The organism is Bradyrhizobium diversitatis (genome assembly GCF_016031635.1).
Classification (GTDB): Bacteria; Pseudomonadota; Alphaproteobacteria; order Rhizobiales; family Xanthobacteraceae; genus Bradyrhizobium; species Bradyrhizobium diversitatis.
This window is the reverse complement of the sequence record NZ_JACEGD010000003.1, coordinates 113,899-169,683: the sequence shown is the minus strand read 5'-3', so window position 1 is coordinate 169,683 and position 55,785 is coordinate 113,899. Positions and strand designations below refer to the sequence as shown.

At 65.4% G+C, this 55,785-nt stretch carries 51 protein-coding genes, 1 tRNA gene and 1 riboswitch (1 of these 53 only partly in view); of the genes, 33 read left to right on the top strand and 19 right to left on the bottom strand.

Annotated elements, in window-relative coordinates; all coding sequences use genetic code 11:
- The 3 genes from tsaD to H1B27_RS03795 form a co-directional block, all read left to right on the top strand.
- Positions 1–810: the 3' portion of a tRNA (adenosine(37)-N6)-threonylcarbamoyltransferase complex transferase subunit TsaD gene (tsaD, locus tag H1B27_RS03805; protein WP_197965057.1), read on the top strand. The gene continues 264 nt to the left of window position 1, outside the view; the window shows 810 of its 1,074 coding nt (coding positions 265–1,074); its start codon lies off the left edge, out of view; its stop codon occupies positions 808–810.
- 188 nt (positions 811–998) lie between these two features.
- The gene (locus H1B27_RS03800) at positions 999–1,979 is read left to right on the top strand and encodes an NAD(P)H-dependent glycerol-3-phosphate dehydrogenase (protein ID WP_197965056.1); all 981 of its coding nucleotides are present in this window, start codon (positions 999–1,001) and stop codon (positions 1,977–1,979) included.
- A 118-nt stretch (positions 1,980–2,097) separates the two neighbouring features.
- Positions 2,098–2,511, top strand: a complete 414-nt coding sequence (locus tag H1B27_RS03795) for an EVE domain-containing protein (RefSeq protein WP_197965055.1) — start codon at positions 2,098–2,100, stop codon at positions 2,509–2,511.
- Between the two features lie 3 nt (positions 2,512–2,514).
- On the opposite strand, the gene H1B27_RS03790 is transcribed toward H1B27_RS03795, so the two are convergent.
- Positions 2,515–3,618 (bottom strand): adenylate/guanylate cyclase domain-containing protein, encoded by a 1,104-nt coding sequence (locus H1B27_RS03790; RefSeq protein ID WP_197965115.1) that lies wholly within the window; start codon positions 3,616–3,618, stop codon positions 2,515–2,517.
- A 100-nt stretch (positions 3,619–3,718) separates the two neighbouring features.
- Between H1B27_RS03790 and H1B27_RS03785 the strand changes: the two genes are divergently transcribed.
- Complete coding sequence (locus tag H1B27_RS03785; RefSeq protein ID WP_197965054.1) at positions 3,719–4,174, top strand: SRPBCC family protein; 456 nt, start codon at positions 3,719–3,721, stop codon at positions 4,172–4,174.
- A 56-nt stretch (positions 4,175–4,230) separates the two neighbouring features.
- On the opposite strand, the gene H1B27_RS03780 is transcribed toward H1B27_RS03785, so the two are convergent.
- On the bottom strand, positions 4,231–5,397 hold the full coding sequence (locus tag H1B27_RS03780; RefSeq protein WP_197965053.1) for a DNA topoisomerase IB: 1,167 nt from the start codon (positions 5,395–5,397) through the stop codon (positions 4,231–4,233).
- Between the two features lie 400 nt (positions 5,398–5,797).
- Between H1B27_RS03780 and acs the strand changes: the two genes are divergently transcribed.
- Both acs and H1B27_RS03770 read left to right on the top strand, forming a co-directional pair.
- The gene (gene acs / locus H1B27_RS03775; protein ID WP_197965052.1) at positions 5,798–7,744 is read left to right on the top strand and encodes an acetate--CoA ligase; all 1,947 of its coding nucleotides are present in this window, start codon (positions 5,798–5,800) and stop codon (positions 7,742–7,744) included.
- Between the two features lie 435 nt (positions 7,745–8,179).
- Entirely contained in the window at positions 8,180–8,695 is a 516-nt protein-coding gene (locus tag H1B27_RS03770; RefSeq protein ID WP_197965051.1) for a L,D-transpeptidase, read from the top strand.
- Between the two features lie 51 nt (positions 8,696–8,746).
- Here H1B27_RS03770 and H1B27_RS03765 read toward each other — a convergent pair whose 3' ends face one another.
- Positions 8,747–9,337 (bottom strand): thermonuclease family protein, encoded by a 591-nt coding sequence (locus H1B27_RS03765; protein WP_197965050.1) that lies wholly within the window; start codon positions 9,335–9,337, stop codon positions 8,747–8,749.
- Between the two features lie 70 nt (positions 9,338–9,407).
- Positions 9,408–9,608 (bottom strand): DUF1674 domain-containing protein, encoded by a 201-nt coding sequence (locus H1B27_RS03760; protein WP_061880084.1) that lies wholly within the window; start codon positions 9,606–9,608, stop codon positions 9,408–9,410.
- Positions 9,609–9,796: 188 nt separating this feature from the next.
- On the opposite strand from H1B27_RS03760, the gene H1B27_RS03755 reads away from it, so the two are divergent.
- From H1B27_RS03755 to purH, 3 genes are all read left to right on the top strand, one after another.
- Entirely contained in the window at positions 9,797–11,143 is a 1,347-nt protein-coding gene (locus H1B27_RS03755) for an RsmB/NOP family class I SAM-dependent RNA methyltransferase (protein WP_197965049.1), read from the top strand.
- A 153-nt stretch (positions 11,144–11,296) separates the two neighbouring features.
- Positions 11,297–13,015 carry a heparinase II/III family protein gene (locus tag H1B27_RS03750; protein WP_061880082.1) on the top strand — a complete coding sequence of 573 codons (1,719 nt, stop codon included), beginning with the start codon at positions 11,297–11,299 and terminating at the stop codon, positions 13,013–13,015.
- 57 nt (positions 13,016–13,072) lie between these two features.
- Positions 13,073–13,154, top strand: a riboswitch (ZMP/ZTP riboswitch).
- Positions 13,155–13,179: 25 nt separating this feature from the next.
- On the top strand, positions 13,180–14,772 hold the full coding sequence (gene purH, locus H1B27_RS03745; RefSeq protein WP_061880081.1) for a bifunctional phosphoribosylaminoimidazolecarboxamide formyltransferase/IMP cyclohydrolase: 1,593 nt from the start codon (positions 13,180–13,182) through the stop codon (positions 14,770–14,772).
- 129 nt (positions 14,773–14,901) lie between these two features.
- Here the strand turns inward: purH and H1B27_RS03740 are convergent, their stop codons facing one another.
- On the bottom strand, positions 14,902–16,287 hold the full coding sequence (locus H1B27_RS03740) for an MFS transporter (protein ID WP_197965048.1): 1,386 nt from the start codon (positions 16,285–16,287) through the stop codon (positions 14,902–14,904).
- A 101-nt stretch (positions 16,288–16,388) separates the two neighbouring features.
- Here H1B27_RS03740 and ggt point away from each other — a divergent pair, with 101 nt between their 5' ends.
- Positions 16,389–18,140 (top strand): gamma-glutamyltransferase, encoded by a 1,752-nt coding sequence (ggt, locus tag H1B27_RS03735; protein ID WP_197965047.1) that lies wholly within the window; start codon positions 16,389–16,391, stop codon positions 18,138–18,140.
- A gap of 98 nt (positions 18,141–18,238) precedes the next feature.
- Positions 18,239–19,534 carry an MFS transporter gene (locus tag H1B27_RS03730; protein ID WP_061880079.1) on the top strand — a complete coding sequence of 432 codons (1,296 nt, stop codon included), beginning with the start codon at positions 18,239–18,241 and terminating at the stop codon, positions 19,532–19,534.
- Between the two features lie 112 nt (positions 19,535–19,646).
- On the opposite strand, the gene H1B27_RS03725 is transcribed toward H1B27_RS03730, so the two are convergent.
- A complete protein-coding gene (locus H1B27_RS03725) occupies positions 19,647–20,312 on the bottom strand; it encodes a glutathione S-transferase family protein (protein ID WP_197965046.1) in 666 nt (221 codons plus the stop codon).
- Positions 20,313–20,475: 163 nt separating this feature from the next.
- Between H1B27_RS03725 and H1B27_RS03720 the strand changes: the two genes are divergently transcribed.
- From H1B27_RS03720 to panE, 4 genes are all read left to right on the top strand, one after another.
- Complete coding sequence (locus tag H1B27_RS03720) at positions 20,476–21,057, top strand: DUF2239 family protein (RefSeq protein WP_246515155.1); 582 nt, start codon at positions 20,476–20,478, stop codon at positions 21,055–21,057.
- A 90-nt stretch (positions 21,058–21,147) separates the two neighbouring features.
- On the top strand, positions 21,148–22,497 hold the full coding sequence (locus H1B27_RS03715; RefSeq protein WP_197965044.1) for an MATE family efflux transporter: 1,350 nt from the start codon (positions 21,148–21,150) through the stop codon (positions 22,495–22,497).
- A gap of 92 nt (positions 22,498–22,589) precedes the next feature.
- Complete coding sequence (locus H1B27_RS03710) at positions 22,590–23,204, top strand: 2-hydroxychromene-2-carboxylate isomerase (RefSeq protein ID WP_197965043.1); 615 nt, start codon at positions 22,590–22,592, stop codon at positions 23,202–23,204.
- A 105-nt stretch (positions 23,205–23,309) separates the two neighbouring features.
- Positions 23,310–24,233: a 2-dehydropantoate 2-reductase gene (panE, locus tag H1B27_RS03705; protein WP_197965042.1), complete on the top strand. Its 924-nt coding sequence runs from the start codon at positions 23,310–23,312 to the stop codon at positions 24,231–24,233.
- An 88-nt stretch (positions 24,234–24,321) separates the two neighbouring features.
- On the opposite strand, the gene H1B27_RS03700 is transcribed toward panE, so the two are convergent.
- The 4 genes from H1B27_RS03700 to H1B27_RS03685 form a co-directional block, all read right to left on the bottom strand.
- Entirely contained in the window at positions 24,322–24,915 is a 594-nt protein-coding gene (locus tag H1B27_RS03700) for a c-type cytochrome (RefSeq protein WP_197965041.1), read from the bottom strand.
- A gap of 214 nt (positions 24,916–25,129) precedes the next feature.
- Positions 25,130–26,410, bottom strand: a complete 1,281-nt coding sequence (locus H1B27_RS03695) for a PQQ-dependent sugar dehydrogenase (protein ID WP_197965040.1) — start codon at positions 26,408–26,410, stop codon at positions 25,130–25,132.
- A 382-nt stretch (positions 26,411–26,792) separates the two neighbouring features.
- Positions 26,793–27,779 (bottom strand): NAD-dependent epimerase/dehydratase family protein, encoded by a 987-nt coding sequence (locus tag H1B27_RS03690; protein WP_197965039.1) that lies wholly within the window; start codon positions 27,777–27,779, stop codon positions 26,793–26,795.
- A gap of 78 nt (positions 27,780–27,857) precedes the next feature.
- Positions 27,858–27,932: transfer RNA gene (locus tag H1B27_RS03685), tRNA-Gly, on the bottom strand.
- Positions 27,933–28,204: 272 nt separating this feature from the next.
- On the opposite strand from H1B27_RS03685, the gene trxA reads away from it, so the two are divergent.
- Together trxA and H1B27_RS03675 are read left to right on the top strand one after the other, a co-directional pair.
- Positions 28,205–29,128 (top strand): thioredoxin, encoded by a 924-nt coding sequence (trxA, locus tag H1B27_RS03680; protein WP_197965038.1) that lies wholly within the window; start codon positions 28,205–28,207, stop codon positions 29,126–29,128.
- A 33-nt stretch (positions 29,129–29,161) separates the two neighbouring features.
- Positions 29,162–29,839, top strand: a complete 678-nt coding sequence (locus tag H1B27_RS03675; RefSeq protein ID WP_061880070.1) for an LON peptidase substrate-binding domain-containing protein — start codon at positions 29,162–29,164, stop codon at positions 29,837–29,839.
- Between the two features lie 132 nt (positions 29,840–29,971).
- On the opposite strand, the gene H1B27_RS03670 is transcribed toward H1B27_RS03675, so the two are convergent.
- The 3 genes from H1B27_RS03670 to H1B27_RS03660 form a co-directional block, all read right to left on the bottom strand.
- Entirely contained in the window at positions 29,972–30,559 is a 588-nt protein-coding gene (locus tag H1B27_RS03670; protein WP_197965114.1) for a cytochrome b/b6 domain-containing protein, read from the bottom strand.
- 35 nt (positions 30,560–30,594) lie between these two features.
- Positions 30,595–30,873 carry a PepSY domain-containing protein gene (locus H1B27_RS03665; RefSeq protein WP_061880277.1) on the bottom strand — a complete coding sequence of 93 codons (279 nt, stop codon included), beginning with the start codon at positions 30,871–30,873 and terminating at the stop codon, positions 30,595–30,597.
- 162 nt (positions 30,874–31,035) lie between these two features.
- A complete protein-coding gene (locus H1B27_RS03660; protein WP_197965037.1) occupies positions 31,036–31,386 on the bottom strand; it encodes a hypothetical protein in 351 nt (116 codons plus the stop codon).
- A gap of 96 nt (positions 31,387–31,482) precedes the next feature.
- Between H1B27_RS03660 and H1B27_RS03655 the strand changes: the two genes are divergently transcribed.
- Entirely contained in the window at positions 31,483–32,013 is a 531-nt protein-coding gene (locus H1B27_RS03655; protein WP_061880276.1) for a TetR/AcrR family transcriptional regulator, read from the top strand.
- A 59-nt stretch (positions 32,014–32,072) separates the two neighbouring features.
- A complete protein-coding gene (locus tag H1B27_RS03650) occupies positions 32,073–32,270 on the top strand; it encodes a Trm112 family protein (protein WP_028177001.1) in 198 nt (65 codons plus the stop codon).
- A 216-nt stretch (positions 32,271–32,486) separates the two neighbouring features.
- Here H1B27_RS03650 and H1B27_RS03645 read toward each other — a convergent pair whose 3' ends face one another.
- Entirely contained in the window at positions 32,487–33,707 is a 1,221-nt protein-coding gene (locus H1B27_RS03645) for a ubiquinone biosynthesis hydroxylase (RefSeq protein WP_061880068.1), read from the bottom strand.
- Positions 33,708–33,917: 210 nt separating this feature from the next.
- Between H1B27_RS03645 and tesB the strand changes: the two genes are divergently transcribed.
- Positions 33,918–34,781, top strand: coding sequence for an acyl-CoA thioesterase II (tesB, locus tag H1B27_RS03640; protein WP_061880067.1), 864 nt, complete (start codon positions 33,918–33,920; stop codon positions 34,779–34,781).
- Between the two features lie 39 nt (positions 34,782–34,820).
- Here the strand turns inward: tesB and H1B27_RS03635 are convergent, their stop codons facing one another.
- Complete coding sequence (locus H1B27_RS03635; protein ID WP_197965036.1) at positions 34,821–35,708, bottom strand: DUF4339 domain-containing protein; 888 nt, start codon at positions 35,706–35,708, stop codon at positions 34,821–34,823.
- 247 nt (positions 35,709–35,955) lie between these two features.
- Here H1B27_RS03635 and H1B27_RS03630 point away from each other — a divergent pair, with 247 nt between their 5' ends.
- The 8 genes from H1B27_RS03630 to H1B27_RS03595 all read left to right on the top strand — a co-directional run bounded on the left by H1B27_RS03630 (position 35,956) and on the right by H1B27_RS03595 (position 45,733).
- Complete coding sequence (locus tag H1B27_RS03630; protein ID WP_197965035.1) at positions 35,956–36,294, top strand: P-II family nitrogen regulator; 339 nt, start codon at positions 35,956–35,958, stop codon at positions 36,292–36,294.
- A gap of 131 nt (positions 36,295–36,425) precedes the next feature.
- Positions 36,426–37,727, top strand: a complete 1,302-nt coding sequence (locus tag H1B27_RS03625; RefSeq protein WP_197965034.1) for an ammonium transporter — start codon at positions 36,426–36,428, stop codon at positions 37,725–37,727.
- Positions 37,728–38,038: 311 nt separating this feature from the next.
- Positions 38,039–38,377, top strand: coding sequence for a P-II family nitrogen regulator (locus H1B27_RS03620; protein ID WP_008142813.1), 339 nt, complete (start codon positions 38,039–38,041; stop codon positions 38,375–38,377).
- Between the two features lie 37 nt (positions 38,378–38,414).
- Positions 38,415–39,863 carry an ammonium transporter gene (locus tag H1B27_RS03615; RefSeq protein WP_197965033.1) on the top strand — a complete coding sequence of 483 codons (1,449 nt, stop codon included), beginning with the start codon at positions 38,415–38,417 and terminating at the stop codon, positions 39,861–39,863.
- Between the two features lie 312 nt (positions 39,864–40,175).
- On the top strand, positions 40,176–41,390 hold the full coding sequence (locus H1B27_RS03610; RefSeq protein ID WP_197965032.1) for an aminotransferase class I/II-fold pyridoxal phosphate-dependent enzyme: 1,215 nt from the start codon (positions 40,176–40,178) through the stop codon (positions 41,388–41,390).
- A 9-nt stretch (positions 41,391–41,399) separates the two neighbouring features.
- Positions 41,400–43,877, top strand: coding sequence for a DNA translocase FtsK (locus H1B27_RS03605; RefSeq protein WP_197965031.1), 2,478 nt, complete (start codon positions 41,400–41,402; stop codon positions 43,875–43,877).
- A 152-nt stretch (positions 43,878–44,029) separates the two neighbouring features.
- A complete protein-coding gene (locus H1B27_RS03600; protein ID WP_061880275.1) occupies positions 44,030–44,785 on the top strand; it encodes an outer membrane lipoprotein carrier protein LolA in 756 nt (251 codons plus the stop codon).
- A 132-nt stretch (positions 44,786–44,917) separates the two neighbouring features.
- Positions 44,918–45,733, top strand: a complete 816-nt coding sequence (locus H1B27_RS03595; protein WP_061880061.1) for an exodeoxyribonuclease III — start codon at positions 44,918–44,920, stop codon at positions 45,731–45,733.
- 142 nt (positions 45,734–45,875) lie between these two features.
- On the opposite strand, the gene H1B27_RS03590 is transcribed toward H1B27_RS03595, so the two are convergent.
- Together H1B27_RS03590 and H1B27_RS03585 are read right to left on the bottom strand one after the other, a co-directional pair.
- Positions 45,876–46,319 carry a Crp/Fnr family transcriptional regulator gene (locus tag H1B27_RS03590; protein WP_061880060.1) on the bottom strand — a complete coding sequence of 148 codons (444 nt, stop codon included), beginning with the start codon at positions 46,317–46,319 and terminating at the stop codon, positions 45,876–45,878.
- 60 nt (positions 46,320–46,379) lie between these two features.
- Complete coding sequence (locus H1B27_RS03585) at positions 46,380–47,066, bottom strand: response regulator transcription factor (RefSeq protein WP_024338712.1); 687 nt, start codon at positions 47,064–47,066, stop codon at positions 46,380–46,382.
- Between the two features lie 200 nt (positions 47,067–47,266).
- On the opposite strand from H1B27_RS03585, the gene H1B27_RS03580 reads away from it, so the two are divergent.
- Together H1B27_RS03580 and H1B27_RS03575 are read left to right on the top strand one after the other, a co-directional pair.
- The gene (locus H1B27_RS03580) at positions 47,267–47,836 is read left to right on the top strand and encodes a L,D-transpeptidase family protein (protein ID WP_197965030.1); all 570 of its coding nucleotides are present in this window, start codon (positions 47,267–47,269) and stop codon (positions 47,834–47,836) included.
- Positions 47,837–47,842: 6 nt separating this feature from the next.
- On the top strand, positions 47,843–48,628 hold the full coding sequence (locus tag H1B27_RS03575) for a 2-keto-4-pentenoate hydratase (RefSeq protein ID WP_197965029.1): 786 nt from the start codon (positions 47,843–47,845) through the stop codon (positions 48,626–48,628).
- Between the two features lie 139 nt (positions 48,629–48,767).
- On the opposite strand, the gene H1B27_RS03570 is transcribed toward H1B27_RS03575, so the two are convergent.
- Positions 48,768–49,457, bottom strand: a complete 690-nt coding sequence (locus H1B27_RS03570; RefSeq protein WP_197965028.1) for a YggS family pyridoxal phosphate-dependent enzyme — start codon at positions 49,455–49,457, stop codon at positions 48,768–48,770.
- Between the two features lie 109 nt (positions 49,458–49,566).
- Here H1B27_RS03570 and H1B27_RS03565 point away from each other — a divergent pair, with 109 nt between their 5' ends.
- Entirely contained in the window at positions 49,567–51,270 is a 1,704-nt protein-coding gene (locus H1B27_RS03565) for a diguanylate cyclase domain-containing protein (protein WP_061880056.1), read from the top strand.
- Here the strand turns inward: H1B27_RS03565 and H1B27_RS03560 are convergent.
- Complete coding sequence (locus tag H1B27_RS03560; protein WP_197965113.1) at positions 51,267–52,313, bottom strand: GGDEF domain-containing protein; 1,047 nt, start codon at positions 52,311–52,313, stop codon at positions 51,267–51,269. The genes H1B27_RS03565 and H1B27_RS03560 overlap by 4 nt on opposite strands.
- A 190-nt stretch (positions 52,314–52,503) precedes the next feature.
- Between H1B27_RS03560 and leuS the strand changes: the two genes are divergently transcribed.
- Both leuS and lptE read left to right on the top strand, forming a co-directional pair.
- Positions 52,504–55,140 (top strand): leucine--tRNA ligase, encoded by a 2,637-nt coding sequence (gene leuS, locus H1B27_RS03555; protein ID WP_197965027.1) that lies wholly within the window; start codon positions 52,504–52,506, stop codon positions 55,138–55,140.
- Complete coding sequence (lptE, locus tag H1B27_RS03550; RefSeq protein WP_197965026.1) at positions 55,127–55,678, top strand: LPS assembly lipoprotein LptE; 552 nt, start codon at positions 55,127–55,129, stop codon at positions 55,676–55,678. Before leuS ends, lptE begins: the two co-directional genes overlap by 14 nt.
- Positions 55,679–55,785 lie beyond the last annotated feature (107 nt).

Here is a 55,785-nt window from a genome sequence, read left to right as displayed (position 1 = left end):
ATCGGCGGCGTCATCGTCGGGCTGACCACGGCGAAGGCGATCGCGATGGTGCACGACACGCCGCTGGTCGCGGTGAACCATCTCGAAGCGCATGCGCTGACTCCGCGCCTCACCGACGGCATCGAATTTCCCTATTGCCTGTTCCTCGCCTCCGGCGGCCACACCCAGATCGTCGCAGTCACCGGCGTCGGCCAATATGTACGGCTCGGCACCACGGTCGACGACGCGATCGGCGAGGCCTTCGACAAGGTCGCGAAGATGCTGGGACTGCCCTATCCGGGCGGACCGCAGGTCGAGCGCGTAGCGGCAGGCGGCGATGCCACCCGCTTTGCGTTTCCGCGGCCGATGCAGGGACGCCCCGATGCCAATTTCTCGCTGTCGGGATTGAAGACGGCGGTGCGCACCGAAGCGAGCCGGCTGGCTGAGCTCACGCCGCAGGACATCAGCGATCTCTGCGCGAGTTTTCAGGCCGCCGTGCTCGACTCGACCGCCGACCGGCTGAGCGTCGGCTTGAAACTTTTCCGCGAGCAGTTCGGCGCGCCGCGCGCGCTCGTGGCCGCCGGCGGTGTCGCCGCCAATCAAGCGATCCGCGGCGCTCTGCATGACGTTGCAAGGCAGGCCGGGACGCAACTGATCATGCCGCCGCCCGCACTCTGCACCGACAACGGCGCGATGATCGCCTGGGCCGGCGCCGAACGCCTCGCGCTCGGCCTGACCGACACGATGGAGGCGCAGCCGCGCGCACGGTGGCTGCTCGACGCCAACGCGACGGCACCGGCAGGTTACGGCAACACCCGGGCGGGATACTGAATGAGCAGACGTTGCCACGGGCTCCCCTTCACCTCGCCCCGCTTGCGGGGAGAGGTCGAATTCGATCGCAGATCGAATTCGGGTGAGGGGGACTCTCCGCGAGTCTCTCTGTCTCCGTCCCCGCTGAGGCTCCCCCTCGCCCCGACCCTCTCCCCGCAAGCGGGGCGAGGGGGTGGAGGGATCGAGCGATGACCGCGTTGCAATCCGTCGCGGTGATCGGCGCGGGCGCCTGGGGCACGGCGCTGGCAACGGTGGCAGCGCGAGCCGGGCGGAGCGTCACGCTCTGGGCTCGCAATGCGGAGCATGCCGCGCGGATTGCGTTGAGCCGCGACAATCCGCGGCTGCCCGGCGTGCGGCTTGCTTCGGAGATTGTCGTCACGGGCGAGCTGGCGCTGGCCGCGCGCGCCGACATGCTGCTGATCGCAACGCCTGCGCAGCATCTGCGCGGCGCTGTCAACATGCTGGCACCGCATCTGGCGAGGCCGGTACCGATCGTCGCCTGCGCCAAGGGCATCGAGCACGGCACCCATAAATTCATGACCGACGTGATCGCGGAGGCCGCGCCGCACGCGCAGCCGGCGATCCTGTCGGGCCCGAGCTTTGCCGACGACGTCGCGCGCGGCCTGCCGACGGCGGTGACCCTGGCGGCAAACGATGAGGCGCTGGCGCGCGCGCTCGTGCAGGCGCTGGGCTCGCCGACGTTCCGGCCCTATCACTCCACGGACATCCGGGGTGTCGAGATCGGCGGTGCGGCCAAGAACGTGCTGGCGATCGCAGTCGGCATTGCGGTCGGGCGCAAGCTCGGCGCCTCCGCCCAGGCTGCACTCACGACCCGCGGCTTTGCCGAGCTGACGCGCCTTGGCCGCGCGCTCGGCGCGCGCAGCGAGACGCTCACCGGCCTGTCCGGTCTCGGCGATCTGATCCTGACCTGCGCGAGCCCGCAATCGCGCAACTTCGCGCTCGGCCTCGCGCTCGGGCGCGGCGAGCAGCCTCCCGCCGGCAAGCTCGCCGAGGGAGAGTTCACGGCACCTGTGCTGATCGAACTCGCAGCTTCGCAAAACATCGAGTTGCCGGTATCGGAAGCGGTCGCGGCGATCCTGAGCGGCCGAAGCACGATCGATGCCGCGATCTCGGGGCTGATGACGCGCCCCTTCAAGGCAGAGGAATGACGTCTTCTCGTCATGCTCGCGCTTGTCGCGGGCATCCACGTCTTGATATTGAACTGGTGACAAAGATGTGGATGGCCGGGACAAGCCCGGCCATGACGAATGGATAGGGCGCGCTGTCATGAACTACTGGCTCGTGAAATCCGAACCCTCGGTGTGGTCCTGGGACCAGCAGGTCGCGAAGGGCGCCAAGGGCGAGGCCTGGACCGGCGTGCGCAATTTCACCGCGCGCCAGAACCTCGTGAACATGAAGAAGGGCGACAAGGCGTTCTTCTATCATTCCAACGAGGGCAAGGAGATCGTCGGCATCGCCGAGATCATCAAGGAAGCCTATCCCGATCCAACCGACAAGACCGGCAAATTCGTCTGCGTCGACATCAAGGCCGACAAGCCCTTGAAGACACCGGTGACGATGGCCGCGGTCAAGGCGGAGAAGAAGCTCGCGGATATGGCCCTTGTGAAATATTCCCGCCTGTCGGTGCAGCCGGTGAGGGCGGAGGAGTGGAAGCTCGTCTGCAAGATGGGCGGGGTTTAGGAGTTATCCCATCTGCGATATCGGCGCTTGCGGCTCCGGCAGCGTGAACACCTCGCAAGGCGTGGCAATGCCGCGCAGCGAATGCGATCCGAGCGCGACCAGCGGCATATCCGTTTCGGCAGCGAGTGCGCCCGACACCAACACGGTCCTGCCCAGCGGCTTGCACAATCCCTCGAGCCGGCTGGCGAGATTGACGGCGGGACCGATCGCGGTGAAATCGAGCCGGTTGGCGGCGCCGATATTGCCCCAGAGCATCTCGCCGAGATGGAGCCCGACGCCAAACGACAGTGGCGGCAGCGCTTGCGCGCGGCGCTCCTTGTTGAGGTACGCCATCCCGGCTTCGGCTGCGCCTGCGGCGCTCAGAGCGGCATCGCACGCATGGCGCGGTGACGCCTCGACCACCGGAAAGATCGCGAGGACGCCGTCGCCGATGAATTTCAGCACCTCGCCACCAAAAGCGTGAACCGCGCCGGCAATGCGATCGAACCAGGCGTCGAGCGCCGCGATGACATCGGCAGGCGGCGTGGTTTCCGACAAGGCCGTGAAGTTGCGCAGATCCGCATAGAGCAGTGCGGCCTGAATGGTCTCGCCGAGATCGCGGCGCAGAGGTGCCGCCAGCACTCGCTCCGCGCTGCGCTTGCCGAGATAAGCATCCAGCGTCGCGCGCAACGTGGCGCTCGCGGCAAGCACGGCAAGAGGCGTCGCCGCAAAACGAGCAGCCTGGCGCAATTGCTCGATTTCGCCTGCCCTGAACGGACGCGGCCCGATCCAGCCGAGCAACGGCCCATCGGGCCGGCCGACGATGTCTTCGTGCGCCTCGCCGCGCGCGATGTCGCGCAGCCAGCGGCGGCCGGCATCGCTCGGCGGGTCCGGCGCCAGCCCGCCAGGCACGAAGCCGAGCGCCTCGATCACTTGGCCATTGTCGGCACGCCACAGCCAGGTCCGCTTCGCGATCAACGGATGCGGCACCTCCAGCGTCAGGGCGCCCGCCGCGAGCGGCACGCCGTCGGCGACGAGACGAGCGCCGAGTTCCGCAAGCAGACGGTCCGCCCCGGGGCAGTCCGAGGCAGCATCGACGAGCCAGGCGAGGGACGGCGTGAGCTGCATGGCTCGATCATGGCCAAGGCCGGCCGGGTTTGTCACGGCCAATCCTTGACGGGCCGCTTTGGCACCGCCATGTGCCAGTGTCAGCGAGGGATGATCGACAATGACCGAACCGTTCATCGTGCGACGCGAGACCCAGATCGCGGCACCGCGCGCCACCGTTTTCGCGTACCTGACCGACCCCGAGAAGATCTTGAGCTGGATGGGGTCCGAAGCGGCCACGGAGCCGCATCCCGGCGGGCTCTATCTGCTCAAGGGGGTCGGCCCGCGGGGCGGCGTCGCCCGCGGCGCCTTTCGCGAGGTCGTGCCGGTGCATCGTCTCGCCTACACGTTCGGCTGGGATGGCGGCCAGGAAGTGCCGCCGGGCTCGAGCCTGATCGAGATCGATCTGATCGAACGCGATGCTGGCACGCTGCTGCGCATGACCCATAGCGGGCTGCCGACCGAGGCGCAGGCCGCCGCGCACGCGACGGGATGGGCGCATTATCTGAAACGGCTCACGATCGCAGCGGCCGGCAATGATCCCGGCCCGGACGAGGGCGTCTCGGACAAGGCATAGGCCTTGTAGGGCGGGCAAAAGGCGCACTTGCGCCATGCCACCCTGCGGCAGTGTCGTTACACCGCCGCGGTGGCCACCACCTGCGCCAGCAGCTGCTCGCGTCTCGCCTGGGAGCGCTGGCCCTTCATGGTCGCGGCGAAGCGCTCGAGGATGCCGTCCTCGAAGGCGGTGACGATGGTGTCGTGGACGTAGCTCTTGCGGCAGATCGCCGGCGTGTTGGAGAGCTTGTCCGCAGCGGCGCGGATTGCGTCCAGCACCTGCTTCTTGCGGCCGCGCTGGCTCGTCGCCGGCGTGATCCGCGACAGCGATTCCACGACGACGGCGGACGCCATCAGCGTGCGAAAATCCTTCAGCGAGATCTTGATACCGGCGATCTCGCGCAGAAACGCATTGACCTGCGTGGTGTTGACCGCGCGCACGATGCCATAGGCATCGCGATACTGGAACATGCGCTTGCCGGGGACGCCCTGCAGGATGCCGATCGCGCGCACCAGCTTGGCCGCGTCGCACTCCTTCCGCACCGCCTTGCCGCCCTTGGCCTTGAAGGTCAGCACGAAACAATCGTCTTCCAGCGTGACGTTGGACTTCAGCAGCGTGGTGGCGCCGCGGGTGCCATTGAGGCGGGCATAGGATTCGTTGCCGGGACGGATCGCGGTGCGCGCGATCAGCTCGATCACGGCCGAGAGCGCGAACTCGCGCGTCGGCTCGTCGCCCGACAGGAACGCAGAGACCTTGCGCCGGATTTTTGGCAGTGCGCCGACGAGTTTCTCCAGGCGATGCGCCTTGCGGTGCTCGCGGACCTTCTCCCAATCGGCGTGATAGCGATATTGCAGCCGGCCGGCGGCATCGCGGCCCACGGCCTGGAGGTGCGAGTTGGGATCGGCGGAGTAGCGCACCTCGCGATAGGCCGGCGGCACCGCCATCGCGTGCAGCCGGCGGATGGTGCGGGCGTCACGGATATGCGCGCCGTTGGGACGGACGAAGGAGTAGCTCTTGCCGCGCTTGACGCGCCGTATGGTCAGCTCGTTCTGGTCGCCGAGCCGCAAGCCGTGCTCCCTGGCGAGGGCCTCGACCGTCGCCGGCGCCGTATCGAAGGTCTTTTTCGGGCTGGCGCGCCTGAAGGTGGCCGGTTTGGGCCATTGTCCGAGGGCTTTGGCCAGGGCAATGGCCGCAGGATCGGCTGAAGCGGGCCGCATCGTCCCGGGATTCTGCTGATCCATCATAGTGTTACGCCTTAGCCCTGCCTGTTATCGATCAATGCCGCTGTTCTGATTTTTGTTCCGAGGGGTCTCTTCGGACCCGGGTTGGGCCATTTAGGGTGTTCCGAACCGTATTGCGAGTCCCGAATCAGTGAGAGACGGTTTCTCAATACCTCCATTCACGCATGAGAGCTCTGCATGGCCTGGCCCGGGCTTCCGGGTCGAGGCCCAAAAGCCCCGCGCGGGCCTGTTTCAGATCTGCGACAGTCGTGGCGGGTCGCCTTGATCCTTCGCATGGCCGGTGGCCCGCCGAAGGTCCAGCTTGTGCTCCTTGTCGGGTCCGGTTAGCCCGACGCATAATCAGTCAATGATCAAGTCGGCTCGCCGGTCGCTGGCGTTCGGCCTGCCGCATGTGGAGGGAAGCATGTCCGAGAAGATCTACGACGTCCCCGCGGAGTGGGCGAAGCGCGCCTGGGTCGACCAGGCCAAGTACAAGGAGATGTACGCCCGCTCAATCTCGGACCCGAACGGCTTCTGGGCAGAGCAGGCCAAGCGTATCGACTGGATGAAGGCGCCGACGAAAATCGAGAACGTCTCGTTCGCGCCCGGCAACATCTCGATCAAATGGTTCGAGGACGGCGTCCTCAACGTCGCCCACAATTGCATCGACCGGCATCTTCACACGCGCGCCAGCCAGACCGCGATCATCTGGGAAGGCGACGATCCTTCGCAGTCCAGGCACATCACCTATCAGGAGCTGCACGACGAGGTCTGCCGGATGGCCAACATCCTGCGCACCCGCAACGTCAAGAAGGGCGACCGCGTCACCATCTACCTGCCGATGATTCCCGAAGCCGCCTATGCGATGCTCGCCTGCGCACGCATCGGCGCGATCCACTCGGTCGTGTTCGCGGGCTTCTCGCCGGACAGCCTCGCCCAGCGCATCAACGACTGCCAGTCCAAGGTCATCATCACCGCGGACGAAGGCCTGCGCGGCGGCAAGAAGGTGCCGCTGAAGGCCAATGTCGACGCGGCGCTCGCCAAGGCCGACGGCGTCGACTGGGTCGTGGTGGTCAAGCGCACCGGCGGCAAGGTCGACATGAACCCGACGCGCGACCTCTGGTACCACGAGGCGGCGGCAATGGTGACGACGGAATGCCCGGTCGAGCACATGCATGCCGAGGACCCGCTGTTCATCCTCTACACCTCGGGTTCGACCGGCCAGCCCAAGGGCGTGCTGCACACCACGGGCGGCTATCTCGTATTCGCCTCGATGACGCATCAATACGTCTTCGACTATCACGATGGCGACATCTACTGGTGCACCGCCGACGTCGGCTGGGTCACCGGCCACAGCTACATCCTCTACGGCCCGCTGGCGAACGGGGCGACCACGCTGATGTTCGAAGGTGTGCCGAATTACCCGGACAATTCCAGGTTCTGGAACGTCATCGACAAGCACAAGGTCAACATCTTCTACACCGCGCCGACTGCGATCCGCGCGCTGATGCAATCGGGCGACGAGCCGGTGAAGAAGACCTCGCGGGCGAGCCTGCGTCTGCTCGGCTCCGTCGGCGAGCCGATCAATCCGGAAGCGTGGGAGTGGTATCACCGCGTCGTCGGCGACGACCGCTGCCCGATCGTCGACACCTGGTGGCAGACCGAGACCGGCGGCATCCTGATCACGCCGCTGCCGGGCGCGACCAAGCTCAAGCCGGGCTCGGCGACGCAGCCGTTCTTCGGCGTGGTGCCCGAGATCGTCGACGCCGATGGCAAGGTGCTGGAAGGCGAGACCACCGGCAATCTCTGCCTGACGCGGTCCTGGCCCGGCCAGATGCGCACGGTCTATGGCGATCACGCCCGCTTCGAGCAGACCTATTTCTCGACCTACAAGGGCAAGTACTTCACCGGCGACGGCTGCCGGCGCGACGCCGACGGCTATTACTGGATCACCGGCCGCGTCGACGACGTCATCAACGTCTCCGGCCATCGCATGGGCACCGCGGAAGTCGAGAGCGCACTGGTCGCGCACGAGAAGGTTTCGGAAGCGGCGGTGGTCGGCTTCCCGCACGACATCAAGGGCCAGGGCATCTACGCCTATGTCACCCTGATGGCCGGCGTCCAGCCGACCGAGGATCTGCGCAAGGAGCTCGTCACCTGGGTGCGCAAGGAGATCGGCCCGATCGCTTCGCCCGACCAGATCCAGTTCGCGCCGGGCCTGCCCAAGACCCGCTCCGGCAAGATCATGCGCCGCATCCTGCGCAAGATCGCCGAGGACGAGCCCAGCAGCCTGGGCGACACCTCGACCCTGGCCGATCCCGCTGTCGTCGACGACCTCGTCAAGAACCGGCAGAACCGGAAGTCGGCGTAAGGATGCTCTCGTGCCCCGGACGCAGCGCAGCGCTTCTTCGGCGATGCGCAGCAGAGCCGGGGCCCATCGTTCCGCGCAAATAAAGAGATGGGTCCCGGCTCTGCGTCGCGGCGCTACGCGCCGCGCCTTGTCCGGGACACGAGTGCGCGTGTCGCGCTCCTTGCAACCAATGGCCGTTCACATCCTCACGCTCTTGTCAGCGCGCGCACCCGGACGACCAGCATCTTTCCCGGAAGGTGTTGTTTTCAGATCATTTACTTTATTTCAAACATTTCCTTTGTTCGCGCTGCCGACAGGCCCTCGGCGGCCGCGCGTGGAAACCATCCGGTTAACAGGTGCGGTTAAGAATGAGCGCTAACGAGGGCTTGGCGCGGCGACGATTGCCGGGTTCTGCGTAATTTTTGGACAATCCATTTGGGGCAAGGGGAAGCATCGATGTCGATGAGGATTGCGGCGGCGCTGGCTGCCACCATCGGGGTTGGGCTCTTGATATCGACGGCGGCAGAGGCGCGGCCGGAGCTGGTCGGCACGCACCTCGCCGACTATTCGCCGGGCACCATCGTGGTCAGGACCAGCGAGCGGCGGCTCTATCTCATCCTCGATAACGGCCACGCCGTGCGCTATCCGGTCGGCGTCGGCAAGGCCGGCAAGCAATGGGCCGGCACGACGAAGATCGAGGGCAAGTATCTCAACCCGGCCTGGGCGCCGCCCGCCGAGGTGAAGCGCGACAAGCCTAATATCCCCGACGTCATTCCCGGCGGCTCGCCACGCAACCCGATGGGCGTCGCGGCGATGACGCTGGCCGGCGGCGAATACGCCATCCACGGCACCAACGTGCCGGGCTCGATCGGCGGCTTCGTCTCCTATGGCTGCATCCGCATGCTCAACGACGACATCACCGATCTCTACGGTCGCGTCTCCGTCGGCACGACGGTGGTGGTGACGCGCTGATCGCCTGAATCAGTCGAGATGAAAGCTGCGTGTTGCGACGCGGCTTTCACGTCACCACAAGCGCCAGCCCCGCGCGCACCAGCCGTCGCGATGGCCGCCATTGTAACTGCGCACAAAGCCGCCGGCGAGCATTGCCGCCGCAACGCTCGCAGTCTTCCGGGTGGCGACGTCGGCGAGAACGCGGCCGTATTTGTCGGGGCCGAGATTGGCGATCGTCACGCCCCCCTGACCGAGCAGGTCGCGCAACGCGCGGGCAGCAGCTTCGGCCTTGTTCAGCTCTTCCTGGCAGGACGCCTTCAGTTCGGGCGCATCGATGCCGCGCAGCCGAACACGTGCGACGAGATCGCCGCCGTTGTGCTGGTGCACGCGCGCCAGAAACGTGTCGCCGTCGACGGTGCGAATGACCTCGACCGGTTGACGAGCGCCCGCCGCGCCGGACTGCTGCAGGATGATTTCGGCATCGCGCGACCGTTCGTCATCCACATGCGGAATGGGCCAGATCGTTCCCTGGCGGAAGCCGAGCACGACGGCCGTCACAACGCCGACCACGAACATCCACGGCAACAGTCCGGAGAAACGACGGCCGAACGGCGAGCCGCTGTATGAAGTCCGGTAGGGACGGCTGGGATCGAAGCGCGACATCCGCGCACGCTAGGGCTGAGTCGGCTGAGCCGGCAAGATGGCTCATGAGGAGCGCGCGTAAAGCGGCGTCTCAAAAGTCCGAAGCGATGCCGTTGCGCTCCCAATCGCCGTAGCGGGTTGGCTCCGGACCCTTTGGCCCCTGCAACTCCTTCGGCGCAGCTTCATCACGCGCGGCCGCCGCAGCCTGCCGGCGTGCCTCGGCTTCGGCCAACGCCCGCTGGGCGGCCGGCGACAGCGGCTTGCGATCGGGACGGGAGGGCTGATCACTCATCTCGGCGGGTTCCTAACGCAGGGTCACGGGAAGTGCGAGGTCCAATAACGCATTGCTGAAATGGTCATTGCGGGCTGCAATCGCGAGGGTCCATTCTTACATTTGGCATATTCGCGTGCCAGAGATCAGTCTCTCGAGGCATGCGCCATTGCGGCGGAACTGCCGCTCGCTCAGAACCTTGCTTCCGCATGCCATCTCAACGTTTCGTCCCTCCATCCGAAGTGCCCGGTCTTGCGGCACGGCGGATTGCCGCCGACATCGTCGACGGCGTGCTGCACAAGCACCGCACGCTCGACGACCAGCTCGACGGCAGCGGCGCCCACCCCGGACTGAAAACGCTGGCCGACCGCGACCGCGCGCTGATGCGCCGCCTCGTCGCCACGGTGCTGCGCCGGCTCGGCACGCTAGGCCATGTGCTGTCCCGCCTGCTCGACAAGGGCATTCCCTCCGATGCGCCCCGCGCGCAGAGCGCACTCCTGATCGGCGCGGCGCAGATCCTCTGGATGGACGTGCCGGATCACGCCGCGGTCGACCTCTCCGTTCGCCTCGTGCAATCCGACCGCCGCGCTGCGCGCTATGCCGGCCTCGTCAACGCCGTGCTGCGCCGCTGCGCGCGCGAGGGCAAGGGGCTGATCGAGGAGGTCGCGACACAATCGCTGGACCTGCCGCCGTGGCTGTTTGCACGCTGGAGCGCGCAATATGGCGAGGCGACCGCACGCGACATGGCGCTGGCGCTCGGCCACGAGCCCTCGCTCGATCTGACGGTGAAGTCCGATCCCGCGCAATGGGCGAGCCGCCTGCATGGCGAGACACTGCCGACGGGAACGGTGCGGATGCTGCTGCACGGTTCGGTGACCATGCTGCCCGGCTTCGCCGAAGGACAATGGTGGGTGCAGGACGCCGCTGCCGCCTTGCCCGTCCGGCTGTTCGGCGACGTCAAGGGCAAGTCCATTGCCGATCTCTGCGCCGCCCCCGGTGGCAAGACCGCGCAGCTGGCGCTATCAGGCGCGCGTGTCACGGCCATCGACCGCTCGCCCGCGCGAGTGGCGCGATTGCGCGAAAACCTGGCGCGACTGTCGCTCCAGGCGGAGACTGTCGTCGCTGACGCCGTGGAATGGGCCGGCCCGGCCGAGGCCTTCGACGGTATTCTGATCGACGCGCCCTGTACCTCGACCGGCACGATCCGCCGTCATCCCGACGTGGCATGGCTGCGGCAGGAATCCGACATCGCCGCGCTGGCGACGCTGCAGCAGCGGCTGCTGCGAAAATCGGTGTCGCTGCTCAAGCCCGGCGGGACACTGGTCTATTGCACCTGTTCGCTGGAACCCGAGGAAGGTGAACAGGCCGTGGCGGCGCTGCTCGCCGCCGAGCCTGCGCTTCGCCGTGTTCCGATCGACGCCTCGGAGGTCGCAGGTCTCGACGAAATCCTCAGCCGGGACGGCGACCTTCGCACCTTGCCCTGCCATCTGCCGAACGCCGATCCCAAGCTCGGCGGCCTCGACGGATTTTTCGCGGCCCGGCTCGTTAAATCCTGATTTTGCACTGGATTTTGCCATCACGACGCTGATTCGCGCCGTTCAAGGTGGTGTCAGCCGTCCGATTTTGGGATTAATAAGGATTCGTCGTCCTCTCCCCCTTCAAGGCAAGGCGTGTCGGTCGCTCAACGCAGACATATCTCGACGCTGGTCATGAACCGCTTCGCGCGGAACATGCTCGCGCGCGCGAGCGGCGGTTCCGTTGCGCTGTCGCGGGTCTGGCCCGGCCGCACCGACCGGCTGATCATCGCACCGCACGACCTGCGCACTGCGGATGCGACCCGCGCCGCCGAAATCTATGCCGGCCGGTTCGTCTTCGCCGGCAAGATAGTCAATTGCCACGGCCGCTCGATCTTCGATCTCGAGCCGCCGTCGGAGGATTGGGAAGTTGCGCTGCTCGGCTTCGGCTGGTTGCGCCATTTGCGCGCCGCCGACACTGCGCTGACGCGAGCGAATGCGCGCGCGCTCATCGAGGACTGGATCGCCAACCCCGCCAACAAGCGCCGTCCCGTCGCGCGCCGCGCCGACGTGCTGGCCAGGCGCGTGATCTCGCTGCTGTCGCAGGCGCCGCTGGTGCTGGGCGAGACCGACAACAAGTTCTATCGCCGTTATCTGCGCGCCTTGGCCCGCGAGATCCGCTTCCTGCGCTACGCCATGGTCGACATTCCGGACGGGGTGCCGAAACTCCAGGTGCTGATCGCGCTGTGCTACGCGGCCCTGTGTCTCGCCAACCAGGCGCGTCATATCCGCAGCGCCTCGAAGAAGCTGTCGGACGAATTGCAGCGGCAGATCCTGCCCGACGGTGGACACATCTCCCGCAACCCGGGCGCGCTGATCGAACTCCTGATCGACCTGCTGCCATTGCGGCAGACCTTTGCCGCGCGCAACATCGCGCCGCCGCCGGCGCTGCTCAACGCGATCGATCGCATGATGCCGATGCTGCGCTTCTTCCGGCACGGCGACGGCAATTTCGCCCTGTTCAACGGCATGAGCGCGACCTCTTCGGACCTGCTCGCCACGCTGCTCGCCTATGACGACACCCACGGCGTGCCGATGGCGAACATGCCGCATACCGGCTACCAGCGCCTCGATGCCGGCCAGACCACGCTGATCATCGACACCGGCCCGCCGCCGCCGGCCGGCGTCAGCCACGACGCCCACGCCGGCTGCCTGTCGTTCGAACTGTCGTCCGGCATCAGCCGCATCGTCACCAATTGCGGCATGCCGACTACGGGCCGCGACAATTGGCGGCCGTTCGCACGCAGCACGGCGGCGCATTCGACGCTGACCTATCACGAGACCTCGTCATGCCAGTTCGTCGAGATGTCGGCGATGAAGCGGCTCCTGCACGGCGCGCCCATCACCAGCGGTCCCGTCGAGGTCGAGAGCTATCGCGAGATCGTGCAGAACGGCACGCTGCTCACGACATCGCATGACGGCTACCTCGCCAAGTTCGGGGCAATCCACCGTCGCGTGCTGATGATCGCCAACGACGGCGCACGCATCGACGGCGAGGACACGCTCTCGCCGCCGCAGGGCCGACGCTTCAAGGGCGCGGATGCCGATTTCGCGCTGCGCTTCCATCTGCATCCGGCGGTGAAGGCGAGCCGGCTGTCAGATGCCCGCGGCGTGATGCTGGTGCTGCCGAACCGCGACGTCTGGACCTTCGAGGCGCTCGACGACAAGGTCGACCTCGAGGACAGCGTGTTCCTGGCCGGCAATGACGGCCCGCGCCGCACCGCCCAGATCGTGATCCGTCAGGATGCGCGGCAGGCGTCCTCGATCCGCTGGAGCTTTGTCCGCTCCACCGCATCGCCGGCCGTCACCAATGCCCGCCGCAACGCTCGCCGCGAGCCGGAACTTCCGTTGTGAACGCTTGAATTCGGCGTATCTCCTCGTTGTGAAAACAGGCGAAAGCTGCTATCGAGCCCTCGCTCGCGCGACTGGCGACCTTGGATGGAGCACCATCGGGAAGCGCGGGACACATCCGCCGCGCGCCTGGGCATAGACACTCCTTAAGACAGAGGATCTTGCTCATGACTGACCATCCCCGCCGCGTCACCCGCGCCCTCCTTTCCGTGTCCGACAAGACCGGCCTGATCGAATTCGCAAAGGCGCTTGCCGCGCACGATGTCGAGCTGGTCTCGACCGGCGGCACCGCCAAGGCCATCGCCGCCGCCGGCCTCGAGGTGAGGGACGTATCCGAGCTGACCGGCTTCCCCGAGATGATGGACGGCCGCGTCAAGACGCTGCATCCGAAGGTGCATGGCGGCCTGCTCGCGATCCGCGACAACAAGGAGCATGCGGAGGCGATGAAGGCGCACGGCATCGCGCCGATCGATCTGCTCGTCGTCAATCTCTATCCGTTCGAAGCGACCGTCGAGAAGGGCGCGGGCTTCGAAGGCTGCATCGAGAACATCGACATCGGCGGACCCGCGATGATCCGCGCCGCGGCCAAGAACCATGACGACGTCGCCGTCGTGGTCGAGGCGCAGGACTATCAGGCCGTGCTCGACGAACTGGCCGCGAACAAGGGCGCGACCACGCTGAAGCTGCGCCGGCGCCTTGCCGCGAAGGCCTATGCCCGCACCGCGGCGTATGATGCCGCGATCTCGAACTGGCTCAACCGTCAGCTCAAGATCGACGCGCCCGACTTCCGCGCTTTCGGCGGCCGGCTGATCCAGTCGCTGCGCTACGGCGAGAACCCGCATCAGACCGCGGCGTTCTACGCGACGCCGGACAAGCGTCCGGGCGTCTCCACCGCACGGCAGCTCCAGGGCAAGGAACTCTCCTACAACAACATCAACGACACCGATGCGGCCTATGAATGCATCGGCGAGTTCGACGCCGGGCGCACCGCGGCCTGCGTTATCGTCAAGCACGCCAATCCCTGCGGCGTCGCGGAAGGCTCCAGCCTCGTCGACGCTTATCGCAAGGCGCTGGCCTGCGATTCCACCTCGGCGTTCGGCGGCATCATTGCGATGAACCGTCCGCTCGATGCCGACACCGCCCGCGAGATCACCAAGATCTTCACCGAGGTCATCATCGCGCCCGACGCCAGCGAGGAGGCGATCGCCATCATCGGCGGCAAGAAGAACCTCCGCCTGCTGCTCGCGGGCAGCCTGCCCGATCCGCGCGCGCCGGGCCTCACCGCCAAGACGGTGGCCGGCGGTCTGCTCGTGCAGAGCCGCGACAACGCCGTGGTCGACGACATGACCTTCAAGGTCGTGACCAGGCGGGCGCCAACCGATGCCGAGATGCGCGATCTCAAGTTCGCGTTCCGCGTGGCCAAGCACGTCAAGTCCAACACCATCATCTACGCCAGGGATCTCGCCACCGTCGGCATCGGCGCGGGCCAGATGAGCCGGGTGGATTCAGCCCGCATTGCCGCGCGCAAGGCGCAGGATGCCGCAGCCGAGCTGAAGCTCGCCGAGCCGCTCACCAAGGGCTCGGTGGTGGCGTCAGATGCGTTCTTCCCGTTCGCCGACGGCATGCTCGCCTGCATCGAGGCCGGCGCCACCGCCGTGGTGCAGCCCGGCGGCTCGATGCGCGACGACGAGGTGATCAAGGCCGCCGACGAGCACGGCATCGCCATGGTGTTCACGGGAACACGGCACTTCAGGCATTGAGCTTGCTGTCATTCCGGGGCGCGCGTAGCGCGAACTCTGGTGCGCAAGTGCGCACCTGAGAATCTCGCGCGACAATTTCGGGATTCCGGGTTCATCGCTCCGTGATGCCCCGGAATGACGGTGGGGATGCTACTTCCGCACCCGCATCAACAGCCCCAGTCCTGCAACGAAGAACACCACCAGCACGGCCATGCCGGCCTTCTGGCTTGCGGTCACGGCGGTGATCATGCCGATCAAGAGCGGGCCGATGAAGGATGTCACCTTCCCGGTCAATGCGAACAGGCCGAAATACTGCGCGATGCGATCCTTCGGTGCGAGGCGGATCAGCAATGTGCGGGAGGCGGCCTGGAGCGGGCCGCCGGCTGCACCGATCAGGCAGCCCAGCACGAGATAGGCGCGCTCCGCCGCGCTCCAGAACAGGGGAGCGCCTGCTTGTGGCGGCTCGACCTTGACGAACAGGACACGGTCCTTGTCGACCAGAAGGATCGCGGCCACCGACAGCAGCAGGACCAGCAGACTTCCGGCGATGACGCGCTTCGGCCCGAGTCGATCGTCGAGCTTGCCGCCGAGCCATGCACCGAACGCGCCGGCGATCGCGAGCATGATGCCGAAGGTGCCGATCTGGATCGTGTGCCAGCCGAACGTACCGGCGGCATAGATGCCGCCAAACGCGAACAGCGACACCAGACCATCGGTGTAGATCATGTTGGCGAGCAGGAATGCCGCGAGCGACTTCTGCTTGGGCAGGCCGTTGATCGATCGCTTCAGCTCGGACAGTCCTTCGCGCAGCGCCTCGCGCAACGGGCGCTTCGCCGGATAATCCGGCGTGAACAGGAACATCGGCATCACGAAGATGATGAACCATAGCCCGGTCAACGGCCCGGCAGCGCGGTCGCCCTGATGGGTCGCGGGATCGAGCCCGAACAATGGCGTGAAGCCGAGCAACGTGCGACCGGTCTCGGGATTGGCGGCGAGGAAACCGAGCACGATGATCAGGCTGACGATGCCGCCGACGTAGCCGGTAGCCCAGCCGGTGCCGGAGAGCCGGCCAATGCGCTCCGGCGGCACCAGGGTCGGCATCATCGCATTGTTGAAGAGGGTGGCGAACTCCGCACCGACGCTGGCGAGCGCGACCGCGGTGAGCAGCAACGGAATGATGGCATAATCGCCGGGCTTGCCGATCCACAGCGTGCAGGATGCCACCACCAGCACCGCGCCGAATCCTGCAATCCATGGTTTCCTGCGGCCAGCCGCGTCGGCGATGGCCCCCAGCACCGGTGACAGCAGCGCGATTGCAAGGCCCGCGGCGGCCATCGCAAAACCCCACAGCGACTGGCCGGTGGCAGGATTTGGCGCAACGCTGGTGGCGAAATAGGGGGCGAACACGAAGGTCGTGATCAGCGTGAAATAGGGCTGCGCGGCCCAATCGAAGAAAATCCAGCCGACGACGGCGGCGCGCGGCGGATAGGTCCGCTGCGCGGCGGCCATCCGCACATCGGGGGCAATCGTCGTCATCCCGCGGTCCTCATCACGAACAGTTTTGTCCCTCTTGGAGCAAACCGTATAGCATTGCAGCGAGGTGTGTGAACTGGCCCGAGGCCGCAGCAGACGTTTTGATGATGCCATCATATCCGACTCGACGGACATTCTTCGCCTTCATAGCCACTTTGGCGTTCAGTCTCGCGCCTGCGACCGCGCAGGATGCGCGGCGGGGCTATATGCCGCCCGCGCGCGATGCGGTGCGCGCCGTCGTCGCCGAGCACGGCATGGTGGTGGCGCAGGAGAGGTTGTCTGCGCAGGTCGGCGCCGACATCCTGCGGCGCGGCGGCAATGCGGTCGACGCTGCGGTCGCGACCGGCTTTGCGATGGCCGTCACCTATCCACGCGCCGGCAATGTCGGCGGCGGCGGCTTCATGGTGATCCATTCCGCCGATCGCAACGAAGACATCACGATCGACTATCGCGAGACCGCGCCGGCTGCGACAACGCCACAGATATTCCTCGGCGCAGATGGCAAGCCTGACACGACGAAGTCACGGGATTCCGCGCTCGGCGTCGGCGTTCCCGGCACGGTCGCGGGCCTCGCGCTGGCATTGGACAAATACGGCTCGGGCCGGTTCACGCTGGCGCAACTGCTCGCGCCCGCCATCGCGCTCGCACGCGATGGCTTCATCGTCGGCGACGACATCGCCGATACGCTGCCGAGCTGGCACCCGCGGCTGGCGCGCTGGCCCTCCTCGGCCAAGATCTTCTCGCGGCCTGACGGCACGCCGCTTGGCGAAGGCGACCGGCTGGTGCAGGGCGATCTCGCCGAAACGCTGTCGGCCGTCGCCGCACGGGGGCCGCGCGGCTTCTACGAGGGGGAGGTCGCCGAGAAACTCGCCAAGGCCGTGACCGATGCCGGCGGGATCATGACGCCGGCCGACCTCAAGGCCTATCAGCCGGTCATCCGCGCGCCGGTACGCGGCACCTATCGCGGCTATGACATCGTGTCGATGCCGCTGCCTTCGTCCGGTGGGGTGGTACTGCTGGAGACGCTCAATATCCTCGAAGGCTTTCAGCTTGCCGATTTGAAGCAGGGATCGCCGGCATCGCTGCATCTGCTGATCGAGGCCATGAAGCGCGCCTATGCCGATCGCGCGCGCTATCTCGGCGATCCCGCCTTTGTCAACGCACCGATCGAGACGCTGATCGCGAAGGACTACGCCGCCAGGCTGCGCGCGGGCATTTCTGCCGAACGCGCCACGCCGTCGAAGGAGCTCGTGTCCGCTTCTGCCGCGCCGCGTGAGGGCAGCAACACCACGCATTTTTCCGTCGTCGACGGTCGCGGCAACGCCGTCAGCAACACTTATACGCTGAACTTCAGCTATGGCGTCGGCCTCGTCGCCGACGGCACCGGCGTGCTGCTCAACAACGAGCTCGACGATTTCACCGCGGCAGTCGGCGCTTCCAATGCCTATGGCCTCGTCGGCTTCGAGGCAAACCTGCCAGGCCCCGGCAAACGGCCGCTCTCGTCGATGTCACCGACCATCGTGCTGAAGGACGGCAAGCCGGTGCTGGTGACGGGCTCGCCCGGCGGCAGCCGCATCATCTCGACCGTGCTCCAGGTGATCGTGAACGTGCTCGACTACAGGATGGATGTTGCGGCCGCCGTCGCAACGCCGCGGCTGCATCACCAATGGCTACCGGATGAGGTGCGCGTCGAACGCGGCTTTCCCGACGACGTGCTGCTCGCACTGAAGGCCAAGGGCCACCTCATCGTCGAGCCGATGGGGCAGACATCGGCGAATTCGATTCTCGTGACGCCGAACGGATTGCTTGGCGCGGCCGATCTGCGAACGCGCGGTGCGGAAGCGGCGGGGCAGTAGCCCGCTCTCTGCATGGCACGGCAGCGCGCACCGGCTTGCGCAGGCCGGCGTGCGTGTTACCACCGCCCCGGCCAAAGCAAATTGCCAGGGAAACGCACATGACCACTGCCGATCCGAGTCAGCGCATCGAACGCGCCGCGATCGAGGACACCAGCCTGCTCGCCTTCTATCGTGACATGAACGCGCCGGAGCGGCGGACGTTCTGGGCCTGCGCTGCGGGCTGGGCGCTCGACGGCATGGACTTCATGATCTACCCGCTGGTGATCGGCACCATCATCGCCCTGTGGAAGGTTGATGCGGCCTCGGCCGGCCTTGCAGGCACGGTGACGCTGCTCGCCTCCGCCATCGGCGGCTGGCTCGGCGGCTATCTCTCCGATCATATCGGGCGTGTCAGGACGCTCCAGATCACCATCATCTGGTTCTCGTTCTTCTCGCTGGTCTGCGCCGTCGTGCAGAATTTCGACCAGCTCCTGATCGCACGTGCCGTGCTCGGTCTCGGCTTCGGCGGCGAATGGGCGGCGGGCGCGGTGCTGATGGGTGAGGCGATCCGGCCGCAATATCGCGGGCGCGCGGTGGGCTCGGTCCAGTCGGGCTGGGCGGTCGGCTGGGGCCTCGCGGTGTTGTCGCAGGCGATCCTGTTCTCGGCCCTGCCCCCGGAGACGGCCTGGCGCTGGATGTTCGTGATCGGAGCGCTGCCGGCACTTCTGGTGTTCTACATCCGCCGCTCCGTCACCGAGCCGGCGATCGCAGCCGAGGCCCGCGCCAGGCACGCGGAAACGGGCAGTCATCCGAAGCTCTGGGAGATCTTCACCTTCCCAATCGTGAAGACCACGGTGCTTGCGTCGCTGATGGCGACGGGCTGCCAGGGCGGCTACTACGCCGTCACCTTCTGGGTGCCGCAATTCCTGACCAAGGAGCGGCACCTGTCGATCGTCGGATCGACCGGCTATCTCGCGACGCTGATCATCGGCTCCTTCATCGGTTATCTCGTGGGCGCGTGGCTCGCCGACCGGATCGGGCGGCGCAATCTGTTCCTGATCTTCTCGCTCGGAGCCATGGCGGTGGTGCTTCTCTACACACAGCTGCCGCTGACCAACGAGATCCTCTGGATACTCGGTTTCCCGCTCGGCTTCTTCGCCTCGGGCTATTTTTCCGGGATCGGCGCGTTCCTGACCGAACTCTATCCGACGCGGCTGCGCGGCTCGGGCCAGGGCTTCTGCTACAATTTCGGCCGCGGCATCGGCGCGCTGTTTCCATTCCTCGTCGGCGCGTTGTCGGCGACGACGTCGCTCGCGAATGCGATCGCGATCTTCGCGGTGGCGGCTTACGCGGTGTTCTTCATCGCCGCCTTCGCGTTGCCGGAGACGCGCGGGCGCGTGCTGTACGCCGATTGATATTCGATTGTCATCCCGGGGCGATGCGCAAGCATCGAACCCGGGATCTCGCGCCACAATCTCGCGATTCCGCGTTCGCCCTTCGGGCGCCCCCGGAATGACGGTGAAGAAACTACCGCCCGACCTGATACGGCCCGCCCTTTTCCAGCGCGCGCGCATAGGCCGGCCGGGCGTGGATGCGCTCCAGGAACGCCATCGCCCTGGGATGGCCCTGCTCGAGCCCGCCGCGCGCCTGGGCTGCTTCCAGCGGAAAGCTCATCTGGATGTCGGCCGCGGTGAACTCGCTGCCGGCGAACCATTCGCTCTTGCCAAGCTCGCCTTCCCAATAGTCCATGTGCTGCTTGAGCTGCGGATTGACCAGCGCGGTCAGCGCCTGGTTGCAGACCTTGCGCACCAGCGGCCGGAGCAACGCGGGCGCGCGCTTCGGCATCAGTGTGAACAGCAGCTTGAGCAGCAGCGGCTGCATCGCGGATCCTTCCGCATAGTGCAGCCAATAGGTGTACCGCAGCCGCTCCGGCGTATTCGGCGGCGGGATCAGCCGGCCGTCGCCATAGGTGGCGATGAGATATTCGATGATGGCACCCGACTCGGCGATGGTGTTGCCGTTGTCGGTGATCACGGGCGACTTGCCGAGGGGATGGATCGCGCGCAGCTCCTTTGGCGCGCGCATGTCCGGCTGACGCTGATAGCGCACGATCTCGTAAGGAACACCCAACTCCTCGAGCAGCCACAGCACGCGCTGCGAGCGGGAATTGTTGAGGTGGTGAACGGTCAGCATCGGGGGTCCTCAGGGCTAGGCGTGGTCGGTCGACCGAGCGTTCGTGCCAGCCCGGGAATACATTGTCGAGGCGCCGGTGTGGATATTTTCACCCGGGTATATTGACGCGAGTAATTTACCCGGGTATTAAGCTGCTAGTACGATCAATATGGCAATGATTCCAATGCAAGGGACTTACACAGCGTTCGTCGGCCAGCGCAGGCTGGCCTCCGGCACGGCCGGCGAGGTCGCGCTCGCCGTCAAGCGGGCAACGCAGCCGCTGGACCAGCCGGTCGTCATCTTCGACGACGGGACGGGCCGGTCGATCGACTTCGACCTGCGCGGCGAGGATCGCGAGGTGCTGGCGCGGCTGGACAAGCTGGCACCGCCCTCAGCCGAGACGGCCGAGACACCCGCAGAGCCGCGCGGCCGCGGCCGGCCCAAGCTCGGCGTGGTCGCGCGCGAAGTGACGTTGCTGCCGCGGCACTGGGAGTGGCTCGGCGCGCAGCCGGGCGGCGCCTCGGTCGCGCTGCGCAAGCTCGTCGACGACGCCAGACGCGCCAGCGGCGCCAAGGACCGCGAGCGCCAGGCGCGCGATGCGGCCTATCACTTCATGTCGGCCATGGCCGGCGATCTGCCGCAGTTCGAGGAGGCTTCGCGCGCGCTGTTCGCAGACGACCGGCGGCGCTTCACCGGACTGATCGCCGACTGGCCGACTGATATCCGCGACCACATCGTCAAGCTCGCCTACAGCGACCGCGCTTAAACCGCGCGGCGCTCTTCTCACAACCCCATCGACGGCCGGGCCGCGCATTGCGCGGCGACGGCTTCGCACGTCCTGATGAAAGGCCGATCCATGTCCGCCCCAAGACCTCTCTGGACCACATTCCTCCGCTTCCTCGCACCCTTGATGCTGAGCAACGCGCTGCAATCGCTGTTCGGCACCGTCAGCAATGTCTATCTCGGCCAGATGATCGGCGTCGACGCGCTCGCCGCGGTCTCGGTGTTCTTCCCGGTGATGTTCTTCCTGTTCGCCTTCGTCATGGGGTTGAGCACCGGCGCCACCGTGTTGATCGGCCAGGCCTTCGGCGCGGGCGAGCACGGCCGGATCAAGATCATCGCGGGCACGACACTCGCAGTCGGCCTGCTGCTGTCGATTTCGGTTGCACTGGTTGGCGGGCTCTTCAGCCGTCAATTGATGATGGCGCTCGCCACGCCCGCGGACATTCTCGATGAGGCCAGCGCCTATGCGAGAATCATGCTGCTGACGATGCCGCTCGGCTTCGTCTTCCTGCTGATGACCGCAATGATCCGTGGCGTCGGCGACGCGCTGACGCCACTGCTGGCGCTGGCGCTGTCGACTGCGACCGGCCTGATCCTGACACCATTGCTGATCCGCGGCGCGCCCGGATTGCCGGCGGCGGGCATCACCAGCCCGGCGTGGGCATCTGCGATCGCCAATGCGACGACGCTGATCGTGCTGGCGGCCTATCTGCTGCGGAAGAAGCACGCCCTCGCGCCGGACGCTGCGCTGCTGGGTCACCTGCGGCTGAACGGCGCCGTGCTCGGAAAGGTGCTCGGCATCGGGCTGCCGAGCGCCATCGGCATGGTGGCGATGGCGATTGCCGAGCTGGTGCTGCTCGGCCTCGTCAACGGCTACGGGTCCGACGCCACGGCCGCGTACGGCGCGGTGAACCAGGTGATGGGCTACACGCAGTTCACGGCGATGTCGATTTCGATCGCGGTCTCGATCCTCGGCGCCCAGGCTGTCGGCGGCGGCGACAGGACGCGGCTCGACGGCATCGTCCGCACCGGCCTCATGTTCAATATCGTCCTGACCGGCGGGCTGGTGGCGCTGATCTATCTCGCGCCGCGCGCGGTGCTCGGCATCTTCATCACCGATGGCACCGTGCTCGATCTGGCGAAAGGACTGCTGTACATCGCCTTGTGGAGCTCGGTGCCGTTCGGCCTCGCCACGGTGTTTTCAGGCGCGATGCGTGCGGCCGGCGTCGCGTTCACACCGATGCTGCTGTCGATCTTCGCGATTGTCGCGATCGAACTGCCGGCCGCGGTGATCCTGAGCCGCACGATCGGCCTCGCGGGTGTCTGGGCGGCCTATCCGATCGTGTTCTGCGCCATGTTCATTTTGCAGATGGGCTATTACCTCCTGGTGTGGCGCAGGCGGGCGATCCAGCGTCTGATCTGACGGGACCTTAAGTATTATGACCGTCATTAAACGGTGGACCTGTGGCGCGGCCTGCGCCACAATGACGAAAAGCGACGTCAGGGAGAATGAGTTTGACCCGCACCGCACCGCAATTCCTGTTCGACTTCGGCAGCCCCAACGCCTATCTCAGCCATCTGGCGATTCCGGCGATCGGGCAGCGGATCGGCGTCAAGTTCGACTATGTGCCGATCCTGCTCGGCGGCATCTTCAAGTCGACCAACAACAAGTCGCCGGCGGAGACCCTGGCCGGCATCAAGAACAAGCGCGAATTCCACGCGGTCGAGACTGAGCGCTTCATCAAGCGCTTCCATGTCCAGCCCTATGTCTGGAATCCGCATTTCCCCGTCAACACGCTGAACCTGATGCGCGCGGCAATCGCGGCGCAGCTCGAGGGCGTGTTCGAGAAATATGTCGAGGCCGCCTTCCACCACATGTGGCGCGAGCCGAAGAAGATGGACGATCCCGAAATCGCGGCGAAGGCGCTGGCGTCCTCCGGCCTCGACGCGCAAAGGCTGTTTGCCCGCAGCCAGGAACCCGAGGTCAAGGCCAGGCTGATCAAGAACACCGAGGAGGCGGTCGCCCGCGGTGCCTTCGGTTCGCCGACCTTCTTCGTCGGCAACGAGATGTTCTTCGGCAAGGAACAGCTGCGCGAGGTCGAGGAGATGGTGCTGGAAGGGGGCGAATAGGGAATGGCAGATAGCGAGTCGTGAAATTGTGACTCGTCATTTGCGGCCTCTCACCCTATTCGCTATTCCCTACTCGCCATTCGCCTCGTTCAACGGAGTTCTGCAATGCGTATTCTCGTGGTCGGCGCCGGCGCCATTGGCGGCTATTTCGGTGGCAGGCTGTTGCAGGCCGGCCGCGACGTCACCTTCCTGGTCCGGCCACGGCGCGCCAGCGAGCTCGCGAGCGCCGGCCTCGTCATCAAGAGCCCGAATGGCGACGTGACCTTGAAAAATCCGCCGACCGTGCAGGCGGACGCGCTCAAGGACAAGTTCGACGTCGTGCTCCTGAGCTGCAAGGCGTTCGACCTCGACGACGCCATCAAGTCGTTTGCCGCGGCGGTCGGACCGAACACCGCGATCATTCCGATGCTCAACGGCATGAAGCATCTCGACACGCTGGATGCCAGGTTCGGCAAGGAGCGGGTGCTCGGCGGCCTCTGCGCCATCGCGGCGACCTTGAACGAAAAGCGCGAGGTGGTGCAGCTCCAGCCGATGCAGTCGATCAATTACGGCGAGCGCGACGGCAAGATGTCGGACCGGGTGAAGGCGATCGACGAAGCCTTCAAGAGCGGCATCACTGGCGCCACCGCCAGCCAGAACATCATGCAGGACATGTGGGAGAAGTGGGTGTTCCTCTCCTCGCTCGCGGCATCCACCAGCCTGATGCGCGCCTCGGTCGGTGATATCCTGACGGCTCCGGGCGGCCGGGACTTCCTGCTCGGCATGCTGGACGAGACCAGCGCGATCGCCGCCGCGTCCGGCTATCCGCCGGGCGGGCCGTTCTTCGAGCGGGTGAAGGGCAACCTCACCGCCGAAGGCTCGCCGATGACCGCCTCGATGTTCCGCGACATCAAGGCAGGCCTGCCGGTCGAGGCCGATCACGTCATCGGCGACCTCATCGCGCGCGCCGATGCCGCGAAGGTGCCGGTGCCGAAGCTGCGTATCGCGTACACGCATCTGAAGGCGTATGAGAAGCAGCGCGCGGGGTAGGCGCTTCGTACATAGCCGTCGTCCCGAGCAAGCGAACGAAGTGAGCGCTGATCCGGGACGACGCGGAATTTGCGGTAACAGATCCGCGCTATTTCAGATGCGCGAGATAGTGCGAAACGGCCGTGATCTCCTCGTCGCTCATGTGATAGGCGACATCGGCCATCGCGGCGACGCCGCCGCCGACGCGCTGGCCGGCCTTGTAGTCATGCAGCGCCTTGACGAGATATTCCTCGCGCTGCCCCGCGAGCCGCGCGACCGCCTTGGTGCCGGCATAGCTGTCCGTGTGGCATGAGGCGCAACGGCGGCCGGAGGCAACCTGCGCGCCCTTCCTCGACAGGTCCGGATCTCCGTCCTCGGCTCCCTTCGGCGGCGCGAGCTGTGAAAAATAGGCGCCGAGATTACGGATGTCCTCGTTGGTGATCTCCTCGACGATCGGCTGCATCTGCTCGTTCTTGCGCGAGCCGGCGCGGAAGAACACCAGCTGCCATTGCAGGAATTGATCGGGCTGGCCGGCGAGCGAAGGGATGTTCTCGGTCTGCGAGATGCCGTTCTCACCGTGGCAGCCGGCACAGACCTGCGCCTTGGCCTTGCCCGCGGCGACGTCGGCGGCACTTGCGGGGAGGGAGGCAAGCGCGAAGAGCGCAACCGTGCTGATTGCGGATGAGATGAACTGCCGGCGCATGATGGGAATTCCGATATGTCGAGGTCGTCATTCCGGGGCGCGCCACTGGGCGCGAGCTATGATGCGCAATTGCGCATCTGAGAATCCATAACCACGGATCGGGGTTATGGGTTCCGGACTTGCGCGCAAGTCGCGCAATCCGGAACGACGGTGAATCAAACAAAAGTGGCTGCGGTACCTGGCGGGCTACCGCAGCCTCTGTTTCTCCTGCGCGCTACTTCTTGCTGTAGCTGATGCGGTAGATCGCGCCGGCCCAATCATCGGCGACGAGGATCGACCCGTCCTTGGCGAGGATGATGTCGTTGGGACGGCCGAGATAGCCCTGGTCGCCCTCGAGCCAGCCGGAGGCGAAGATCTCCCGCTTGGGGTTCTTGCCGTCCGGCCCGACGATCACGCGCACGATGCGCGCGCCCTGGTACTTGTGGCGATTCCAGGAGCCATGCTCGGCGATCAGGATGTTGTTCTTGTACTCGGCGGGGAATTGGTCGCCGGTATAGAACTTCATGCCGAGCGGAGCGACATGGGCGCCGAGATTCAGCACGGGCGGTGTGAACTCGGAGCATTTGTGGCCCATCGCGAACTTGTCGTCGGGCAGATTGCCCTGATGGCAATAGGGATAGCCGAAATGCTCGCCGATCCTGTTGATCATGTTCAGCTTGTCCGAGGGCAGGTCATCGCTGATCCAGTCGCGGGCATTCTCGGTGAACCAGAGCTTGCCGGTACGCGGATCGACGTCGCCGCCGACCGAGTTGCGAACGCCGAGCGCCCAGATTTCGGCGTTGCCGGTCTTGGGATCGACGCGGCGGATCTGCGAGACGCTGGTCGGCGGGATGCCGATGTTGAAGGGCGGTCCGAACGGCAGGAAGAACCAGCCTTCCTTGTCGACCGCAATGTATTTCCAGCCATGCGCGGCATAGGACGGCATGTCATCATAGACGACCTTGCCCTGGCCGAGATTGTCGAGATTGGCTTCGGCGTTGTCGTAGCGGATCAGCTTGTCGACGGCGATGACGTAGAGCGCGCCGTCCCCGAAGGCGAGACCGGTGGGCATGTTCAGGCCCTTGAGGACGGTCTTGACTTCCTTCTTTCCGTTGTTGTCCTTGATGGCATAGACGTTGCCGAGGCCGAACGAGCCGACGAACAGCGTGCCTTTGTCACCCCAGGCCATCTGCCGCGCGGCCAGCACGCCCGAGGCGTAGACCTCGATCTTGAAGCCCGGCGGCAGCTTGATCTTCTTGACGATGTTGGCGAGCTCGGCGTCGGAGGCGCCGGTCGGCGGGCCCGAGGGCGGCGCGAGGCCCTTCTGCGCCTCGGTCTCGTCGCCGAGGAACCAGTCGTCCGGCGGATGGGTCCAGAACTCCTTGGTGCCGGATTCGTATTTCTTCAGCGGCTTGCTCTTATCCTGCTGTTGCGCATTGCCGGCGCTGGTCCCCGCGAGAAGGGCAAACGCTGCAAGCGCCAGAACGGACTGAAAGACGGATCGATGGAATTTCATCGCGTCACTCCCCTAAGGCAGCCGTCAGGGCTGCGCATTATTTTGGTTTTGCCAGTCGAGAGACGAAGTCTTGGGTCCGTCAGAACGACAGACGCAAAAAGGTTAGCACATCTGCGAACGGTGAGAAGCGCGCCGCCTGCACCGCGTTCGCGCTCCGAAAAAATTGAGACGGAATGTCAATGAGGGGCGAACGCAGCGACGACAACGCTCTCGCTGCAGCGCGGAATCAAAATGGCGCGCGGATCGTTTGCACGCGGCACGAGGGGTGCTCATGCAAAAATGCGAAAACAACCCCATGCACAGTAGAACGGCTCAGACCGGCGCGCTCCCGGCGACGCCGGCCAGACATCTGAAGCGTCGAGCAAAATGGCGATTGCGGCGCTCACGAGGCGACGGGGTAGGGGCCGTCGTCGAACACCGTGTCATGATAGCCCTTCGACCCGATCTCGCGTGCCAGCGTGCTGCGAAAATCGCGGTCGCCTTGCAGGCTGCGCAGCACATGCGCGAAGTCGAATTCGGGCCGCCAGCCCAGCTCTCGCCGCGCGCGGTCGTTGACATAGACGCGGTCGATCGCGGGGAAGAGCCGCCAGCCGCGCGCCGCATAGAGCTGCGCGCACTCCGGATAGAGCTCGCACACGACACCGGCCGCATCGCACGCGAGCGCGGCGAGATGACGCTGCTCGAACGGGCTGGTGGCCGAGACGATGTAGCGGGCGAAGCCGATCCTCGGCGCGCGTTCGACGGCGAGCAGATGCGCACTCACGGCGTCCGCGATGTCCAGCCGGCGATAGAGCAACTCGTTGGCCTGCGCGTTCTCGAGCGCGTAGGCCAACCGCATCAAGGGATCGTCGTCGTCCTCGGGGAAGAAGCGCGAGGTCCGCAAGACCACCACCGGCAAGCCGCGCTCGCGAAAGAACAGCTCGCAGAGGCTCTCGGCCATCAGCTTGGTGGTGCCGTAGATGTTCTTCGGCACCGACGGCAGATCCTCGGTGACCCACACCGCGGCCTGCCCCGCCTCGGGGCGGAGCTGCGAGCCGAAGGCACTGGTGGTGCTGGTGAAGACGAAGCTCCTCACGCCCGCCGCCGCGGCCACCTCGAGCAGGTTGAGCGTGCCCGTGACGTTGGTGTCGACGAAGTCCTGCTTGGAGTGGGTCGCCACATGCGGCTTGTGCAGTGTCGCGGTATGGATGACGGCGGTGACGCCGTCCATCTGCTCCCGCACGAAGCCGGGATCGACGATCGAGCCGACGGCGTCGGTGAAGGACGATGGCTTCAGATCGAGCCCGCGCACGGGTGATCCGCGCCCATGGAGCGTCCGGAGAATGGCTTCGCCCAGATGGCCCGCGCTGCCAGTGACCAGAATTGTCATGTGAGTCCCAAAAATACAGCCGTCAGCGGCGTGGAAACCACGGCCCGACCCGGTTCGGCTGGATGCTCTGGGAGAAATTGGAGCGGGCGAAGGGGCTCGAACCCTCGACCCCGACCTTGGCAAGGTCGTGCTCTACCACTGAGCTACACCCGCATCCTGTGTCGGTCGCGTGACGCGCCGGCAACGGCTGTCGTATGCCAAAAGCGGGAGGGGAATGCAACAGCTACCGGCGGCCTCAATTCGCAATTGAGGGCCCCATATGGACCCGCGAAGCTCGCCAAATCGACCGGAAACGCCCGGAACCGGCGAATCGGAGGGCCTGGATTGAAATTCGGCCCATTCGGCCCAATTTAGGAGCCGACAACGAGCATATGATGTGGCGGCGTGCTAAAGAGCCGTCATTCCAGACATGACGAGGGAATCCCGTGACGATCATCGACCAGGGTAATGGAGCGGCGGGGCCGGCTGCGGCCGACCTGATCAAGGACACCACCACCCAGACCTTCGTGAAGGACGTCATCGAGGAATCGAAGCGCCAGCCGGTGCTGATCGATTTCTGGGCGGAGTGGTGCGGCCCCTGCAAGCAGCTCACCCCCGTGCTGGAGAAGGCGGTGAAGGCGGCCAAGGGCAAGGTCAAGCTGGTCAAGATGAACATCGACCAGCATCCGGCGATCCCGGGCCAGATGGGCATCCAGTCGATCCCGGCCGTGATCGCCTTCGTCAACGGCCAGCCGGCGGACGGCTTCATGGGCGCGGTGCCGGAGAGCCAGGTCAACGCCTTCATCGAGCGGCTGACCAAGGGCGTCACCGCGCCGGGCGAGGTCAACGTCGCCGAGATCGTGCAGGAAGCCGCCGCGGTGCTCGCCGAGGGCGACACGGCGGCGGCGGCGCAGATCTATGCCGAGGCGCTCCAGCATGATTCGACCAATATCGCGGCACTTGCCGGCCTTGCGAAGTGCTACACCGTCTCCGGCGCGATGGAGCAGGCCAAGCAGACGCTGGCCATGGTGCCGGAATCCAAGCGCAACGACCCGGCCGTGAAGGCCGTGCAGACCGCGATCGATCTCGCCGAGCAGGCACAATCGCTTGGACCGGTCGCCGAGCTGGAACAGAAAGTCGCCGCAAACCCGCTCGATCATCAGGCCCGATTCGACCTCGCCACCGCGCTGAACGCACAAGGCAACCGCGCGGCGGCGACCGAGCAGCTGCTCGAGATCATCAAGCGCGACCGCAAGTGGAACGACGACGGCGCCCGCAAGCAGCTGGTGCAGTTCTTCGAGGCCTGGGGCGGCACGGATGATGCAACCGTCGAAGGACGCAAGCGTTTATCGACGATCCTGTTTTCGTAAGGGCGCGCTGGCGACGCCAGGGGGACCGGGCAGATGCCGATCAACATCGAATATCGCGGGCCCGCCGACCTCCCGGAGATCATTCCGGTGTTTCCGCTGCCGGGCGCGCTGCTGCTGCCCCGCGGCCAGATGCCGCTCAACATCTTCGAGCCGCGCTACCTCGCGATGGTCGACGATTCCTTGCGCGACGGGCATCGCCTGATCGGCATGATCCAGCCCGACGTGGCGCATTCGCCGAAGAATTCCGACAAGCCGGCGCTGTTCCGCGTCGGCTGCGTCGGCCGCATCACCCAGCTCGCCGAATCCGGCGACGGCCGCTACATCCTCGAGCTCACCGGCGTCGCGCGCTTCAAGATTGTCGAGGAGCTCGAAGTGCTGACCGCCTACCGGCAGTGCAAGGTGGACTTCTTCGCCTTCGTCGACGACTTCACCGCGCGCATGGGCGAGGAGGAGGTCGATCGCGAGGCGTTGCTGTCGGTGCTGGCCGACTTCCTGAAGGCCAACAATCTCAAGGTCGACTGGGAAGGCGTCGAGAGCGCGCCCAACGAGGCGCTCGTCAACGCGCTGGCGATGATGTCGCCCTATGGCCCGGCGGAGAAGCAGGCGATGCTGGAGGCGCCGGACCTGAAGACTCGTGCCGAGATCCTGATCGCCGTCACCGAGATGGACCTCGCCAAGAAGCGCACCAGCGGCGATCCGCCGCTGCAGTGAGACTGTAGGCACTACAAGCTCCGTCATGCCCGGGCTTGACCCGGGCATCCACGTCTTTGCCACACAGAAGAACGTGGATGGCCGGGACAAGCCCGGCCATGACGAGGAGGGCATGTGGCCTTCAAAAAATTCTTATGAATGATGCCGGATGCGCTTGCGCCCGGTGAACATCGCGCGGATCAGGTTCTCGCCCTGCAGAATCCCCATCAGCACCACGCCCAACACGTGCAGCACGACCAGAACGATGACCGCGTCCGAAGAATAATGGTGGGTGTCCTCGACCCACCACACGCCGAAGAAGGTGACGGTCACCGACATCGCGCCCGTGATCGTCGAGACGGCGAGCGAGGCCAGCAGCGCGACCAGCATCAAGCTGCCGGCGGGATTGAGCCCGATATAGCGGCCGGTCATGCCGCGCCGCAGATTCCACAGATAGCTCGGCGCGGCGCGCAGCCTGACGCCGAGCATCCGGAAGCGCGAATAGCGGCTTCCCATGAAGCCCCAGAGCAGGCGGAAGGCGAGCAGGCCGATGACCGCATAGCCGACGATGCGGTGAACGCCGTCATACACGGTCGGTGTGAACCACGCGATCACAACCGAGATCGCGAGAACCCAGTGCCAGAGGCGGAGCGGGAGGTCCCAGACCGCGACCGACCGCGAGACAAGTCGATTCGCGGGTGTCCTGTCGGACACCCCGCGCTCTTCCGGCACTGCTTTCATCAAGCCCAATTCGCTTCGGGGCTCACGTGCACAATCTACTTGGCGATCGTGTGCTTGAGGCTGAGATCTTCGGGGCTGTAGAACAGCTCGTACAGCTTGCCTTCCTTGACGCCGTAAACCTCGTAGCACGAGCCCTCGACCTTGGAGCGGCGCACCTCGTAGCCCGCCGCCTTGGCCTTGGCTTCGGCTTCGCTGGCCGGCTTCCACGACGCCTTGTCGAGCTTGGTGCAGTTCTTGAAACCGTCGGCCATGGCCGCCGATCCCATGCCAATCCCGATCGTCAGTGCAATGGCAACAACACGAATGACCTTCACGAACGTCTCCTCCTCTCGTGTGCGCACCGCAGAGACGCGGGGCGCACCGAAGGAAGCAGAGGAGGTGATGAAGTCAATCGGGTACGGGCCTGGTTCGTTTTAGATAAGTTCTAACGTAGCCCGCCGCTGCGGCCTTACGCCTGACGGGCGACATGCGCAACGCTAGTAGCCGGCGACCGCGAGCGCGACCACTGCGCCCATGCCGACCCAGCCGAAATGGCGGCCGCGCATCGCGAAGGCGTTGGCGAGGGCCGCAAAGCCGAACACGATTGCGAGCGTGGCAACGATCCAGTGCCGGGCAAGGCTCGATTCCAGCCGGGGCGCAACCAGCAGCAGCACGCCGCCGCCGATCCACGCCACCGTGCCGGCCTGCCAGACCAGTCGAATCAGCGTGCGCAAGCGCGCCGGCTCGATGCTGGCGCGGGCGAAGACCTTGGTCTCGCCGAGTACGCCGTGGATGAGCGCCAGCACGATCGCGGCGAGGCCGGAACTTTGCAGGAGTAGGTCGCGCATGGGCATGCTCCATCCGTACAGTACTGTATGGATGTATGCACCTGCTTGCCGGGAGCTGTCAATACATTAGTGTATGGCCGCCATCTGGAGCCCGGCATGACCGAACAGCTTTCCGCCGACGACTGGACCAAAGAGGGCCTGAAGGTGCTCGCCAAAAGCGGTTTCACGGCGCTGAAAGCCGATCCGCTGGCCAAGGCCATGGGCGTCTCGCGCGGCAGCTTCTATTGGCATTTCGCCGACCTGGCCGCGTTTCACGCCGCCGTGCTGAAGCGCTGGCGCGAGATCGCAGCCGAGCAGATCATCGCCGACGTCGAAGCCGCCGGCGACGAGCCGCTCAAGATGCTGCTGCGGAGATCGTTTGGCGCGCGGCTCGACCTCGAGCGCGCGGTGCGCAACTGGGCGGCGTTCGATGCGGCGGCGCAAGGGGCGGTGCGCGCAATCGACCGCCGCAGGCTCGACTACATCGAGGAACTGCTGGGCAAGCGTGGCCTCACCCCGGCGACGGCGGAGGCGCGCGCGCAGATCCTGTACTGGACATTTCTCGGCTTCGCCCTGTCGGGCCCGCCGGTGCCGGCCGCGCGGCTTCAGGCCCTGCTCGACGAGCTCCTGGGGATGCTCGCCGCTTAGGCCCGTGATGGGCGGACGCGAATTTCTATGCTAAAGTCTACCGACTGCCGGAGACCCCAATGAACGCGCCCACCGAACGTGCCGAAGCCAGCGTCGATCCCAAATTGCTGGAGATTCTGGTCTGTCCGCTGACCAAGGGCCCCCTCGAGTTCGATGCCGCAAAGCAGGAACTGATCTCGCGCAGCGCCAAGCTCGCTTATCCCATTCGCGACGGCATCCCGATCATGCTGCCGGAAGAGGCGCGCAAGATCGATTGAGCTCACGTCGCTTGAATGGGGCGCTATGGCCGCGCCACATTCTCGCTGTCATCCCCGCTAAAGCGGGGATCCATAGCCACAGGGAGTGGTTGTGGCGCGAGGCTGGCAACTCCGGATCTTCGCTAAATTCTTTTTGCGGCGTATGGGTCCCGGATCTGCGCGCGCTTAGGGCGCGCTTGTCCGGGACGACAGCGGAGAGCGTGGCAAGCTCCCGCGCTACAACGCCTCGCCCTTCAACAGCCGCGGCACCTCGCCGGTAAGCCCCGCGGCCTGGCGGATGAAGAGGTTCTTGAGCGGCGGAGCGCGGTCGACGAGACCGAGGCCGATGTCGCGCACCGTGCGCAGCAGCGTCGACTGGTTGGAGAACAGGAAGTTCAGCGAGTTGGTGGCAACGCCCATCGCCATGGTGTCGAAGCGGCGCCAGCGCTGGTAGCGTTCGAGCACGTCGGCACCGCCGATATCCATGCCGAGCCGTGCCGCATCGACGACCACTTCCGCCAGCGCGGCGACATCCTTCAGGCCCATGTTGAGGCCCTGGCCCGCGATCGGGTGGATGACGTGGGCGGCATCGCCCACCAGCGCCAGCCGCTCGGCGATGAAGGAGCGGGCAACGAAATAAGACAGCGGAAACGCGCGCGGCTGGTCGAGTGCCTTCACCTCGCCGAGATGCAGTCCGAAACGCCGCTCGAGCTCGCTGTGAAATTCCTCGTCACTGAGCGCGACGATGCGCGCGGCCTCAGCTCGGCGCTCGGTCCACACCAGCGACGAGCGCTTGCCCGACAGCGGCAGGATCGCGAAGGGGCCCGCTGGCAAGAAATGCTCTTCGGCGCGGCCCTCGTGCTCGCGCTCATGGCCGACGGTGACGACGATGCCGGACTGGTCGTACTCCCAGCCATGGGTGGCGATGCCGGCGCGCTCGCGCAGCTTCGACCTCGCGCCATCGGCGGCGACCAGCAGGCTCGCCGCGATGACGCTGCCGTCGCCGAGCGTCACGTCGATGCCGTCGGAACGCGCGTCGTAGGACGCCACGGTGGTCGCACGCAGATCGATGCCCTCGGCCTCCGCCCGCACCACCAGCGCATCGATCAGGCGGCGGTTCTCGACCATATGCGCGAAGGGCTCGCCTGGCGCGACATCGCCGGCAAAGTTGAGGAACACCGGACGGGTGGCGTCCTCCAGCTTCGAATCCGTGACGACCATGTCGAGGATGGGCTGCGCCTCGCTCCTGACGGCGTCCCAGGCGCCGATCGTCTCGAACAGGCGGCGGCAGGCGGCCACGATCGCGGTGGCGCGGGGGTCGCGGCTCGGCCGCGTCCCGAGCGCGGGATCGGCGACGATGACGGGGATCTCCGGCCCGAGCCCCTGGCGCAGCGCCAGGGCCAGCGCAAGCCCTGCAAACGCGCCGCCACCGATGACAATGCTACCCTGTACCGACATACCAAGTTTCCCGGTCAATTCCCGGTCTTGCTAGCAGACTTGAGCTGGGCGAAACAGTGCGGTGAAACAAGGGCGGCCAGCCCCATTGTGTCATTCCGGGGCGCGACGAAGTCGCGAGCCCGGAATCCATAACCACGAGCGGGGGTTATGGATTCCGGGCCTGCGCCGTTCCGGCGCATCCCGGAATGACGACTTCAGAGAGTTGTGTTCATGTCCAAAGGCCTGATCGATCTGATCGCGATCCTCGACCTCGAGCAGCTCGAGGTGAACCTGTTCCGCGGCAACAGCCCGAAGACGAGCTGGCAGCGGGTGTTCGGGGGCCAGGTGATCGGGCAGGCGATGGTTGCCGCGTGCCGAACCGTCGAGGGCCGGCTGCCGCATTCGCTGCATTGCTATTTCATCCTGCCGGGCGATCCGCAGATCCCGATCATCTACCAAGTCGAGCGCCTGCGCGACGGCAAGAGCTATTCGACCCGCCGCGTCACCGCGATCCAGCACGGCAACGCGATCTTCTCGATCATGGTGTCGTTCCACGCCGAGGAGGAGAGCGCGTTCGACCATCAGGACAAGATGCCCGACGTGCCGCCGCCGGAGAAGCTCACGGCGGAGGAGGTCGCGAAGCAGCCGATGTTCAAGGAGATGCCGGAGTTCATCCGCCGCTACTATGAATCCGACCGCCCGATCGAGCTGCGCCCGGTCGAGCTCGGCCGCTATTTCGGCCAGAAGATCGACGACGGCCGCATTCACGTCTGGATCAAGACAGCGGCGAAGCTGCCCGACGATCCGGCGCTGCATATGTGCGCGCTCGCCTATGCCTCGGATTTCTCGCTGCTCGATGCGATCATGGCGCGCTACGGCCGCACGCTGTTCGACAAGCGCATGATGCCGGCGAGCCTCGACCACGCGATGTGGTTTCACCGCCCCTTCCGCGCCGACGAATGGCTGCTCTACGCGCAGGATTCGCCGAGCGCACGCGGCGGCCGCGGCCTGACCCGCGGCTCGATCTTCAAGCCTGACGGCACGCTGGTCGCCTCCGTCGCGCAGGAAGGCTCCGTGCGCGAGCGGAAGGCATAGCGCCACGGTCGCGATGGATCGCGCCGGTGGCTGTCTGGGTCATGCTCCGAACGAGCCGCGCGGAACGAGCTCGGTCTGCGAGGCGAACCAGTTCATGATCCAGCGATAGACCCATGGAATCGGGATGATCAGGCTGCACAGGATCGCAGCGACGATGCCGCGCCAGAGGATGTCGAGACCACTCCCCTTGAACACGACCTCGCGCCGCGTGCCCTCGACGCTGCGGCAGAACCAGCGCATCTGGGCCGCGGCGACCCAGGCCCAGCCGATGATGGTGATGATGGAGATCGCAAACAGCAGATTCCAGCCGACATAGGCCCAGATCGTGCCGGTGAAGCTCAGGCCGAGCGGCTGCCCGTTGGAGGCGAGGTTCGCGACCATCCATTTGATCAGGAGCCAGTAGAGAACGATCTGCGCGACGAACAGCAGGTTGCTCAGGATATCGCTGCCGATGAAGCCGAGGGCGATCGCCAGAACGATGAAGCCGAAATACCAGGGCACCAGCGTCATCGCGTCGCCGATGAAGCTGAGATTGGGCCGGGCCGGAACCTTCACGCAGGACACAATCCATTTCGTGTACCAGACGAAGACCCACGGCGCCGGGATGATGAAGATCATTCCGATCAGCAGGACGATGCTGCGCCAGGTGAATTCCAGGATGCCGAAATCGACCGCAAGAGAGCCGCCGCTGCCCGTGCCGGCATAGCCGCCGGAACCCATCATCGGCGGACCGCCGGCCGGCATCATCGGCGGGGCGCCGCCGCCGATCAGGCCGGGGACTTCGGCAGCCTTCTGCCAGCCCGCCATGCCCTCGGTCCATACCAGCGTATCCGGGCGGACGACACCCTGGGCGATCAGATCGCGGAATTGGCCCTCCGGAAAAGGCCCCTGCTGCTTGCCCTGGGATGCGTAGAACCAACTCGCCATGAAGCGCCCCCCCAAAACTCTTTTGTACCGCCCGACCGCCGCGGGTTCACCGCATCCATGCCAAAAATGCATTGTGAATGATGAACAGTTGCCCTGTACAGAGGCGGCCGTTCCCATGACCGCCCTTGGCCGAACGTTTTTCCGCTTCAGTCTGCAACTTTTTTATGCCATTTGCCCGGAAAGATGCCAGATTGACGCTGCGTCGAGGACATACGGCGTAGCGCATCCCGGGGGAATAGGCCTGACCATGAAACTCGTCGTCGCGATCATCAAACCCTTCAAGCTCGATGAGGTCAGGCAGGCTCTGACCGCGATCGGCGTCCACGGCATGACCGTCACCGAGGTCAAGGGTTACGGCCGGCAGAAGGGCCACACCGAGATCTATCGCGGCGCCGAATATGTCGTGAACTTCCTGCCCAAGCTGCGCATCGAGATCGCGGTCGCTTCCGACGTTACCGACAAGGCGGTCAGCGTGATCACCGCGACCGCGCGCACCGGGCAGATCGGCGACGGCAAGATCTTCGTCACGCCGATCGACCATGCGTTGCGCATCCGCACTGGCGAAACCGACAGCGACGCGCTCTAGGTTTCGGCCTGACTCGTTTTCTCGACGCGAGCCGGTATCCACTTCGCTCGAAAACGCTCTGATAAATCTTCGATCGCACCGGGCAACGACGCCACAGCGTGCGACGCCAATTGATGCCGGGGGGAAACGACATGGCGGGATTGTTGCGCCGCGCAGCGTGCATGGCTGCGCCGATCGGGCTTGTGTCCGTGGTGACCTTGCCGGCGCACGCCGCCGACTCCGGGATCAACACCGCCGACACGGCCTGGATGATCGTCGCCACCGCGCTGGTGCTGATGATGACGATCCCGGGGCTCGCGCTGTTCTATTCCGGCATGGTGCGCAAGAAGAACGTGCTCGCCACCATGGCGCAGAGCCTGGCCGCGGTGACGCTGATCTCCATTCTCTGGGTGGCGTTCGGCTATTCGCTCTGCTTCGTCGGCGACGGGCCGTGGATCGGCACGCTCGACCGCTGGTTTCTCGCCGGCATGACCATGGACAGCGTCAACCCCGCGGCGAAGACCATCCCGGAATCGCTGTTCATGCTGTACCAGATGACGTTTGCGATCATCACGGTCGCCCTGGTCGCGGGCTCGGTCGCCGACCGCATGCGGTTCTCCGCCTATCTCCTGTTCTCCGTCGCCTGGTTCATCTTCGTCTACATCCCGCTGGCACATTGGGTCTGGGGCGGAGGTTTCCTTGCCAGCATGGGCGTGCTGGATTTCGCCGGCGGCCTCGTGGTGCACCTGTCGGCCGGCACCGGTGGCCTCGTTGCGGCCAAGGTGATGGGGCGGCGCCACGGCTACGGCACCGAAAATCTCTCGCCGTTCGATCTGTCGCTCGCGGTGATGGGCACCGGCCTTTTGTGGGTCGGCTGGTTCGGCTTCAACGGCGGCTCGGCGCTTTCGGCGAACTCACGCGCGGTGATGGCGATCATCGCGACCCATCTTGCCGCCTGCGCCGGCGCGCTGACATGGGCCGCGATCGAATGGTCGACGCGGCGCAAGCCCTCCGTGCTCGGCATGATCTCCGGCGCGGTGGCCGGCCTCGGCACCATCACGCCGGCCTCGGGCTTCGTCGCGCCCTGGCACGGCATTGTCATCGGTATCGTCGCCGGGGCGGTCTGCTACTGGGCCTGTACCTGGCTGAAGCACCGCTTCAACTATGACGATTCGCTCGACGTGTTCGGCGTCCATGGCATCGGCGGGCTGACCGGCACCCTGCTCGGCGGTGTGTTCGCGACCAGCGCCATCGGCGGCACCGCGGGCCTGCTGGAGGGCCATCCTCAGCAGATCCTGATTCAGTTCTACGGGGTCGCCGCCACCTTCGTCTGGTCGGGGGGCGTGAGCTTCATCCTGCTCAAGCTGGTCGGCCTGTTCGTTCCCTTGCGCGTATCCCGTGAGCAGGAGCTTGAGGGGCTGGATATTTCGCAGCACGGTGAAGCCCTGCAATAGGTGGACTGCACTACGAAATTACCTCCTTGCTGCCCGACGTGTGAGCAACATTGTGTCGGCAGTCTGTCCTGCCCTGGATTTGAGCAGGCATGACCACGTTTTAAGCGCGACGTAATAGCGCACTGCACGACAATAGCCGTCGAACGCGAAAACACCCGCTTTCATAATCCGTTAGGCAACACGCCCGATCTGGCACGGCATTTGATTCTAGGGGTCCGGCTGTGCCCGCGTAGTGAATTTTCTCCCTCGTGGCGAACCAGTCGAGAAACGCCCGGCCACGTCCGGACCGGGCCCAAGCGGGGATAGGACCCATGAAAATTGTTATGGCGATTATTAAGCCATTCAAGCTGGAAGAAGTCCGTGACGCCCTGACCGCCATCGGCGTTCACGGTCTCACGGTGACGGAAGTCAAGGGGTATGGCCGCCAGAAGGGTCATACGGAAATCTATCGCGGCGCCGAATATGCCGTGAGCTTCCTGCCCAAGATCAAGATCGAGGTCGCTGTCGCCTCCGACCAGGTCGACAAGACCATCGACGCCATCACGTCCGCGGCGAAAACCGGACAGATCGGCGACGGCAAGATCTTCGTCATTAACCTCGACCATGCGGTGCGCATCCGCACCGGCGAGGCCGATGCCGCGGCCCTTTGATTTCGCGCTCAACCTTATCCAAGCAGGAGTAAACAATATGACGTTCAAGCGTCCCTATGGCGCGGGACTGGCGGCTCTCGCAGTCGGCCTGTTCGCTGCGACCGCAGCCTACGCCGAGCCAACGGTCAACAAGGGAGACAACGCCTGGATGATGACATCGACAGTGCTCGTGCTGTTGATGACGATCCCCGGCCTCGCGCTGTTCTACGGCGGTCTCGTCCGTTCCAAGAACATGCTCTCCGTCCTGATGCAGGTGTTCTACACCGTCTGCGTCGTCGTCGTGATCTATGCCGTGTACGGCTACAGCCTCTCCTTCACCGGCGGCTCCGACTTCATCGGCGGCTTCTCCAAAGCCTTCATGATGGGCGTCACCACCGATACGAAGGCAGCGACCTTCTCCGTCGACGCCAACATCTCGGAGCTCATCTATATGTGCTTCCAGATGACCTTCGCGGCGATCACGCCCGCCCTCATCGTCGGCGCCTTCGCCGAGCGCATGAAGTTCTCGGCGCTCGCTCTGTTCGTCCCGCTCTGGGTGACGCTGATCTATTTCCCGATCGCGCACATGGTCTGGTACTGGCCCGGTCCGGACGTGATCCAGGACGCGGCCAAGGCCCTGGCTGAGGCGGGTGATGCGGCTGCGAAGACCGCGGCGCAGGCCAAGCTCGACGAGATCAACGCCGACGCCGGCTGGATCTTCAAGATGGGCGCGATCGACTTCGCGGGCGGCACCGTGGTGCACATCAACGCCGGCATCGCAGGTCTCGTCGGCGCTCTTCTGATCGGCAAGCGCGTCGGCTACGGCAAGGAGCTGATGGCTCCGCACTCGCTGACCATGTCGATGATCGGCGCCTCGCTGCTCTGGGTCGGCTGGTTCGGCTTCAACGCCGGCTCCAACCTCGAAGCCAGCGGTGGCGCTGCCCTCGCCATGACCAACTCCTTCGTCGCCACCGCGGCCGCCGCGCTGTCGTGGATGTTCGCGGAGTGGATCATCAAGGGCCACCCCTCGGTGCTCGGCGTCATCTCCGGCGCTGTCGCGGGCCTCGTGGCCGTCACCCCCGCAGCCGGCTTCTCCGGCATCATGGGCGCGATCGTCCTCGGCCTCGTGGTCGGCGTGGTCTGCCTGTTCTTCTGCACCGTCGTGAAGAACGCGATCGGCTACGATGACTCGCTCGACGTGTTCGGCGTGCACTGCATCGGCGGCATCGTCGGCGCCATCGGCACCGGCATCCTGGTCAACCCCGCTCTCGGCGGCGCCGGCATCGTCGACTACACGGCGATCCCGCCGAAGGTTGCCGATTACGACTTCGCCACGCAGATGCTCGCCCAGATCAAGGCCGTCTGCACCACGCTGGTGTGGTCGGGCGTCGGTTCGGCGATCCTCTACAAGGTCGTCGACGTGATCGTTGGCCTCCGCGCCAATGTCGAGAGCGAGCGTGAAGGCCTCGACATCACCGAGCACACCGAGCGCGCCTACAACATGTAAGTCTCCTCCCGGGACGCGGTCTCATCGAGGCCGCGTCCACAACTCCGGTTCGGGCACATACCCGGCAATGCCCTGACCGTTGAGGGGCTCCAGCGCAAGCTGGAGCCCCTTTTTCTTTTGATTGGTTCCGCTTGCAGGTCGGGGCAGAAGCGCCCCACATACATTGTGATCCGGCCTCGATATTCCCGCTCTGGACGCAGGCGGCGGCCGATGGTTAATCGCGTCTTAACCTCGCCCTATCTATGGTGAACTGAACCGCTTCCCGCCGGTGCCTTCGCGCGACCGGCTGTTCCAAGAGTGCTGGCGCCCAGAATGGCTATGACCGCTTCATCCCGTGCGCCGCTGGCCGGTGGAAGCCCCGACAGCGACCGCTCGCCCTTCATCCGGCTGAACGAGCTGCTGGCGCCGCATCAGCCGGGTAAGCCCTTGATCACGCTTGCCGTCGGCGAGCCCCAGCATCCCGTGCCCGACTTCGTCGGTCCGGTGCTGGCGAAGCACATCGCCGATTTCGGCCGCTACCCGCTCGGCAAGGGCATCGAGCCGTTCCGCAAAGCCGCCGGCGCCTGGCTGTCGTCGCGGTTCAAGCTGCCGCGGCCGCTCGATCCCGAGAGCGAGATTCTCGTCCTCAATGGCAGCCGCGAAGGGCTGTTCTTCGCGGCGATCACCGCGGCGCGCTATGTCGGGCCGCGTCCCGGCAAGCCTGTGATCCTGATGCCGAATCCGTTTTATCCGGTCTATGGCGCCGGCACCCGCGCCGCGGCCTGCGAGCCGGTCTATCTGCCGACCACCGTCGAGAACGGCTTCCTGCCCGACCTCGATGCCATCGACGAGGCTACACTGGCGCGCACGGTGGCGTTCTATCTGGCTTCGCCGGCCAACCCACAGGGCTCGGTCGCCTCGCCCGATTATTTCAAACGATTGAAGCAACTCGCCGACCGCTACGGCTTCGTGATCCTCAGCGACGAGTGCTATTCCGAGATCTACACCCGCCAGGCTCCTGGCAGCATTCTGGAATGCGCCGGCCCCGACTTCACCCGCGTGGTCGCGTTCCAGTCGCTGTCGAAGCGATCCAACCTGCCAGGCATGCGCGTCGGCTTCGCCGCCGGCGACAAGAAGTTCATCGGCATGTTCCTGGAGCTGCGCAACGTTGCGGCGCCCCAGGTGCCGGTGCCGCTCCAGCACGTCGCGACCGTCGCCTATGGCGACGAAGCGCATGTCGAGGAGAACCGCAGGCTCTACCGCATCAAGTTCGATCTCGCCGACCAGATCATCGGCAATCGTTACGGCTATCGCCGGCCCGATGCCGGCTTCTGCGTCTGGCTCGACACGTCCGCCCTCGGCGACGACGTGTCGGTGACGCTGAGACTTTTCAAGGAAGCAGGCGTGCGCGTGGTGCCCGGCAGCTATCTGGCCCGGCTCCAGCCCGACGGCTTCAATCCCGGTGCAGGCTACATTCGCCTCGCACTGGTGCAGGATGGAGAGACCACGGCGCAGGCGCTGCACCGCCTGGTCGAGACTCTGGGTTAGGCGGGGCCCATGAGCATGTCGGCAATCGAACGTGTCATCCCGCTGGTGGGCCATCTGCCGCCATCGATCCGCGAGGGTCTGGCGCGGCGCATGCGCGAGCTCACCGGCCTCGGCCTGATCGCGCTGGCGGGCGTCGCCTCGGCTGCGCTGATGACGTGGTCGGTGCAGGATCCCAGCCTCAGCCACGCCACCTCGCGGCCGATCCGCAACATCCTCGGCTATGCCGGCGCGATCGGTGCGGACCTCGCAATGCAGATCCTCGGGCTCGGCGCGATCATGCTGGTCCTGACGGTTGCTGTCTGGGGCTGGCGCATGATGACCCATCGCCCGTTCGACCGCGAAGCGTTGCGGCTCGGCTGCTGGATTCTCTGCACGGTGATCGCGGCGGGCTTCGTCAGCTGCTGGCCGCATGGCGGTGCATGGCCGCTGCCGACCGGCCTCGGCGGCGTGGTCGGCGACGCGCTGGTGCGCGCGCCGGCAGTGATCTTCGGACCGGCCGGCACGATCTATCGCATCGTGCTGGGCACGATCCTGTTCGCGGCGATGACAGTGACCTTCCTGATCGCCTGCGGCCTTGGCGCCCGCGAGCAGGATGACGAGCTCGCGGAGATCGAGGATGACGACAAGCCGCTCGACGAAGACGAGGAGAGCGATCGCGGCTCGGTGTCGCTGGGCTGGCTGTTCCACGCGCTGATGAGCACCAAGGCGCGGCTGATCTGGCTGCTTGGCGCCGCCTACCGCTCGCTGGTCTCGAGTGGACCGAAGACCAAGGCCGCTGCATTCAGCCGCCAGGAGCCGAATCTGGGCGGCGGCCGCGCCGCGCCCCCGCTCTCGCCGCAGTCCGAAGCCGAGGATTACGAGGACGAGCACGAAGAAGAGGAAGACGAGGAGGAGGAAGAGGAACAGCCCGCCTCGCGCGCGCCGCGCAAGAAGGCTGCACCGAAGGCCGCGGCCAGGAAGTCCTCCGACAAGTTCGACCTTCCCTCCGTCTCGATGCTGGCCGCCCCGAAAGCCGGCGACCGCCAGCCGCTCAGCAAGGCCGAGCTGGAGACCAATTCCCGTTCTCTCGAAGGCGTGCTGCAGGATTTCGGCGTGCGCGGCGAGATCGTGAAGGCCAATCCGGGTCCCGTCGTGACGCTCTACGAATTGGAGCCGGCACCCGGCATCAAGTCCTCGCGCGTGATCGGGCTTGCCGATGACATCGCCCGCTCGATGAGCGCGCTGTCCGCGCGCGTCGCGGTCGTGCCCGGCCGCAACGCCATCGGCATCGAGCTGCCGAACGCGCATCGCGAGAAGGTCTATTTGCGCGAATTGCTGGTGGCGAAGGAGGCGACCGACACGGTTGCGAAGCTGCCGCTGTGCCTCGGCAAGACCATCGGCGGCGACCCCGTCATCATCGATCTCGCCCGCACGCCGCATATGCTGATCGCCGGTACCACCGGCTCGGGCAAATCGGTCGCGATCAACACCATGATCCTCAGCCTGGTCTACCGGCTGCGCCCGGACCAGTGCCGGCTGATCATGGTCGACCCGAAGATGCTCGAGCTCTCCGTCTATGACGGCATTCCCCATCTGCTCACGCCCGTCGTGACCGATCCCAAGAAGGCGGTGGTCGCGCTGAAATGGGCCGTGCGCGAGATGGAGGAGCGCTACAAGAACATGGCCAAGCTCGGCGTGCGCAACATCGACGGCTACAACACCCGCCTGCTCGAATTGAAGGCCAAGGGCGAGGAGCCGACGCGCACGGTGCATACCGGCTTCGACAAGGAAACCGGCAAGGCGATCTACGAGGAAGAGAAGCTCTCGCTGGACCCGCTGCCCTACATCGTCATCATCGTCGACGAAATGGCCGACCTGATGATGGTCGCCGGCAAGGACATCGAAGGCGCGGTGCAGCGTCTCGCGCAGATGGCGCGCGCCGCCGGCCTGCACGTGATCCTGGCCACGCAGCGTCCGTCCGTCGACGTCATCACCGGCACCATCAAGGCGAACTTCCCGACCCGCATCGCCTTCCAGGTCACCTCCAAGATCGACAGCCGCACCATCCTCGGCGAGATGGGCGCCGAGCAGCTGCTCGGCCAGGGCGACATGCTCTACATGGCCGGCGGCGGCCGCATCAGCCGCGTGCACGGACCTTTCGCTTCCGACGAGGAAGTCGAGAAGGTGGTGCGTCACCTCAAGACGCAGGGTCAGCCGGAATATCTCGAAGCCGTGACCGCCGAGGAGCCGGCCGAGGACGAGGACGGCGCCGTGTTCGACGCGACCGGCATGGGCGGGGATGGCGGCGGCGATCTATTCCAGCAGGCGGTTGCCATCGTCAAACGCGATCGCAAGGCCTCGACCAGCTATATCCAGCGCCGCCTGCAAATCGGCTATAATCGCGCCGCATCACTGATGGAGCGCATGGAACTGGAGGGCATCGTCGGCCCAGCCAACCACGCCGGCAAGCGCGAGATTCTGGTCGAGGAAGAAGACAGCCATATGTGAGGCGAAGGGCCTCTGAACATCATTTCACGCAGAATCGATATCTGCTTTTGCCAGAAATCACGCTAAAAGGGCGCCCAGCCATACAGGACGACGTATTGATCAGACATCCGGACATTCGATTCGCCGCCACCATCGCCGCGCGAAGCGCGCGCGTGGCCGGTGTGCTTCTCGTCGCCGCCGCGATGGTGACTGCGACGTCGTTCGCGCAGACCGTCCCGGTGCCGAAGCCTGCACCGAAGGGCCGCAGCGACGGCGGGCCGGCCGGTGGGCCCGCTGTGACCGGCGCGACGCAGGCGCCACCGAATCCGGTCATCCCGGATCCGCGACGCAACGTGCCGACCAGCATCTTCCAGACCTTCGATGCCAACCAGAAAGCGCAGGCGGCCAAGGTCAGCGCCTATCTGTCGTCGCTTCAGACATTGGTTGGTAATTTCGTCCAGGTCGGCCCCGACGGCAGCAAGACACAGGGCGATTTCTACATCCAGAAGCCCGGCAAGGTGCGCTTCGAATATGACGCGCCGAGCCCGATCGACATCGTCGCCGACGGATCCTCGCTGGTGGTGCGCGACCGCAAGCTCGCGACCCAGGACATCTATCCGCTGTCGCAGACGCCGCTGCGCTTTCTGCTGTCCGATCGCATCGACCTGATGAAGGACACCAACGTCGTTGGCGTCTCGGCCGACGACGTCTTCGTCAGCGTCACCATCGAGGAGAAGCAGGCGCTGGTCGGCACCAGCCGGCTGCTCCTGATGTTCGGCGCCAAGGACGGACAGCTCAAGCAGTGGACCGTCACCGACCCGCAGGGCTACGACACCACCATCGCGGTCTACAATCTGGATTCGAGCAAGAAGCTCGACCCCAACATGTTCAAGATCGATTTCACCAATTACGGCCCGTCGCCGGGTTGAGATAGCATGGCCGCTCCAATCACCGTCGTGCCCGGGCTTGTCCCGGGCATCCACGTTTTTGGCTCCGACAAAAAGACGTGGATGGCCGGGTCAAGCCCGGCCATGACGGATGGAGTTTGTTAGATCGTCCCCATGCGTCTTTCCCTGACAACCTGGAACATCAATTCGGTGCGGCTGCGCATCGACCTGGTCGCGAAATTCCTGAAGAGCGCGCGGCCGGAGGTGCTGTGCCTGCAGGAGACCAAGTGCATCGACGACGCCTTTCCGCTCAAGCGTTTCAAGCGGCTCGGCTACGAGCACGTCGCGCTGAACGGGCAGAAGGGCTATCACGGCGTCGCCATAGTCTCGAAGATTCCCTTCGAGTCCAAGGACATCCGCACCTTCTGCGACAAGGTGGATTCGCGCCACATCTCGGTGTCGTTCGGCGAGAAGGCGGGCATCGCAAAGCCTTTGGTGCTGCATAATTTCTACGTGCCCGCCGGCGGCGACATTCCCGATCCCGCGCTGAACGAGAAGTTCGACCACAAGCTTCGCTTCCTCGACGAGATGAAGGCGTGCGAGCCGCTGCATCCGCGCGGCGATGACCGCCACATCCTGGTCGGCGACCTCAACGTCGCCCCGCACGAGAACGACGTGTGGTCGCACAGGCAGCTTCTGAAAGTCGTCTCGCACACACCCGTCGAAACCGAGAAGCTGAAGGCGGCGATTGCCGCCGGCGAATGGATCGACGTCGCGCGCGAGCGCATCCCGATGTCGGAGAAGGTCTATACGTGGTGGAGCTATCGTTCCGCCGACTGGACCGTCGGCGATCGCGGCCGCAGGCTCGATCACATCTGGGTCTCGCGTGCGCTGAAGGACGCAGTCAGCGATTTCAAGATCCTGCGCGATGCGCGGAGCTGGGAGCGGCCATCGGACCACGTGCCTGTGACGGTGACGCTGGAAGTGTAGCCCCGCTGTCATTCCGGGGCGCGCGCAGCGCCAACTATGGTGCGCAATTGCGCACCTGAGAATCCATCTGGCGACACATCCGGTGGATGAATGGATTCCGGGCTCGCGACTTCGTCGCGCCCCGGAATGACAACAAAGAGACTCAAGACGTCAGCTTCGCGCCGGCCATCAGGATATCGCTGGCGATCTGGCTGGAGCGCACCGCGAATTCGTCGCGCAGGCGCACGGCGGCGGCGGGGTCGCTCTCCAGCACGCGCTGGAACAGGCTGCGTGCGACGCGGATGACGGAGGAATGCTCCAGCGCGATCGCACGCGATGGCCGCTTCATCGGCACCACCAGTGCGAGCTCGCCGATCAGCGAGCCGGGGCCGGCGATCATTTCGGCGCCGGCGCCGTCTTCGACCCTGAAGGCGCCGCGCTGGACCACGAAGCCGGCATCGGCGGCGTCGCCGAGATCGAACAGGACGTCACCGCGGACGAAGTCACGCTGCTCGGAACCGATCGCCAGCATGCGCAACGAGGCGTCTCCCAACAGGCGCAGTGTCGGGACACGCTCGAGAAGCGCTACGTCGTCGTCGATTGACATTCCGGTCCGTGGCTTGAGGAACGCGCCAATTTACGACGAATCGCGCGTTTCCGGAACGTATCACGGCACCAGTTTGTAGCCACCGGCTTCGGTGACCAGGATCTCGGGGTTGGCGGCGTCCTTCTCGATCTTCTGGCGAAGCCGATAGATGTGGGTTTCCAACGTGTGGGTGGTGACGCCGGAATTGTAGCCCCAGACCTCCTGGAGCAGGGTCTCGCGCGATACCGGCATCTGACCGGCCCGGTAGAGGAAACGGAGAATCGCCGTTTCCTTCTCGGTGAGGCGGACCTTGCGTGCATTGGCCGCGGTCAGCATCTTCGAGCCGGGACGGAAGGAGTAGGGGCCGACCGAGAACACCGCGTCCTCGCTGGCCTCGTGCTGGCGGAGCTGGGCGCGGATGCGGGCCAGCAGTACGGCGAAGCGGAAGGGCTTTGCGACATAGTCGTTGGCGCCGGATTCCAGCCCCAGGATCGTGTCGGAATCGGTGTCGTGCCCAGTCAGCATGATGATCGGGGCCTTGAAACCGCCCTTGCGCAAGGAGCGGACCACCTCGCGGCCGTCGGTGTCGGGCAGGCCGACATCCATCAAAACCAGATCGGGGGAGTTGGCCTTGGCGGCGCTCGCGCCCTTGGCGCCGGTGTCGACCGCGGAGGCTTCAAATTCTTCGTGTAGCGATAATTGCTCCACCAACGTGTCGCGCAGATCGGTGTCGTCATCCACGATCAGGATCTTGCGGGCATTGGGCATGGGAGGTCATCCTTTTAGGGTCCGGCTCGGCGCGCAGCCATGCCGCACCCAGCCGCGAGGGAAGTTTAGGGTCGCCGTTTTATTGTTGTTCGTGTTGAAGTAGTGGGCTGTTACCGATTCACAAGCCGCAAGCACTCTAACCCAGAATAGCAGGGCGATTTGATGAATGTCCTGTAATGAATTCGACATTGCACGTTCACATGAAAAACAAAGCAACTTCAGTTGGTTACGCCAGGAATCGACGCGCCGGGCCGCTCTCCGCGATCCGCGTTAAGGCTGCGGCCGGAAATCCGCGCAGGGGTTGGCTGACGGCCGGAGCGATGACCATCCCGGTTGCGCTGGGGCGGGGCGGCATTCTCGCCAACAAGCGCGAGGGCGATGGCGGCACCCCCAGGGGCAGCTTCCGTCCCAGGCGGCTGTGGTGGCGGGGCGACCGGCACGGCCGCCCCCGGACGTTCTTGCCGGCCCGGAAGATCACCGGCGCAGACGCCTGGTGCGAGGATCCACGGGACCGCCATTACAATCAGGGCATCCGGCTGGGCGAGGGGCAGGGCGGTGACCGGCTCAAGCGGGCCGACCACCTCTATGACTTCATCATCGAGATCGACCACAACACCAGACCGCGCATCGCCGGCCGCGGCAGCGCGGTGTTCCTGCACCTCGCCCGCGACAATTTCGGCCCGACCGCGGGCTGCGTCTCCATGACGAAGTCTGCGATGCTGCAATTGCTGCGGCGCCTGGGCCCGCGAACACGAATCATCATCGGGTGAGGGTGCATGCTCGACAAGGATCAGATCGCCGCCGCTTCGCAGGTTCTGGTTCAACACTGGCGCGACGGCACCAAGCTGGACGCACTGGAGGTCCGGTTGCAGCCACAGAGTCGCGCCGAGGGCTACGCCATCCAGGCCGCGCTCGAACGACAATCGAGCGGCAAATTGTTCGGCTGGAAGATCGCGGCTACCAGCGAGGCCGGACAGAAGCACATCAATGTCGCAGGCCCCATGGCCGGACGCATCATGAGCGACACCGTGATCGCTGACGGCGGGGCTGCGCCGATGAAGGGCAACGAGATGCGCGTCGGCGAGCCGGAATTCGCCTTTCGGATGGGACGCAATCTGCCGCCGCGCGCGGCGCCATACACCGTCGACGAGGTGCTTGCCGCCATCGAGACGTTGCATCCCGCGATCGAGATTCCCGATTCGCGCTTTGCCGATTTCGTCAGCGCGGGCGAGGCGCAGCTCATCGCCGACAACGCGTGCGCCCATCTGTTCGTGCTGGGTGCACCGACGATCGCGAACTGGCGGGCGATGGATCTCATCGAGGAACGGCCGCAAATCACACTGCGTGGCGAGCGCTATGTCGGTCACGGCAGGAACGTGCTCGGCGATCCTCGCGTTGCGCTCGCCTGGCTTGCCAATGAGCTCTCCGGGCTCGGCATCACCTTGCGGGCAGGGCAGGTGGTGACCACCGGCACGTGCCATCCGCCGCTGCCGATTGCGGCCGGCGATCATCTTGCGGTGGACTTTGGGGTGCTGGGCAAAGTGTCGGTGGGGTTTGCGTAGACAGCTCCGCCGTCATTGCGAGGAGCCCTTGCGACGAAGCAATCCAGACTACCTCCGCGGAAAGATCCTGGATTGCTTCGCTACGCTCGCAATGACGAACTCAAGAACTCGGTTGGGGCACGGCCCTCGCTGACGGCGACTACCTGTGCCCGAAGATCGCAGACCCCACGCGCACATGGGTGGCGCCCAGCATGATCGCGGTCGCGAAATCGGCGCTCATGCCCATCGAGAGGTTCTTCAATCCGTTGCGCGCGGCGATCTTGGCGGTGAGGGCAAAATGCGCTGCCGGCGGTTCGTCGACCGGCGGGATGCACATCAGTCCGGAGATGGTGAGCCCATAGGTGTCGCGGCAGCTCGCGAGGAAGGCGTCGGCCTCGCCGGGCGCGACGCCGGCCTTCTGCGGTTCCTCGCCGGTATTGATCTGGACGAAGAGCTGCGGGTGCTTGTTCTGGGATTCGATTTCCTTGGCTAATGCCTGGCAAATGCTCGGGCGGTCGACCGAATGGATCGCGTCGAACAGCGCGACCGCCTCTTTCGCCTTGTTGGATTGCAGCGGCCCGATCAGATGCAGCGCGATATCGGGGTAAACAGACGTTAAGGCCGGCCACTTGCCTTTGGCCTCCTGCACCCGATTCTCGCCGAATACCCGCTGTCCGGCGGCGATGACCGGGATAATTGCATCGGCGGCGAAAGTCTTGGACACCGCGACCAGCGTCACGGAGGCGCGGTCGCGCCGCGCGTCCGTGCAGGCGCGGGCGATTTCGGCTTCGACCGCGGCGAGCGCGTTTGGTGAATGGCCGGTTACCGGCGCGGCGATGGCTTCTGTCATGACGTCTCTTGGCCGGGATCGTAGCCCGAGTTAAGTCCAATTTTACCGAGTTCAAGAAACAGTTTTTGAACCCTTCGCTTTACCTTGGCCCATGGGGTGGGTAACGAAGATGGCAAGCGTCAGTCTCAACCGCAAACGCGCGAAACTCAAGCAGGTTCTGGGAATCCGGGCGCGGCTTGCGTTGCTTGCGGTCATTCTCGTGGCGCCGTTAATGCTCGAGCGCATCCGCTCGCTCGAAGACACGCGTGCGCGGCAGATCGCGCAGGCTGCGGCCGAGTTCACCACGGTGGCAAGGCACAGTGCCGATGCGCAACGCGAGGTGATCTCGTCGGTCGAGACCATCCTGAAATCGGAAGCCTTCATCCGCGCCTCCGCCGGCGGCATCAGCAAGAGCTGCGACGTGCTGCGCGCAAGCCTGCCGTCGAGCCTTCCCTGGATCCGCACGCTTTTGATCGCCGGCCAGGACGGGCGCATCCAATGCGCCACCAACAACATGTATGTCGGGCTCGATCTCAGTGACCGGCCCTACTTCCAGCAGGCACAGCAAACCGGCCGCTTCGTTCTCAGCGATTTCATCCTGTCGCGGCCGGTGCTCTCGCCGACCGTGATGGCGGTTTATCCGGTCTCGGCCTTCAGCGGGGTGCCCGATGCCGTCGTGCTCGCCACCGTCAATCTCGACTGGATGTCGAAGGTCATGAGCAATCTGGGCGGCCGCGCCGGCATCACCGCGGTGCTGGTCGACAGCGCGGGCACCGTGCTGGCGGCGCCCGCCGATCAGCACAGCACGGTCGGCCGTCCCCTCGACAACATGCCGCTGATGTCCGCGATCGCGGACAAGGCGCTGCGGTCCGACCAGGACGAGGGTTCACTGTCGTTCCTCGCCGCCGACGGCTCCCGCCGCGCGGTCAGCTATATCCGCATCGCCGGCACCAATGCCCGCCTGATCACCAGCATCGATGAAGACAAGGTGTCAGCCGCGGTCAACCGCGAGATCCGCACCGCCTATCTGCAGCTCGCTTTCGTCGTCGTGTTCGTCCTGCTCGGCGCGCTGATTGCCGCCGAGAAACTCGTCATCAAGCCGATCGAGATGCTCGTCGACATGGCCAAGCGTCTCGGTGAGGGCGACCTGTCGGCCCGCGCGGCACGCAATCGGCTGCCGGCCGAGTTCGTTCCGCTGGCCCGCGCCTTCAACGCGATGGCTGCGCAGCTGAGCCAGCGCGAGCGCGAGCTGGTAGCGAGCAACGACCGGCTGACGGTGATGGCCTCGATCGACATGCTGTCGGGGCTCGCCAACCGCCGCGGTTTCCAGAGCCGGCTCGATTTCGAATGGATGCGCGCGCAGCAATACGGCAGCGACCTCGCGCTCCTGATGATCGACGTCGACCATTTCAAGCTGTTCAACGACACTTACGGCCATCTCGAAGGCGATTCCTGCCTGACCCGGCTCGGCGAGTCGCTGTCCGGCATCGCCGCCGACACGATGGGCTTTGCGGCTCGCTATGGCGGCGAGGAATTCTGCCTCTTGCTGCCGAATACCGACGTGATGCGCGCCGCCGAAATCGGCGAACAGGTGCGGGCGGCCGTGCTGAGACTCTGCCTGCCGCACATCACCTCGAACCACATGATCGTCACGGTCTCGATCGGGGTTGCCGCGACAAAGCCGAACGAGTCGTTGCGTCCCGGCGACCTGATCGAAGCCGCCGACGCCGCGCTCTATGCCGCCAAGCACCGCGGCCGCAACAATGTCGTCGAGCACGGCGTGCAGGCGATCGAGACCGGCGCGGCTGATATGATGATGGTGGCCAGCGCCTAGCCCGCGGCCCCGGCCCGCTCGAGGTCGACCTCCGTCACGACGCGATTGCGGCCGCCGCTCTTGGCGAGATAGAGCGCGCGGTCGCAACGCTCGATCAGATCGGTGATCGCCTCGCCGGTCCGGTACTGCGCCACGCCGATCGACACGCTGATGTTCGGCAGGATCTCGCCGGTCGAGCGGCGCGTGATCGTGCATTCGGCAATCGCGCGCCTGATGCGTTCGGCGAGCTCGGCACATGCGCCAAGATCGGCGTCCGGCAGCACCGCGATCAGCTCCTCGCCGCCATAGCGGGCCGGCAGATCCTGCTCGCGGACTTTCTCGCGCAGCACCTTCGCCATCAGGCGCAGCACCTGGTCGCCGACGCCATGGCCGAAATTGTCGTTGAAGGCCTTGAAGTAGTCGATATCGAGCATCAGCACGCTGAGCGGCTCGCCCCATTCGGCAGTCGTCTGCGCCTTGCGCAGGAATTCGTCGAGGGCCCGCCGGTTCGCCAGCCCCGTCAACATGTCGGTCCGGGCGCGCTGCTCGGACCTCGACAGCGAATCGCGGATCACGTCGAGCTCGCGGGTCTTTTCCGCAAAGCCTGCCTCCAGCCGCGTCGCCCTTGTGGCGGCCCGCGCCAGCTCGTTCATGAGCTGGGCGACCAGCAGCTTTGGATCGACGCCGGCCTTGCCCTGGTCGGCCACCTCGCTGATGACCTGCATCTGCGAATGATTGTCGGCGATCGCGGTCGTCAGAAATTCCTTCGCGGCCCCCATGAGCGCCTGCAGCCGCTCGGAAGTGTCGACCGCGGCGGCACTCGCCTGGGGCGCGACGTAGGTCTCGAACAGGTCCTGATTGGTTCGCGCATCGAAGGGACGATTGTGGTCGATCAGGAGATCGATCGCATTGCGCAGATCGTCATGACTGCCTGCGAAATACTGGAACCAGACCGCGAAATTGGCCGGAGTCGGCGCAATGCGCTGTTCGGCCATGCTCCGCATCGCCCGTCCGGCGATGGACGCGGCATAGTCGTAATCGGGATCGTCGAAGCTGGAATCCATTGCGGTCATGCGGCCTTGTCGGGCCGCAAATTGGCATCGACCCCTTAATCACGCCCCAACGCGGGCCCTCGTAGTTATGCGGAGGCGCGGCCGAAGTTCCAGAACGCGGCAACCCATTGACCCCCTGAGGTCTTCTATGGCCTAGTCCGCCGTCTTGAGACGGCCGAACCCACGAAAACCCAACGATTCCATGACCTCCGAACGCTATAACGCCCGCGACGCCGAACCGCGCTGGCAACGCCTCTGGGACGAGCAGGCGATCTTCGTCTCCAGGAACGACGATCCGCGGCCGAAATATTACGTGCTCGAGATGTTCCCCTACCCTTCCGGGCGCATCCATATCGGCCATGTCCGGAATTACACACTGGGTGACGTGCTGGCCCGCTTCATGCGCGCCAAGGGCTTCAACGTGCTGCATCCGATGGGCTGGGATGCCTTCGGCCTGCCCGCCGAGAACGCCGCGATCGAGCGCAAGGTCGCCCCGAAGGCCTGGACCTACGACAACATCGCCGCGATGAAGAAGCAGCTCCGCTCGATCGGGCTGTCGCTGGACTGGAGCCGCGAGATCGCAACCTGCGATCCCTCCTATTACAAGCACCAGCAGAAGATGTTTCTGGACTTCCTGCGCGCAGGGCTTGCCGAGCGCGAGAAGCGCAAGGTGAACTGGGATCCCGTCGACATGACCGTGCTCGCCAACGAGCAGGTGATCGACGGCCGCGGCTGGCGTTCGGGCGCGGTGGTCGAGCAGCGCGAGATGAACCAGTGGGTCTTCAAGATCACGAAGTACTCGCAGGAACTCTTGAGCGCGCTGGACGGGCTGGACCGCTGGCCCGACAAGGTGCGGCTGATGCAGCGCAACTGGATCGGCCGTTCGGAGGGCCTGCTGGTCCGCTTCGCTCTGGACCCGGCGACGACGCCGGCCGGCGAGAGCGAGCTGAAGATCTTCACGACGCGCCCCGACACGCTGTTCGGCGCGAAATTCATGGCGATCTCGGCAGATCATCCGCTGGCGCAGGCAGCAGCTGCGAAGAACCCTAGGCTCGCGGAGTTCATCGCGGAGATCAAGAAGATCGGTACCGCGCAGGAGATCATCGACACCGCGGAGAAGCAGGGCTTCGACACCGGCATCCGCGCGGTGCATCCGTTCGATCCGTCCTGGAAGCTGCCGGTCTATGTCGCGAACTTCGTGCTGATGGAATACGGCACCGGCGCCATCTTCGGCTGCCCGGCGCACGACCAGCGCGACCTCGACTTCGTCAACAAGTACAATCTCGGCAACACGCCCGTCGTGTGCCCGGAAGGCCAGGATCCCAAGACCTTCGTGATCACCGACACCGCTTATGACGGTGACGGCCGCATGATCAATTCGCGCTTCCTCGACGGCATGACCATCGAGCAGGCCAAGGAAGAGGTGGCGAAGCGTCTCGAGACGGAGCTGCGCGGCAACGCGCCGATCGGCGAGCGTCAGGTGAATTTCCGACTGCGCGACTGGGGAATTTCGCGCCAGCGCTATTGGGGCTGCCCGATTCCAGTCATCCATTGCCCGAAGTGCGATGTGGTGCCGGTGCCGGACGCCGACCTGCCGGTGGTACTGCCGGACGACGCGACCTTCGACAGACCGGGCAACGCGCTGGATCATCATCCGACCTGGAAGCACGTCACCTGCCCCAAATGCGGAGGCAAGGCCCAGCGCGAAACCGACACCATGGACACCTTCGTGGATTCGTCCTGGTACTTTGCGCGCTTCACCGATCCCTGGAACGAGAACGCGCCGACGACGCCTGCGGTCGCCAACCGGATGCTGCCGGTCGACCAGTATATCGGCGGCGTCGAGCACGCGATCCTGCATCTGCTCTACAGCCGCTTCTTCACCCGCGCGATGAAGGCGACCGGGCACATCGCGCTGGACGAGCCGTTCGCCGGCATGTTCACGCAAGGCATGGTGGTGCACGAGACCTACCAGAAGGCCGACGGCACCTATGTGCAGCCGGCCGAGGTGAAGATCGAGGTCGGCGGCAACGGGCGCCGCGCAACGTTGCTCGCCACCGGCGAGGACATCCAGATCGGCCCGATCGAGAAGATGTCGAAGTCGAAGAAGAACACGGTCGACCCCGACGACATCATCGAGACCTACGGCGCCGATGTGGCCCGCTGGTTCATGCTCTCGGACTCCCCGCCCGACCGCGACGTGATCTGGAGCGACGAGCGCGTCCAGGGCGCCTCGCGCTTCGTGCAGCGGCTGTGGCGGCTGGTGAACGATTCCGTCGAACTCGGCAACGGCGCGCCGACGGCCCGGCCGGCCAGCTTCGGCCCGGACGCGACCACCTTGCGCAAGGCCGCGCACGGCGCGCTGGACAAGGTCACAACCGGCATCGAACGGCTGCACTTCAACGTCTGCCTCGCCCATATCCGCGAATTCACCAATACGTTCTCGGAGGTGCTGCAGCGCCCGGGACAGCCCGCAGCCGACCTGGCGCCGGATCTGGCCTGGGCGATCCGGGAGGCCAGCCAGATCCTGGTGCAGTTGTTCTCTCCGATGATGCCGCATTTGGCCGAGGAGTGCTGGCGGGTTCTGGGCCAGAAGGGGCTGGTTTCGGAAGCCGATTGGCCCCAAATCGAACGCGATTTGCTGGTCGAAGACAGCGTGACCCTGGTGGTCCAGGTCAACGGCAAGAAGCGGGGTGAGGTCACAGTTGCAACAGCGGCCCAGAATCCGGAAATCGAGGCTGCCGTTTTGGCCCTCGATGCGGTAAAGCTGGCCCTGGACGGCAAGCCCGTCCGCAAGGTGATCATCGTTCCCAAGAGGATCGTGAATGTTGTCGGCTAGGATCCGTATCGCAGCCCGCTTGCTGGCAGTCGCTGCATTGGCGGCGCTGACGGCAGGCTGCTTCCAGCCGATGTATGCCGAGCGCACCGACGGCACCCCCGGTCTGCGCGAAAGGCTGATGGGCGTCGAGCTACCCCCGATCAGCAAGCCCAATGCTTCGCGCGAGGCCCGCGTCGGCGTCGAAATCCGTAACGCACTGGCCTTCAAGCTTTACGGCACGGCGACGGGCATGCCGCCGACCCACCGGCTGGATATCCGCTTCACCACCAGCCGCTCCTCGCTGATCGTCAGCGCCGCGACCGGACTGCCGACCAGCGAAAATCTCGGCATCGACGCCCAGTACAATCTGATCGACGTCGCGACCGGCAAGTCTGTCATGACCGGCTCGACATTCTCGCGCGTGTCCTATGACATGCCGGGGTCCTATCAGCGCTTCTCGCGCACCCGCGCCGTACGTGATGCCGAGGATCGCGCCGCCAACGAGATCGCCGATAACATCTCCACCCGGCTCGCCTCGTTCTTCACTGCGGGCACCTAGTTTGCTCCCGTCATTCCGGGGCGCCCAAAGGGCGAACCCGGAATCTCGATCTTGAACCTCTGGATTCTCTGGTGCGCAATTGCGCACCGTAGTTCGCGCCACGCGCG

Bases quoted from the DNA above. Each gene is read 5' to 3' on its own strand.
- H1B27_RS03620 (WP_008142813.1), top strand. From the start codon at position 38,039: ATGAAAATTGTTATGGCGATTATTAAGCCATTCAAGCTGGAAGAAGTC.
- H1B27_RS03615 (WP_197965033.1), top strand. From the start codon at position 38,415: ATGACGTTCAAGCGTCCCTATGGCGCGGGACTGGCGGCTCTCGCAGTC.
- purH (WP_061880081.1), top strand. From the start codon at position 13,180: ATGACTGACCATCCCCGCCGCGTCACCCGCGCCCTCCTTTCCGTGTCC.
- H1B27_RS03795 (WP_197965055.1), top strand. From the start codon at position 2,098: ATGAACTACTGGCTCGTGAAATCCGAACCCTCGGTGTGGTCCTGGGAC.
- H1B27_RS03660 (WP_197965037.1), bottom strand. From the start codon at position 31,386: ATGCGCGACCTACTCCTGCAAAGTTCCGGCCTCGCCGCGATCGTGCTG.
- tesB (WP_061880067.1), top strand. From the start codon at position 33,918: ATGTCCAAAGGCCTGATCGATCTGATCGCGATCCTCGACCTCGAGCAG.
- H1B27_RS03560 (WP_197965113.1), bottom strand. From the start codon at position 52,313: ATGGATTCCAGCTTCGACGATCCCGATTACGACTATGCCGCGTCCATC.
- H1B27_RS03605 (WP_197965031.1), top strand. From the start codon at position 41,400: ATGAGCATGTCGGCAATCGAACGTGTCATCCCGCTGGTGGGCCATCTG.
- H1B27_RS03725 (WP_197965046.1), bottom strand. From the start codon at position 20,312: ATGCTGACCGTTCACCACCTCAACAATTCCCGCTCGCAGCGCGTGCTG.
- H1B27_RS03635 (WP_197965036.1), bottom strand. From the start codon at position 35,708: ATGGCGAGTTGGTTCTACGCATCCCAGGGCAAGCAGCAGGGGCCTTTT.
- H1B27_RS03595 (WP_061880061.1), top strand. From the start codon at position 44,918: ATGCGTCTTTCCCTGACAACCTGGAACATCAATTCGGTGCGGCTGCGC.
- H1B27_RS03740 (WP_197965048.1), bottom strand. From the start codon at position 16,287: ATGACGACGATTGCCCCCGATGTGCGGATGGCCGCCGCGCAGCGGACC.
- panE (WP_197965042.1), top strand. From the start codon at position 23,310: ATGCGTATTCTCGTGGTCGGCGCCGGCGCCATTGGCGGCTATTTCGGT.
- acs (WP_197965052.1), top strand. From the start codon at position 5,798: ATGTCCGAGAAGATCTACGACGTCCCCGCGGAGTGGGCGAAGCGCGCC.
- lptE (WP_197965026.1), top strand. From the start codon at position 55,127: ATGTTGTCGGCTAGGATCCGTATCGCAGCCCGCTTGCTGGCAGTCGCT.
- H1B27_RS03720 (WP_246515155.1), top strand. From the start codon at position 20,476: ATGCAAGGGACTTACACAGCGTTCGTCGGCCAGCGCAGGCTGGCCTCC.
- H1B27_RS03790 (WP_197965115.1), bottom strand. From the start codon at position 3,618: ATGCAGCTCACGCCGTCCCTCGCCTGGCTCGTCGATGCTGCCTCGGAC.
- H1B27_RS03650 (WP_028177001.1), top strand. From the start codon at position 32,073: ATGAACGCGCCCACCGAACGTGCCGAAGCCAGCGTCGATCCCAAATTG.
- H1B27_RS03760 (WP_061880084.1), bottom strand. From the start codon at position 9,608: ATGAGTGATCAGCCCTCCCGTCCCGATCGCAAGCCGCTGTCGCCGGCC.
- H1B27_RS03630 (WP_197965035.1), top strand. From the start codon at position 35,956: ATGAAACTCGTCGTCGCGATCATCAAACCCTTCAAGCTCGATGAGGTC.
- H1B27_RS03755 (WP_197965049.1), top strand. From the start codon at position 9,797: ATGCCATCTCAACGTTTCGTCCCTCCATCCGAAGTGCCCGGTCTTGCG.
- H1B27_RS03585 (WP_024338712.1), bottom strand. From the start codon at position 47,066: ATGCCCAATGCCCGCAAGATCCTGATCGTGGATGACGACACCGATCTG.
- H1B27_RS03570 (WP_197965028.1), bottom strand. From the start codon at position 49,457: ATGACAGAAGCCATCGCCGCGCCGGTAACCGGCCATTCACCAAACGCG.
- H1B27_RS03785 (WP_197965054.1), top strand. From the start codon at position 3,719: ATGACCGAACCGTTCATCGTGCGACGCGAGACCCAGATCGCGGCACCG.
- H1B27_RS03565 (WP_061880056.1), top strand. From the start codon at position 49,567: ATGGCAAGCGTCAGTCTCAACCGCAAACGCGCGAAACTCAAGCAGGTT.
- H1B27_RS03610 (WP_197965032.1), top strand. From the start codon at position 40,176: ATGGCTATGACCGCTTCATCCCGTGCGCCGCTGGCCGGTGGAAGCCCC.
- H1B27_RS03670 (WP_197965114.1), bottom strand. From the start codon at position 30,559: ATGAAAGCAGTGCCGGAAGAGCGCGGGGTGTCCGACAGGACACCCGCG.
- H1B27_RS03625 (WP_197965034.1), top strand. From the start codon at position 36,426: ATGGCGGGATTGTTGCGCCGCGCAGCGTGCATGGCTGCGCCGATCGGG.
- H1B27_RS03765 (WP_197965050.1), bottom strand. From the start codon at position 9,337: ATGTCGCGCTTCGATCCCAGCCGTCCCTACCGGACTTCATACAGCGGC.
- H1B27_RS03750 (WP_061880082.1), top strand. From the start codon at position 11,297: ATGAACCGCTTCGCGCGGAACATGCTCGCGCGCGCGAGCGGCGGTTCC.
- H1B27_RS03580 (WP_197965030.1), top strand. From the start codon at position 47,267: ATGAAAAACAAAGCAACTTCAGTTGGTTACGCCAGGAATCGACGCGCC.
- H1B27_RS03770 (WP_197965051.1), top strand. From the start codon at position 8,180: ATGTCGATGAGGATTGCGGCGGCGCTGGCTGCCACCATCGGGGTTGGG.
- H1B27_RS03730 (WP_061880079.1), top strand. From the start codon at position 18,239: ATGACCACTGCCGATCCGAGTCAGCGCATCGAACGCGCCGCGATCGAG.
- leuS (WP_197965027.1), top strand. From the start codon at position 52,504: ATGACCTCCGAACGCTATAACGCCCGCGACGCCGAACCGCGCTGGCAA.
- H1B27_RS03590 (WP_061880060.1), bottom strand. From the start codon at position 46,319: ATGTCAATCGACGACGACGTAGCGCTTCTCGAGCGTGTCCCGACACTG.
- H1B27_RS03780 (WP_197965053.1), bottom strand. From the start codon at position 5,397: ATGATGGATCAGCAGAATCCCGGGACGATGCGGCCCGCTTCAGCCGAT.
- ggt (WP_197965047.1), top strand. From the start codon at position 16,389: ATGATGCCATCATATCCGACTCGACGGACATTCTTCGCCTTCATAGCC.
- H1B27_RS03715 (WP_197965044.1), top strand. From the start codon at position 21,148: ATGTCCGCCCCAAGACCTCTCTGGACCACATTCCTCCGCTTCCTCGCA.
- H1B27_RS03695 (WP_197965040.1), bottom strand. From the start codon at position 26,410: ATGAAATTCCATCGATCCGTCTTTCAGTCCGTTCTGGCGCTTGCAGCG.
- H1B27_RS03575 (WP_197965029.1), top strand. From the start codon at position 47,843: ATGCTCGACAAGGATCAGATCGCCGCCGCTTCGCAGGTTCTGGTTCAA.
- H1B27_RS03700 (WP_197965041.1), bottom strand. From the start codon at position 24,915: ATGCGCCGGCAGTTCATCTCATCCGCAATCAGCACGGTTGCGCTCTTC.
- H1B27_RS03675 (WP_061880070.1), top strand. From the start codon at position 29,162: ATGCCGATCAACATCGAATATCGCGGGCCCGCCGACCTCCCGGAGATC.
- H1B27_RS03645 (WP_061880068.1), bottom strand. From the start codon at position 33,707: ATGTCGGTACAGGGTAGCATTGTCATCGGTGGCGGCGCGTTTGCAGGG.
- H1B27_RS03800 (WP_197965056.1), top strand. From the start codon at position 999: ATGACCGCGTTGCAATCCGTCGCGGTGATCGGCGCGGGCGCCTGGGGC.
- H1B27_RS03690 (WP_197965039.1), bottom strand. From the start codon at position 27,779: ATGACAATTCTGGTCACTGGCAGCGCGGGCCATCTGGGCGAAGCCATT.
- H1B27_RS03655 (WP_061880276.1), top strand. From the start codon at position 31,483: ATGACCGAACAGCTTTCCGCCGACGACTGGACCAAAGAGGGCCTGAAG.